Consider the following 57,671-nt stretch of genomic DNA (forward strand, 5'->3'; position numbering starts at 1 on the left):
CACAGCGTTAATTGTCCCAAGCCTGCGTCGACTCCCGGCGATGGCGGTGGAATCCAACCACGAACTCAGCGTGGGTAAACCGTGAGCGTCTCCTTAAGCCGTCTCGAGCGTCAGCTCGGCTACACCTTCAAGGATCAGGAACTGATGGTCCTGGCACTGACTCACCGCAGTTTTGCCGGGCGCAACAACGAACGCCTGGAGTTCCTCGGTGACGCCATCCTCAACTTCGTCGCCGGCGAGGCGCTGTTTGATCGCTTCCCGTTGGCGCGCGAAGGCCAGTTGTCGCGTTTACGCGCGCGCTTGGTGAAAGGTGAGACCCTGGCCGTGCTGGCCCGTGGCTTCGATCTGGGCGAATACCTGCGCCTGGGGTCGGGTGAGCTGAAAAGCGGCGGTTTTCGCCGTGAGTCGATTCTGGCCGATGCCCTGGAAGCGTTGATTGGTGCGATCTACCTGGACGCCGGCATGGAAGTGGCACGCGAGCGCGTCCTGGCCTGGCTGGCCGGCGAGTTCGAAGGCCTGACGCTGGTCGATACCAACAAAGATCCGAAAACCCGTCTGCAGGAGTTTCTGCAGTCCCGTGGTTGTGAGCTGCCGCGTTACGAAGTGGTGGATATCCAGGGTGAACCGCATTGCCGGACGTTTTTCGTCGAATGCGAGATCATCTTATTGAATGAAAAAAGCCGAGGTCAGGGTGTGAGCCGTCGTATTGCCGAACAGGTAGCGGCCGCCGCAGCACTGATTGCCCTGGGTGTGGAGAATGGCAATGACTGATACAAACGCAACTCGCTGTGGCTATGTTGCCATCGTCGGCCGTCCGAACGTGGGCAAGTCCACGTTGTTGAACCATATCCTGGGTCAGAAGCTGGCGATCACCTCGCGCAAGCCGCAAACCACCCGTCACAACATGCTCGGCATCAAGACCGAAGGCGATGTGCAGGCGATCTACGTCGACACGCCCGGCATGCACAAGGGTGGCGAGAAGGCCCTGAACCGCTACATGAACAAGACCGCTTCGGCGGCGTTGAAAGACGTCGACGTGGTGATCTTCGTGGTTGACCGCACCAAGTGGACCGAAGAGGACCAGATGGTCCTCGAGCGCGTGCAATACGTGACCGGCCCGCTGATTGTCGCGCTGAACAAGACCGACCGCATTGAGGACAAGGCCGAGCTGATGCCGCACCTGTCCTGGTTGCAGGAACAGTTGCCGAACGCACAGATCATCCCGATTTCGGCTCAGCACGGGCACAACCTCGATGCGCTGGAGCGAGTGATCGCTGATCATCTGCCGGAAAACGATCACTTCTTCCCGGAAGACCAGATCACAGACCGCAGCAGTCGCTTCCTGGCCGCTGAATTGGTGCGTGAAAAAATCATGCGCCAGATGGGCGCCGAGCTGCCGTACCAGATCACCGTCGAAATCGAAGAGTTCAAGCAGCAGGGGAAAACCCTGCACATTCATGCGCTGATTCTCGTCGAACGTGATGGCCAGAAGAAAATCATCATTGGCGACAAGGGCGAGCGCATCAAGCGCATCGGCACCGAGGCGCGCAAGGACATGGAGCTGCTGTTCGACTCCAAGATCATGCTTAACCTTTGGGTGAAGGTTAAGGGTGGCTGGTCCGATGACGAGCGCGCGCTGCGTTCGTTGGGTTACGGCGACTTGTAAACACAGCCTGCGCTACACCGTAGAAACCTGTGGGAGCGGGCTTGCCCGCGATGAGGATGTAACATTCAGCAGAGAGGTTGAATGTAAGTCCGCCATCGCGGGCGAGCCCGCTCCCACAGTGGTTTTGGGTTGTTTATAAATCTGCGTTTCTTCATTGAGAACCCTGACGTCCATGTCCTCAACCCCACCAATTGGCCAACCCGCCTACGTGCTCCACTCCCGCGCCTACCGCGAAAGCAGCGCCCTGGTGGATTTCCTCACGCCGCAAGGTCGGCTGCGGGCGGTGTTGCGCAGTGCGCGGGGCAAGGCCGGGACGCTGGCGCGGCCGTTCGTGCCACTGGAAGTCGAGTTTCGCGGTCGTGGCGAGTTGAAGAATGTCGGGCGCATGGAAAGTGCCGGCGTTTCCACCTGGCTTAATGGCGAGGCGCTGTTCAGTGGCCTGTATCTCAATGAACTGCTGATTCGCCTGTTGCCCGCCGAAGACCCTCTTCCCGGCGTATTCGATCACTACGCTGCGACTTTGCTGGCCCTGGCCGAAGGTCGTCCGCTGGAGCCGTTGTTACGCTCCTTCGAATGGCGATTGCTCAGCGATCTCGGCTATGGCTTTGCCCTTGATACCGATATGCATGGCGAGCCCATCGCCCCGGATGGTCTATATCGCCTGCAAGTGGATGCCGGGCTGGAGCGGGTCTACCTGCTGCAACCGGGGCTGTTCCATGGCATCGAGCTGCTGGCCATGGCCGATGCCGACTGGTCTGCCCCCGGTGCATTGTCTGCAGCCAAGCGTTTGATGCGTCAGGCGCTGGCAGTTCATTTGGGCGGTCGGCCACTTGTCAGTCGTGAGCTGTTTCGCAAGCCCTGATCACCCCGTATGCTGTGCACCGAACTTTCTCTTCTTCTGGAGCGCTTCCGTGACCACCAGCACCCGCATTCTTCTTGGCGTGAACATCGACCACGTTGCCACCCTGCGTCAGGCACGGGGCACACGCTACCCGGACCCGGTCAAGGCAGCACTGGATGCGGAAGAGGCGGGCGCTGACGGCATCACCGTGCATCTGCGTGAAGACCGTCGGCACATCCAGGAGCGCGACGTGCTGCTGCTCAAGGATGTGCTGCAAACCCGCATGAACTTCGAAATGGGCGTCACCGAAGAAATGATGGCGTTCGCCGAGCGCATCCGGCCGGCGCACATTTGCCTGGTGCCGGAAACCCGTCAGGAGTTGACGACTGAAGGTGGTCTGGACGTAGCAGGGCAGGAAGCGCGGATCAAGGCTGCTGTGGAGCGCCTGTCGAAGATCGGCTCGGAAGTGTCGCTGTTCATCGATGCCGATGAGCGGCAGATCGAGGCCTCCCGTCGAGTCGGTGCGCCGGCCATCGAGCTGCACACCGGCCGATATGCTGACGCCGAGACGCCGACCGAAGTGGCTGAAGAATTGAAACGTGTCGCCGATGGCGTGGCGTTTGGCCTGGCCCAAGGTCTGATCGTCAACGCCGGCCATGGCCTGCACTATCACAACGTCGAGGCCGTGGCGGCGATCAAGGGCATCAACGAACTGAACATCGGCCATGCGCTGGTGGCCCATGCGTTGTTCGTTGGCTTCAAGTCGGCGGTGTCGGAGATGAAGGCGCTGATCCTGGCGGCTGCCGCCAAAGCCTAAGAGACAATACAAAACCAATGTGGGAGCGAGCCTGCTCGCGATTGCGGTCTGACATCCAGCATTGATGTCGACTGACACTCAGCCATCGCGAGCAGGCTCGCTCCCACAGTTTTGATTGGGGCGGCTTTAGAGCGGCGGGTTTTCCTGAGCGGGCTTGGTCTTGTCTATCCCCGGAACATGCAGGTTGCCCTCGGCGACCTGATCGCCTTCAAGCTGCGGCTGCGTGACCCAGGTCAGGATGTCGTAGTAGCGACGAATGTTCGCCACAAAGTGCACAGGCTCGCCGCCACGGGCATAGCCGTAACGGGTTTTGCTGTACCACTTCTTCTCGGACAGGCGCGGCAGGATCTTTTTTACGTCCAGCCACCTGTTGGGATTGAGCCCTTCCTTGGCCGCCAGTTTGCGTGCGTCATCCAGGTGTCCGCTGCCAACGTTGTAGGCTGCCAGGGCAAACCAGGTGCGGTCAGGTTCCTGGATCGACTCGTCGAGCTGATCTTTCATGTAGGCCAGGTACTTGGCGCCGCCCATGATGCTCTGCTTGGGATCGAGACGGTTGGACACACCCATGGCCTGCGCGGTGTTCTGGGTCAGCATCATCAAGCCGCGCACGCCGGTCTTGGACGTCACGGCCGGTTGCCACAGGGATTCCTGGTAACCGATCGCCGCCAGCAGGCGCCAATCGACTTTTTCCTTTTTGGCGTACGCCTTGAAATGCTGTTCATACTTGGGCAGGCGCTGTTGCAAGTGCTGGGCGAAAGTGGTGGCGCCCATGTAGCCAAGGACGTCGACATGCCCGTAATAGCGGTCTTTGAGGCGTTGCAGGGTGCCGTTTTTCTTGACCTTGTCGAGGTAGTCGTTGATTTCGTTGAGCAGGCTGTTGTCATCGCCGGCCGCCACCGCCCAGCTCTGTTCACTGGCGTCACCCAGGTCAAAGGCGACCCGGATGTTGGTGAAATACACCTGGTTCATCGCGACTTCGTTGGAATCGACCAGTGTCAGGTCGATCTGACCTTCGTCCACCATGCGCAGGAGATCGACGACCTCGACCGCGTCGGATTCTTCGTACTCGATGCCGGGAAACTTCTTTTTCAGCTGCGCCAGTTGTTCGGCGTGGGTGCTGCCCTTGAGCACGATGATCTTCTTGCCCACCAGATCCTTCGCCTCGGTAGGGCGGGACTGGCCGTTGCGGTAGATGATCTGCGGAGTGACTTCCAGGTAGGAGTGGGAAAACCGCACCTGCTTCTTGCGTTCTTCGCTGCTGACCAGGCCGGCAGCCGCCAGCACCGGGCCGTTTGGCTTGCCTACCTGATTGAACAGGTCGTCCAGGTTGTCGGCGGTCTCGATCTTGAGCTCCACCCCCAGATCGTCGGCGAAGCGCTTCACCAGCTCGTATTCGAAGCCGGTTTCACCGTTGCGATCCTGAAAGTAGGTGGCGGGGCTGTTACGGGTAACCACCCGCAGCACACCATCCTCCTTTACGCGCTCGAGCGTGTTGGGTTTATCAACACAGCCACCGAGCATCAGGAAGAGTCCGGTTGCGATCAGCCATTTGGCGTACCGCGGACGTAAAGCCGTTGGGGAAAACATCTGCGCAGTATACGCAAAGGACCACGGGCGCCATATCTCGACAGCGAAGGGCTAGTCTGCTAGCGATCACAAAACCGACCGAAACCCCGCAAGAATGGGCCTTTTCTACATTTTGTTACGGTAAAAATAAGCTATCGTCACACGCCCGGTTAACCTGACTTTCGAGGCAGAAACACAGATTGGCATCCGAGTGCAACCGTGCGTAGCGTTTCGGGTGATGTCGCGGGCTGTTTAGGCTAGAATGCACGGCCTCAAAGCACACCCCTTCCCGAGGCTGTCCCGAAGATGTTGATCCTGCGCGGCGCTCCTGCCCTTTCTGCCTTTCGCCACAGCAAGCTCCTTGAGCAACTGAGCCAGAAGGTTCCGGCTGTCAGTGGCCTGTATGCTGAATTCGCTCACTTCGCCGAAGTTACCGGCGTCCTGACCGGCGACGAACAGCAGGTGCTTGCGCGCCTTCTGAAATACGGTCCAAGCGTTCCGGTACAAGAACCGACCGGTCGTCTGTTCCTGGTGTTGCCGCGTTTCGGCACCATCTCGCCATGGTCGAGCAAGGCCAGTGACATCGCCCGCAACTGTGGCCTGGCGAAAATCCAGCGCCTGGAACGCGGCATTGCGTTCTACGTGGCCGGCCAATTCAGCGACGCTGACGCTCAGCTGATCGCTGACGGTCTGCACGACCGCATGACCCAGATCGTCCTGGGCAACCTGGAGCAGGCTGCCGGCCTGTTCAGCCACGCCGAACCCAAGCCCCTGACCGCCATCGACGTGTTGGGTGGCGGCCGCGCCGCGCTGGAGAAAGCCAACACCGAGCTGGGCCTGGCCCTGGCTGAGGACGAGATCGACTACCTGGTCAACGCCTTCGTCGGCTTGAAGCGCAACCCGCACGACATCGAACTGATGATGTTCGCCCAGGCGAACTCCGAGCACTGCCGTCACAAGATTTTCAACGCCAGTTGGGACATCGACGGCCAGAGCCAGGAAAAAAGCCTGTTCGGCATGATCAAGAACACCTACCAGATGCACAACGAAGGCGTTCTGTCGGCTTACAAGGACAACGCTTCGGTGATCGTCGGTTCCGTGGCCGGGCGTTTCTTCCCGGATCCTGAGACCCGCCAGTACGGCGCGGTGCAGGAACCGGTGCACATCCTGATGAAGGTTGAAACCCACAACCACCCGACCGCGATTGCCCCGTTCCCGGGTGCGTCCACCGGTTCCGGCGGCGAGATCCGTGACGAAGGCGCGACCGGTCGTGGTGCCAAGCCGAAAGCCGGCCTGACCGGTTTCACCGTGTCCAACCTGCAGATCCCTGGCTTCGAACAGCCGTGGGAAGTGCCGTACGGCAAGCCCGAGCGCATCGTCACCGCGCTGGACATCATGATCGAAGGCCCATTGGGCGGCGCGGCGTTCAACAACGAGTTCGGCCGTCCGGCGCTGACCGGTTACTTCCGCACCTTCGAACAATCGATCTCCACACCTCATGGTGATGAAGTTCGCGGTTACCACAAGCCGATCATGTTGGCCGGCGGCATGGGCAACATCCGTGAAGAACACGTCAAGAAAGGCGAGATCGTCGTCGGCTCCAAGCTGATCGTGCTCGGCGGCCCGGCGATGCTGATCGGCCTGGGTGGCGGTGCAGCTTCCTCCATGGCCACCGGCACCAGCTCGGCAGACCTGGACTTCGCTTCGGTACAGCGCGAAAACCCGGAAATGGAACGTCGCTGCCAGGAAGTCATCGACCGTTGCTGGCAACTGGGTGACAAGAACCCGATCAGCTTCATCCACGACGTGGGTGCGGGCGGTCTGTCCAACGCCTTCCCGGAACTGGTCAACGACGGCGACCGCGGTGGCCGTTTCGAACTGCGCAACATTCCAAACGACGAGCCGGGCATGGCCCCGCACGAAATCTGGTCCAACGAATCCCAGGAACGTTACGTTCTGGCTGTCGGCCCGGCTGACTTCGAGCGCTTCAAGGCGATCTGCGAACGCGAGCGTTGCCCGTTCGCCGTGGTCGGCGAAGCCACTGCCGAGCCGCAACTGACCGTCACCGACAGCCATTTCGGCAACAGCCCGGTGGACATGCCGCTGGAAGTGCTGCTGGGTAAAGCGCCACGCATGCACCGTTCGGTGGTGCGTGAAGCCGAACTGGGTGATGACTTCGATCCGTCGACCCTGAACATCGCCGACTGCGTCGAGCGCGTTCTGCATCACCCGGCCGTGGCCAGCAAAAGCTTCCTGATCACCATCGGCGACCGCACCATCACCGGCCTCGTGGCCCGTGACCAGATGGTCGGCCCGTGGCAGGTTCCGGTGGCCGACGTTGCCGTCACCGCCACCAGCTTCGACGTCTACACCGGTGAAGCCATGGCCATGGGCGAGCGCACTCCGCTGGCACTGCTGGACGCTCCGGCGTCGGGCCGCATGGCCATCGGCGAAACCCTGACCAACATCGCAGCCTCGCGCATCGGCAAGATCTCCGACATCAAGCTGTCGGCGAACTGGATGTCCGCCGCCGGTCACCCGGGTGAAGACGCGCGTCTGTACGACACTGTGAAAGCGGTCGGCATGGAATTGTGCCCGGAGCTGGGCATCACCATTCCGGTGGGCAAGGACTCGATGTCCATGGCCACCCGCTGGAGCGACGAAGGCGTGGACAAGTCCGTCACCTCGCCGATGTCGCTGATCGTGACCGGTTTCGCGCCAGTGACTGACATCCGTCAGACCCTGACCCCGCAACTGCGCATGGACAAGGGCACCACCGACCTGATTCTGATTGACCTGGGTCGTGGCCAGAACCGCATGGGCGCCTCGATCCTGGCCCAGGTTCACGGCAAGCTCGGCAAGCAGGCTCCGGACGTCGATGACGCCGAAGACCTGAAAGCCTTCTTCGCGGTGATCCAGGGCCTCAACGCCGATGGTCATCTGCTGGCTTACCACGACCGTTCCGACGGTGGTCTGCTGACCAGCGTGGTGGAAATGGCGTTCGCCGGTCACTGCGGCCTGAGCCTGAACCTCGACGGTCTGGCCGAAACCTCTGCCGACATCGCCGCGATCCTGTTCAACGAAGAACTGGGCGCCGTGATCCAGGTTCGCCAGGATTCCACCGCGGACATCCTCGCGCAGTTCAGCGCCGCTGGCCTGGGCGAGTGCGTGTCGGTGGTCGGTCAGCCAATCAACAATGGCGAGATCAGCATCACCTTCAACGGCGACACCGTGTTCGAAGGCCAGCGTCGCCTGCTGCAACGCCAGTGGGCCGAGACCAGCTACCAGATCCAGCGTCTGCGCGACAACGCCGACTGCGCCGATCAGGAATTCGACGTACTGCTGGAAGAAGACAACCCGGGTCTGAGCGTCAAGCTCAGCTACGACGTCAACCAGGATGTCGCCGCGCCTTACATCAAGAAAGGCATCCGCCCACAGGTTGCCGTACTGCGTGAGCAGGGCGTCAACGGTCAGGTGGAAATGGCGGCTGCGTTCGACCGCGCCGGTTTCAACGCGATTGACGTGCACATGAGCGACATTCTGGCCGGCCGTGTCGACCTGAACGAGTTCAAGGGCCTGGTCGCTTGCGGCGGTTTCTCCTACGGCGACGTACTGGGTGCCGGTGAAGGCTGGGCCAAGTCGGCGCTGTTCAACAGCCGTGCCCGCGATGCGTTCCAGGGCTTCTTCGAGCGTAATGACAGCTTCACCCTCGGCGTGTGCAACGGTTGCCAGATGATGTCCAACCTGCACGAGCTGATCCCGGGCAGCGAGCTCTGGCCGCACTTCGTGCGTAACCGTTCCGAGCAGTTCGAAGCCCGTGTGGCTATGGTGCAGATCCAGGAGTCGAACTCGATCTTCCTGCAAGGCATGGCCGGTTCGCGTATGCCGATCGCCATCGCCCACGGTGAAGGCCATGCGGAATTCGCCAGCGAAGAAGCGTTGCTGGAAGCCGATCTGTCCGGTTGCGTGGCGATGCGTTTTGTCGACAACCACGGCAAGGTCACCGAAAGCTACCCGGCCAACCCGAACGGCTCGCCGCGCGGGATCACCGGTTTGACCAGCCGCGACGGTCGCGTGACCATCATGATGCCGCACCCGGAACGTGTGTTCCGCGCCGTGCAGAACTCGTGGCGTTCGGATGACTGGAACGAAGATGCACCACTGATGCGCATGTTCCGTAATGCTCGCGTGTGGGTGAACTAAGAGCCGTGTACAAGCTCAGTTTTTTCGTTCCCGACAGTCATGTCGAGCTGGTCAAAAGTGCCGTATTCGCCGCTGGTGGCGGACGGATCGGTGCTTACGACCACTGTGCATGGCAAGTGCTGGGGCTTGGTCAGTTTCGACCATTGGACGGCAGTCAGCCGTTCATTGGCGAGGCGGGGCAGGTCGAGCAGGTCGAGGAATGGAAGGTTGAGCTGGTGGTGGCCGATGAGTTGATTCGCTCGGTAGTGGCGGCTCTGAAACAGAGCCATCCCTACGAGACGCCGGCTTATGAGGTGTGGCGGTTGGAGGATTTCTGATCTTCCTGGCCGCTGAAATGAAAAACCGCTGAAAGTGATTTCAGCGGTTTTTTTATGCGCTGGGTGTTGTGCTGATAATCAGGGCCTCATCGCTGGCAAGCCAGCTCCCACAGTGTTTTATGTTGTACACAAATGCTGTGTACATCCGAGAAACCTGTGGGAGCTGGCTTGCCAGCGAAGGCGGTGTGTCAGGGTTTTTAAAGCAAAGATCGCAGCCTTCGGCGGCTCCTGCAGGTGGGAATGGTATCTACCCCGTAGGAGCTGCCGAAGGCTGCGATCTTTTGATTTTGTTTTTTTCGAGGGCGACGAAAGGTCGTCGTTATGGGCGGATTTCGATCATCGTGCCGTCCGGCACCAGGTTCCAGAGTTCGCGCATGTCCATGTTGCGCATGGCGACGCAACCGTCGGTCCAGTCCAGGGTGTGGAACAGATCCTCAGGATTGTCTTCGGTGTCTGGCGTGCCATGGATCATGATCATGCCGCCAGGGTCGACACCTTCGCGACGGGCGCGGGCGGAGTCGCTGATGTTCGGGTAGGAGATGTGCATCGCCAGGTTGAAGCGGTCACTGGTCTTGCGCCAATCGATCCAATAGAAACCTTCCGGCGTGCGTTTATCGCCCTCCATCAGTTTCGGCCCTTTGGGGCGTTTGCCCAGGGAAATGCGATAGGTCTTGAGCGGCTTGCCGTCATTGATCAATTGCAATTGGTGGGCAGACTTGAGAACCAGGATTTTCTCGATGACCTTGCCGTCCAGTGGCTCCACGGCAGAAGCCTGGGACACAGCGACGAACGACAGGCAAAACAGGGCAAGCAACCAGCGCATTGAAACGATTCCCCAGGAGGTGTCGCGACTATTTATTTATAGATGTTTTTTAGTTGGCAGGCTGAGCAAGCGGCGGGATCGATTCGGACCTTACGGGGTAGACCTCGGCCCGCCGGTCAGCGAAGAAACATTCTAAGGTACGGCCCACTGTGCGGAAAGCCAGCTCGTCCCAAGGGATGTCCGCTTCGTCGAATAATTGCACTTCGAGGCTCTCGGGACCGGCAGCAAAGTCCAGATCCGCCAGCTCGGCGCGGAAAAACACATGCACCTGGCTGATATGCGGCACATCGATCAGCGTATAGATGCTCAGGTTGCGCACCCGGGCGCAGGCTTCCTCGGCGGTTTCGCGAATGGCTGCCTGTTCGATGGTCTCGCCGTTTTCCATGAAGCCGGCCGGCAGGGTCCAGTAACCCCGGCGCGGCTCGATGGCGCGCCGGCACAACAAGACCCTGGTGCCCCAGGTGGCTACGCAACCGGCGACAATATTGGGGTTCTGGTAATGGATGGCGTGACAACTGTCGCAGACAAAACGCAGGCGCGAATCGCCTTCGGGAATGCGCTGGGTCACCGGGTTGCCGCACTGGCTGCAAAATTTCATGCTTGGGTTCCTGAATGCTGCGCCTATCTTGGCGTGCGACGGTGTCTGTCGGCAAGTTGTCGTTTAGCGACACGCCGCTGTCCGGGGGGGTTGGGCGACCGAAGCGATTGGTGCATGATGCGGGGTAAGGCACAGATCGAGAACACTCATGCTGGACGAGCTACTGCATCGGGTAAGCAACCATACACCGCGAACGCTGGAGACTGACCGACGTTTCCCCGAGGCCGCCGTACTGGTGCCCATTACCCGCAGTGACGAGCCGGAGCTGGTACTGACATTGCGTGCCAGCGGGCTCTCGACCCATGGTGGCGAAGTCGCCTTCCCCGGTGGCCGGCGTGACCCCGAAGACCCTGACCTGATTTTCACCGCCCTGCGCGAAGCCGAGGAAGAGATCGGCCTGCCGCCGGGACTGGTCGAAGTGATCGGCCCGCTGAGCCCGCTGATCTCCCTGCACGGTATCAAGGTCACACCCTATGTCGGGGTGATCCCGGATTTCGTCGAATACCAGGCCAATGATGCTGAAATCGCCGCGGTGTTCAGCGTCCCTCTGGAGTTCTTCCGCAAAGACCCGCGCGAACACACCCATCGCATCGATTACCAGGGCCGCAGTTGGTACGTGCCGAGTTATCGTTATGGCGAGTACAAGATCTGGGGCCTGACGGCGATCATGGTCGTCGAGTTGATCAACTTGCTTTATGACGCCAACATCAGCCTGCACCAACCGCCTAAAAGTTTTATCAATACCTGAAGCCATCACCTGAATGGCCTGAACACGCGATGCCTTGAGGACAACACCATGAAATACCGCTTGGGCGACGCCCGTGTCAAGACCCACCCACAGAGCTGGGTCGCACCCAATGCCGTGCTGGTGGGCAAGGTCAAGCTGGAAGAGGGCGCCAACGTCTGGTTCAACGCCGTGCTACGCGGCGACAACGAGTTGATCCTGATCGGCAAGAACAGCAACGTCCAGGACGGCACCGTGATGCACACCGACATGGGCTACCCGCTGACCATTGGCACCGGTGTGACCATTGGCCACAACGCCATGCTCCACGGCTGCACTGTGGGTGACTACAGCCTGATCGGTATCAACGCGGTGATTCTCAATGGCGCGAAAATCGGCAAGAACTGCATCATCGGCGCCAATTCGCTGATCGGCGAAGGCAAGGAAATCCCCGACGGTTCGCTGGTGATGGGCTCACCGGGCAAAGTGGTGCGCGAACTGACCGAATCGCAAAAGAAGATGCTGGAAGCCAGTGCCGCCCACTATGTGCACAACTCGCAGCGTTACGCCCGCGATCTGGTCGAGCAGGAAGAATGAGCACGCCAGAACGCCCCGTGTTATCGCCCTGCGTGAACATCTGTGCACTGGATGACGATGATATTTGCACAGGTTGCCAGCGCACGGTGGAAGAAATCACCCGCTGGAGCCGGATGGACAACACAGAGCGCCGCAAGGTGCTGGAGTTGTGTCATGAACGGGCCAAGTCCAGTGGGTTGGTGTGGATGATCGGGGCAAAACCGGGAAATTGAGGTGTGGCCATCGCGAGCAAGCTTTGCTCCCACGGATTTGTATCGATCAAATTATTGCGCGACGCTCCAATCTGTGGGAGCAAAGCTTGCTCGCGATGGCGTCAGCGCTGACACCACAGCCCCCTCTGAAGTACCCTGTGCGCCAATTTGACAGGTACTTCCATGCTCTTCCTCATCGCCTACATCAGCAGCGTCGTACTGATCAACTACGCCTTTTCCACCGCCCCGCACCTGGACATCATCTGGTCGGCCTGGGGCGGACTGGTGTTCGTATTGCGCGACATGGTGCAAACCCGCTTTGGCCACGGTGCGATGGCGGCGATGCTGGCGGCGCTGGTGCTGTCCTACGTCACCTCCGATCCGTCCATCGCCCTGGCCAGCGCCACGGCGTTCGCGGTGTCCGAGTGCATCGACTGGCTGGTGTTCAGCCTCACCAAACGTCCATTGCATGATCGCCTGTGGATAAGTTCGGCCCTGAGCATTCCCCTCGATACCTTTATCTTCTTCGGCATGATCGATGCGCTGACCCCCGGCGTGATTCTCACCGCCCTGGGCTCGAAGTTCGCCGGTGTCACCGCCGTGTGGCTGATCATGGCCTGGCGCCTGCGCAAACAGGCTGTCGTCAGCTGAAGCCAAACCCCGCGGTTCATGTAAAATGCCGCGCTTTCTCCCCATGGATCGCGCCTATTGCGCCGTATCCTCGATGATCCGCTGCTTGAGGACCTTCAGATGACCCGTATCGGAACTCCATTGTCGCCCACCGCGACCCGCGTATTGATGTGTGGCTGTGGCGAGTTGGGCAAGGAAGTGGTGATCGAGCTGCAGCGCCTGGGCGTTGAAGTGATTGCCGTGGATCGCTACGCCAATGCGCCGGCGATGCAGGTTGCCCACCGCAGCCACGTGATCAACATGCTCGATGGCGCGGCCCTGCGTGCGGTGATCGAAGCCGAGAAGCCGCACTTCATCGTGCCGGAAATCGAAGCCATCGCCACGGCGACCCTGGTAGAGCTGGAGTCCGAAGGTTTCACCGTGATCCCGACTGCCCGCGCCGCGCAGTTGACCATGAACCGCGAAGGTATCCGTCGCCTGGCCGCCGAAGAGCTGGACCTGCCAACCTCGCCGTACCATTTCGCCGACACCTTCGAGGATTACAGCAAGGCTGTCGAAGACCTCGGGTTCCCGTGCGTGGTCAAGCCGGTCATGAGCTCCTCGGGCAAAGGCCAGAGCCTGCTGCGCAGCGTCGATGACGTACAGAAGGCCTGGGACTACGCGCAGGAAGGCGGCCGTGCCGGCAAAGGTCGGGTGATCATCGAAGGCTTCATCGATTTCGACTACGAAATCACCCTGCTGACCGTGCGTCACGTCGGCGGCACTACGTTCCTGGCGCCGGTTGGCCACCGTCAGGAGAAGGGCGACTACCAGGAATCCTGGCAGCCACAAGCCATGAGCCCGATTGCCCTGGCGGAATCCGAGCGTGTGGCCAAAGCCGTTACCGAAGCCTTGGGCGGTCGTGGCCTGTTTGGCGTCGAACTGTTCATCAAAGGCGATCAGGTGTGGTTCAGCGAGGTCTCGCCGCGGCCGCACGACACTGGCATGGTCACGATGATTTCCCAGGACCTGTCGCAGTTTGCCCTGCATGCACGGGCGATCCTCGGCCTGCCGATCCCGGTGGTGCGCCAGTTCGGGCCTTCGGCTTCGGCGGTGATCCTGGTGGAAGGGCAGTCTACCCAGACGGCTTTCGCCAATCTCGGCGCTGCATTGAGCGAGCCGGATACCGCGTTGCGTCTGTTCGGCAAGCCTGAAGTCAACGGCCAGCGCCGCATGGGTGTGGCGCTGGCGCGCGACGAGTCGATCGAAGCCGCCCGGGCCAAAGCGACCCGTGCCTCTCAGGCTGTTGTCGTCGAGCTGTAAAAACTGCTCTGGCGGGCCTATACCTTCTATGGGCATCGCGCCATTGCCTTACCTGTAGGAGCGAGCCTGCTCGCGATGGACTCAAGAGCAGCGCGGGGAACCAGACTCCCCGCGTTATCGTTAACGACCATCGCGAGCAGGCTCGCTCCTACAGGTCATCTATTAATGCTCCAGGCCTGTACCTCATGAATTCGCAAAGCATCATCGTCCCGAAAATCTCCACACTGCCGGTGCACGAGCCCCGGGCCCGGGCGATCGTGCGTTGGCTGGTGCGCAAAAACATCATCAAGGAAGAACTCACCACGTGCGGCCGCACGGGCAACCGCATGGCCCACGCCATCGGCGAAGGCGCGCGGGACGTGGTCCTGTACCCGGATGCCCTGCCGTTCGGCGAGCCGATCAATGGCCTGGAGATCATCACCAAGCGCTGCATTTATACGCCGGCCAAGGGGTTTCTGGGCGAGGCGGGTTGCGCCGAGTGCCGCAAGGAAATCGGTGAGGCCCTGTTTGAAAGCCTGGAAGACTGGATGCCGGCGCGCACCGACAACTTCACCTGCCCCGAGTGCGGGCATGAAGATGACATCAACGGCTTTCTGTTCCTGCAGGAGTGCGGTTTCTCCAACCTGGGATTCATTTTCAACAATTGGGCGGAGGCCGGGTTCAAGCAGGCATTTCTCGATGAGTTTGCCGATTGGCTGGACCAGCCGGTGAGCTGGGTAAAAGTGGAACTGTAGGAGCAAGGCTTGCCCGCGATGGCGATCTCCAGGACGCCATCGCGGGCAAGCCTTGCTCCCACCAAAACCTCCGTCGATCACTGCGTCGCTAATAGACAGAGTTTTACATTGAACCCGAAGGGGTGTCTGACTATAATGGCGCGCTTCCATTTTCCCGCTCGGGAGCCCCCGCGATGCTGCGTATCAGCCAAGAAGCTCTGACATTCGACGACATTCTCCTAGTGCCCGGTTATTCCGAGGTGCTTCCTAACGAAGTCAGTCTCAAAACCCGCCTTACCCGTGGCATCGAGCTGAACATTCCTCTGGTTTCTGCCGCCATGGACACCGTCACTGAAGCCCGTCTGGCAATCGCCATGGCTCAGGAAGGTGGCATCGGCATCATCCACAAGAACATGACCATCGAGCAGCAAGCTGCCGAAGTCCGCAAGGTCAAGAAGTTCGAAGCCGGTGTCGTAAAAGACCCGATCACCATCGAGGCTGATGCCACGGTCCGTGACCTGTTCGAACTGACCCGCCTGCACAACATTTCCGGCGTTCCGGTGCTGCACGATGGCGACCTGGTCGGCATCGTCACTTCCCGTGACGTGCGTTTCGAAAACCGTCTGGACGCCAGCGTCCGTGAAGTGATGACGCCTAAAGAGCGTCTGGTCACGGTCAAGGAAGGCGCCGACAAGAACGACGTTCGCGAGCTGCTGCACAAGCACCGTATCGAACGCGTGCTGATCGTCGACGACAAGTTCGCCCTCAAAGGCATGATGACCGTCAACGACATCGAAAAAGCCAAGGCTTACCCCCTGGCCAGTAAGGACGATCAAGGTCGCCTGCGTGTCGGCGCTGCCGTCGGTACCGGTAAAGACACCGGTGACCGTGTTGCAGCCCTGGTCAATGCCGGTGTTGACGTGGTGGTGGTCGACACCGCTCACGGCCACTCCAAAGGCGTGATCGACCGCGTTCGCTGGGTCAAGCAGAACTTCCCTGAAGTGCAGGTCATCGGCGGCAACATCGCCACCGGCGCTGCCGCCAAGGCCCTGGCCGAAGCTGGCGCTGACGCCGTCAAGGTCGGTATCGGTCCTGGCTCGATCTGCACCACCCGTATCGTCGCCGGTGTTGGCGTCCCGCAAATCAGTGCCATCGCCAACGTCGCCGCTGCCCTTGAAGGCACGGGCGTTCCGTTGATCGCCGACGGCGGCATCCGTTTCTCCGGTGACCTGTCCAAGGCCATCGTTGCTGGTGCCTCCTGCGTGATGATGGGCTCGATGTTCGCTGGTACCGAAGAAGCACCGGGCGAGATCGAACTGTTCCAGGGCCGTTCGTACAAGGCTTATCGCGGCATGGGTTCGCTGGGCGCCATGTCCCAGGCTCAAGGTTCCTCCGACCGCTACTTCCAGGACTCTTCGGCAGGCGCCGAGAAGCTGGTTCCGGAAGGCATCGAAGGGCGTGTTCCGTACAAGGGCACCCTGAGCGCCATCATCCATCAACTGATGGGCGGCCTGCGTTCTTCCATGGGCTACACCGGTAGCGCCAACATCGAAGAGATGCGCACCAAGCCTGAGTTCGTGCGGATCACCGGCGCCGGCATGGCCGAATCCCACGTCCACGACGTGCAGATCACCAAAGAAGCGCCGAACTACCGCGTAGGTTGAGCCTTCAAGCAAATCGTTAAGCAACCGGGGCTGTTTTATTCAGCCCCGAGTTGTTTCTGAATCACGACTGTTACTGAATGACTTAGACGAGACTGAATCATGGCCCTCGATATTCACGCTCACCGCATCCTGATCCTCGACTTCGGTTCCCAGTACACCCAACTGATTGCCCGCCGCGTGCGTGAGATCGGTGTGTACTGCGAACTGCACCCGTTCGACATGGATGACGAAGCGATTCGCGAATTCGCACCGAAGGGGATCATCCTCGCCGGCGGCCCCGAGTCCGTGCACGTGGCTGACAGCCCGCGCGCGCCGCAAGCCGTCTGGGACCTGGGCGTACCGGTCTTCGGTATCTGCTACGGCATGCAGACCATGGCCGAGCAACTGGGCGGCAAGGTTGAAGGCTCCGAGCTGCGTGAGTTCGGTTACGCCCGTGTCGACGTGGTCGGCAAGAGCCGCCTGCTGGACGGCATCGAAGACCACATCGACGCCGACGGCCTGTTCGGCCTCGACGTGTGGATGAGCCACGGTGACAAGGTCACCAAAATGCCGTCTGACTTCCACATCCTGGCCAGCACCCCGAGCTGCCCGATCGCCGGCATGTTCAGCGACGAGCGTGCCTACTACGGCGTGCAGTTCCACCCGGAAGTGACCCACACCAAGCAGGGCGGCCGCATCCTGTCGCGCTTCATCCTCGACATCTGCGGCTGCGAAGCGCTGTGGACCCCGTCGAAGATTGCCGAAGACGCCATCGCTCAGGTGCGTGCCCAGGTCGGCACCGACAACGTGCTGCTTGGCCTATCCGGCGGTGTTGACTCTTCCGTGGTTGCCGCGCTGCTGCACAAGGCCATCGGCGACCAGCTGACCTGCGTCTTCGTCGACAACGGCCTGCTGCGCCTGCACGAAGGCGAGCAAGTGATGGCCATGTTCGCGGAGAACATGGGCGTCAAGGTCATCCGCGCCAACGCCGAGGACCAGTTCCTGAACAACCTGGCCGGCGAAGCTGACCCTGAGAAGAAGCGCAAGATCATCGGCCGTACCTTCATCGACGTGTTCGATGCCGAATCCTGCAAGCTGGACAACATCAAGTACCTGGCCCAGGGCACCATCTACCCGGACGTGATCGAGTCGGCTGGCGCGAAAAGCGGCAAGGCCCACGTGATCAAGTCGCACCACAACGTGGGCGGCCTGCCGGAAGAAATGAACCTCAAGCTGGTTGAACCCCTGCGCGAGCTGTTCAAGGACGAAGTCCGTCGTCTGGGCCTGGAACTGGGCCTGCCGTACGACATGGTCTACCGTCACCCGTTCCCGGGTCCGGGCCTGGGCGTGCGGATCCTCGGTGAAGTGAAGAAGGAATACGCCGACCTGCTGCGTCGCGCCGACCACATCTTCATCGAAGAACTGCGCAAGGCCGACTGGTACCACAAGGTCAGCCAGGCGTTCGTGGTGTTCCAGCCAGTGAAATCGGTGGGCGTGGTCGGTGATGGCCGTCGCTACGCCTGGGTCGTGGCCCTGCGTGCCGTGGAAACCATCGACTTCATGACCGCGCGTTGGGCACACCTGCCTTACGAACTGCTGGAAACCGTTTCCGGCCGCATCATCAATGAAATCGAAGGCATCTCCCGCGTCACTTACGACGTGTCGAGCAAGCCGCCGGCGACCATTGAGTGGGAGTGACCCCTCTTCGCTATACACAAAAGCCCGCGTGAAAGCGGGCTTTTGTTTTTGTCGCGGTACAGGAACTGAATTTTAAGGTTCGGGCTTTGGGTAACCGTCCGGGCAACCGCCGCGCCAATCGTATGAAAGTGTTGGTGCATGAGTCCATCGCCAGCAAGCTGGGTCCTACAGTTTTCCCCGGAATTGCGTGAAGAACCTTTTTTAAGGTTTATTCAGACCGGAAACTGCAAGGCGTTGGTCAGGTCGCCCATCGGCGCCTGGCCTCGGGTGATCATCGCGTCATCGCGCTGCTTCAGACCCTCGAGTTTTTCCAATTGGAACACCCGGGTAATCAGCCGCAGGATCGACGCGGTGTCATACACCGTGTGATCGACCGCGCCTTTGCGTGAAAACGGCGACACCACCAGCGCCGGCACCCGCGAGCCCGGGCCCCAGCGATCTCCCTTGGGTGGGGCGACGTGGTCCCACCAGCCACCGTTCTCGTCGACGGTCACCACCACCACCATGTTTTTCCACTGTGGACTTTGTTGCAGCACTTTAAGCGCGCGAACGATATGTCGGTCACCCGACGCCACGTCGGCATAACCGGCGTGCATGTTCAGGTTGCCCTGGGGTTTGTAGAAACTCACCGCCGGCAGCTTGCCCGCCTCGGCGTCGGCAAAGAACTTGTTCGTGCTGGATTCGTCCCCCAGGCCGCCATCGCGTAGGCGCTTGTTACGTTCCTCCGGGTTTTCCGGGCCTTGGCGTTTGAAATAGTTGAACGGCTGGTGGTGGTACTGAAAGTTCGGGATTTTCGGAATGCCTCCCGAATCCTTGTACTGCTCCAGCGTCGCCTGCCAGGCCCCCGCGTACCAGGCCCAATCGATGTTCTTCTTCGACAGCTTGTCGCCGATGTGCTCGTGGGTCTGCGGAACCAGGACGTTCGGCAGATCGGGTTTGGAGTAGTCCGGATGGTCCGGGTCGCGTATCCACGTCGGCCAGTAGGGCGGGGCGAGGGTGTTGACCCCGTAGCCATCGGGCGTCAGCGCGCTGGGGCCGAACTGCGGCGGACCGGTCATGGCGCTGGCCGGCGAGGACTCCAGCGGTTTGAGGCGTGGGTCAGCCGGGTCGTTGCTTTGCAGCGCGGCAATTTGTGATTTTGCAACCGAATTGGCCGCGTCCGGATAAAACGGTGCGGTGGCGCTGATTAGGTATTGGTGGTTAAGAAATGAACCACCGAAAGCGCCCTGGAAGAAGTTGTCGCACAGCACGAAATCCCGGGCAATGTCCCACAGGCGCAGGGAATATCGGCTCTGGGCATAGTGGCCCATGGTCAAGCCTCCGGAATCGGCCCAGGCGACAAAGCCGTCGTTCTTGCCGCCGTTGATCTGCATCTGGTTTTGGTAGAACACGTGCCACAGATCGCGGGTCACCAGACCGAACGGCAAATCTTCCGCGTTCGGGCCTTTGAGGGCGAAGGGCGCGTTGGGCAGGTTTTCCTGAAACTGGATGGCGTTGGGATAAGTCACGCCATCGAGGGTTTGCGGACCGATCTGCAAGACACCGCCCCACACCGGCGGCAAGGTTTGCAACAGGCTGCCATCGCGGTCGCGCTGCTGATAATCGGCAGGCTGGAGCGCTGATAGCGGTTTCTCGACCCCGGGAAAATCGCCAAAGAGGTTATTGAAGCTGCGGTTTTCGGCGTAGATCACCACCACGGTTTTCACCTGGTCGTGCAGGGCTTTGTCGAGTTCTGCGGCCGATAGCGGACGATCAGGCGTGTCGCCTGGCGCATTGTCCTGATTGCCGTAGGCAGTGAGGGCTGCGCCGGCGCCGAGTACCGCGACGCCACCGAGAAAACGGCGGCGACTGGTGTCGGTGGGGTGGTCGGATTCGGCTGAGGATGGGTCTATAACGTCTGTTTCGTCGCTCATGTCGAATCCCCTGGCTAGGTAGAGTTGTTTCTACATGTTTCGGCCGGACGCTAGCAAGGGATTGTGACAGAGGGGTGACAGCTCGCCTTTCAAGTGTAGGAGCGAGCCTGCTCGCGAAAGCGGTATGTCAGTCACATTCATTGCGGATGTGCTGCCGTCTTCGCGGGCAAGCCCGCTCCCACAGGTTTGGCGTGGTCTCTGTAGGCGCTGGCTTGCCAGCGAAAGCGACGGGTCAGACACATCCATGGCGGCTATCAGCCCAGTTCGGATATGGGTAGGCTCGGGTTATCGGCCATTCTTGATTGGGACGTTTACTTGCTCGTTGGTAATAGAGTGGGAATGATCCCGCACAAGCCTTGATGGCTTGAGCGCTGGCAGTACAAAAGGCCGTGTGAAACGCTGTTTCACACGGCCTTTGTGTTTTTGGATAAAAAGTATGGGGGGCGTACTAGGTTGGGATGCGGCTCTGCAAGCGCATGCCCAGATCATTATTCAGAGCCCGCGATAACGCTTTCACGCTGGCGTAGGGAACTCCGCTGATCGTAGTCCAGGAAGGACGGACAATGCGGTAGCTGCCATCCGCCAGTTGCTCGACGACGGTTCGTACAAGTACTCCACCCTGGTTTCGGTGAACCAGGGTGTAGGCACCCTCCGACTTTTCGAACAAGTACATTCCCTGTCGAAAAAGCAGATTGCCTGTTTGCAATGGCGTCCGGTTGACCAGCGGCGCTTCCACTTGCAGGCGCAGGTCAGCGTGAAGGGTGTCGTATGCCCCTCGATAGGGATGTGCCTGTGGCGCTAAAGCATTTTGAATAAAGGGGCCGCGATCTATTTCGATACCCGGGTCAACCGCAATACCCTGTCCTTCTCCGGGATCGACCTCTTCGATGCGCAAGCCAATACCGCCTTCCAGTTCACTGAGACCTGCAAGCCCTCTGAACGTGTTGGTATTCTCGACCCCGGTCAACAATACCCATTTACCGTGGGGGTTCAGCGTTTTGTCCGAGAACAGGATGTCGCTAGTCAAACTGTTGGCCATCATCTGCTCTTCCACTGGTGTACTGGCGACCGGTTTTCTATAGCTGGCTGCGCAATCGGTCGCCTGAATACGAATGCCGTTTTGTCTGGCAGCCTTTACCAGTTCCAGTTCATTGAATCGTTCGGCGGGGTCAGTGCCGAGTTGGCTTAGGTACTCCTGCAGATCCTCGGACATGACGCCCGTCTGGAAGTAGTCATTCAGATCCGCTTGGGCAAAATCGATGAGCAGGCGACGCATGTAGAGGGTCTTGACACCTTGTTCGGCAAAGGCCGGCATGTTCTCGATCATCAAGCGCATGCTGGAGATGCGGTCCAGTGTTTCACCGATGACAAGTCCGGGGGCCGCCTTGAAAGTCCGCTCGATCAGTGCCCCGAACGTGGTGGAGGTGTCCACGGCCGGAATGCTCGGACGAGGTGGCAGATCGGCCCACGAGAGGTCTTGATAAAAGCGTCTGGCGGACGTCAGGAGCATCCGGGCTTTCTCGGTAAAGTGCAGTGCGTATCGGTCCGGGGCAATCAATGCTCCGCCGGGACCGATATGAAACTGGACGTGTGTTTCGCGAAGTTCCATTGCCCATCGTCTAAGCCCCGCCCTGGCGTGCGGCTCAACATCATAGGGCGATGTGACCAGTCGCGGAGCTGTTGATGTCGAGGGTAGCGGCTCGGGCACTTCAATTTCCGCCTCTGGTTGGCCGGTGCCGTCGGGTGCCGGTTCCTGCTCCGCCATTTCCAGTTCAACCGTGCACTCTTTGCCCATGCATTGCCCACCCGCCTTCAAACCGAGCTTCGGCATGCGCACCCACTGGCCTTCGGAGTTCAAGCGTATGGGCAAGGAATGGATGAACTGATTCGGTCTGGCCGGATCGACAATCGCCCAATAGCCACCACCCTGTGAGTCGGGGAAGTAGCGCACATAGTAGGGGATGTCGTTCATTAAAACGGCATAGGGTGGATCGGAGTCGAGCCGGTAAATGCCCTGGAATTTTCCAGGTTCGGTGATCAGCGCTCCGTCGTCGACTATTTCATTGCATTGATATTCCTGCGGTATTCCCCACGGCTGACCCGCTTCAAACGGCGTGGGGCGCAACTCTCCAACAGGCGGCAATGCTTCCTCTGGTTCATCGGGGATGGGGGCCGGTTCCTCCTCTGGGTCTATAACGTGCGATAGCTCATCCATTTCAGCGGCTTCGGCGGCGTCCACCTCTGCACCCACTTGCGCCATCGACCCGACGCCTTTCAAGAAGGGAAGATTAAACAGTGTGTCGATAGCGCTGAAGATCGCACCGATAACGCCTTGCTTGCGTTCGGCCGCGGTCTTGGCATTAACGGCCTGATCGATGTTGAGCCCCATGTTGGCCAAGCTGGCACCGATCACCGGCAACGCCACCGGCCAGCCAACGGCTGCCATCGGGCCGAACACTTTCAGGCCCGCACTCAAATAACCGATCCATAATTTCTTGCGCAGGTCGCCATTGGAGGTCAGCGACAGGTCCGCTTCGGCGAACATCGCTGATCGGGTCGAATCGCGCAACCAGCTGAAGGCATCGCCCGTCACGCTCTGGTTTTTCTGGTTGATCAGGTGATGGTCGGCACGACCCCAGGTGGCGACCAGCCGGTTCATCAGGTCGGTGATGTTTTCGGTGATGGTTTGACGGTCGGCCAGTGTGAAATGGTTCATGAATGCCCCGTGAGGTGCTTCATGGTTCATCCTGATCAACGCCCACCAATGCATCTCCAGGGGCGTTTCGCAGACGTGAAAGGCCTCGGACTCGCCCGGTACATAAAGGATCTGCCGGCTCTTGGAGTCGATGATGCGCAGGATGTCGGTGGTCACGTGCCCGTCAATGTCCAGAGCGCAAACCCGCAGTCCAGGCGTTGCAGAGGTTTCGCGTTGCAGCATTTTCAGGCTGACCGGCCACGTTAGTGGGCCGATGACGGCGTTAGCCGTCGTTTGAAAATCTTCATCAGTCAGTTTCCCGCTATCCCGTGCTTCGACAGCCTTGCTCAGAAAGTTGCACTTGGCCAGGGTACGGAACTCACTGGAATAGTCGTCCCAGAACCTTTGCAGTTTTTTGCGATAGAGGTCACTGAAGTCGATGCTCCAGAAGTCTTTCAATACTTCATTGCCATGCAAGCGCACTTCGTTGCTTGCATCGAAATTTTTTTCATTCGGCCCTGCGAAGTAGAAACCACCGTAAAGGTCCAGCAGGTCGGCATTGTCCTGATCGGTGGCGCGGAATCGGTGAATGACCAATTGGGTCAGGGTCAGGGACTCATAGGGCTTCTCGTCGTAATGTTGCCAACCGGTGAACGACGACCCCAGGCTTTGGGCGGTCTTGAACCGGTGGAACCAGACCTTGTCAGGGTCGAGTTCGAAGATGCCGTGTTGGACCAGCAGATTCGCGGCAACCTCATGGGCCGTGTCTTGCAAACTGGGGCAGGCCTCGACCACATGGGCGGCGATGACCTTGAGGGCAGCTTTGTCCGCCGCGTTGGCCAGTGGGCGGGTTTCAATCGGGTTCATGGGCTCTCTTTCCTTGAGAAATGGGGTGGGAGGCGAGGATGCCCCGTTCGCTCAAGGAAGGTGCACTGCATAGGTAGCGCCCGATTCGATTCGATGTCGTGTAGCGACCCACCTGAGTGTGACCATCCGCCGCGCTGCCCTTACTGTTTCTCAACCGCAGGTGTATCGTATTCGCCTTTTGCAGGCCCGGTGCCTGTTGCTGATTCGTGAGGTAGTTGAGTTCATGTCCTTTACCCGTCGCCAAATTCTCGGTGGCCTGGCCGGTCTTGTTGTCGTTGGTGTCGGAGCGGGGGGCGCGTCGCGTTACTGGCTGGGCAAGAGGGCTGATGCCGATGCGGGGCACGACTATGAACTGATTGCCGCACCGCTGGACGTCGAGTTGGTGGCCGGGCACAAAACTGAAGCCTGGGCGTTCGGCCCGTCGGCGCCGGGGACCGAGTTGCGGGTGCGCCAGGGCGAGTGGCTGCGGGTACGGTTCATCAACCACCTGCCGGTGGCGACCACCATCCACTGGCACGGCATTCGCCTGCCGCTGGAAATGGATGGCGTGCCTTACGTCTCGCAATTGCCGGTGCTGCCGGGTGAGTACTTCGACTATAAATTCCGCGTGCCGGATGCCGGCAGCTTTTGGTATCACCCCCACGTGAACAGCAGCGAAGAGCTTGGTCGTGGTCTGGTGGGGCCGCTGATTGTCGAAGAGCGCGAACCGACCGGTTTCAAGTACGAAAAGACCTTGAGCCTCAAGAGCTGGCATGTCGACGACGTGGGCAACTTCGTCGAATTCAGTATTCCCCGGGAAGCGGCCCGTGGTGGTACGGCGGGGCGTCTGGCGACGATCAACGGCGTGGCGCAAGCGGTCATCGAATTGCCAGCCGGGCAGATTACCCGCGTGCGCCTGCTCAATCTCGACAGCACGCTGACCTACCGTCTCAACATTCCCGGCGTTGAAGCGCAGATCTATGCCATTGACGGCAACCCCATCGAGCCACGGCCTTTGGGCAAGGAATACTGGCTAGGACCCGGCATGCGTATTTGCCTGGCGATCAAGGCCCCGCCGGCGGGCGAAGAGTTGTCCCTGCGCAACGGTCCGGTACGCCTGGGCACGTTGCGTTCGGTGGCCAACAGTGACGTGCCGAGCGAGTGGCCACCCGCACTGCCCGCCAACCCGGTGGCCGAACCGGACCTGGCCAATGCCGAGAAACTCAACTTCAATTTCGAATGGGTGGGCTCGGTGTCGGTCAACGTCGACAACGGCAAGCCGCCGAGCCTGTGGCAGATCAACGGCAAGGCCTGGGACATCACCGACAAAACCTGCGCCGACCGCCCGATTGCCAAGCTCGAGAAGGGCAAGAGCTACATTTTCGAATTGAAGAACATGACTCAGTACCAGCACCCGGTTCACCTGCACGGCATGAGCTTCAAGGTCATCGCCTCGAACCGGCACAAGATCATTCCCTATTTCACCGACACTTACCTGCTGGGCAAGAACGAGCGTGCGCAAGTGGCGCTGGTGGCGGATAACCCGGGTGTGTGGATGTTCCACTGCCACGTGATCGACCACATGGAAACCGGCCTGATGGCCGCCATCGAGGTGGCATGATGCGTCAGATTCGACCCGCCGCGATCATCGACCGCAGCCGTGACCGCGACTTCATGCGCGAAGCCCTGGCCCTGGCCGCCCAAGGTGCCGCGCTCGGTGAAGTGCCGGTGGGCGCGGTGCTGGTGCAGGACGGGGAAATCATCGGCCGCGGCTTCAATTGCCCGATCAGCAGCAACGACCCCAGCGCCCACGCCGAAATGGTCGCGATCCGCGCAGCCGCCCAGGCCGTGAGCAATTATCGTCTGCCGGGCAGCACGCTGTACGTGACGCTGGAGCCGTGCAGCATGTGCGCCGGGTTGATCGTGCATTCGCGGATTGCGCGGGTCGTTTATGGCGCGCTGGAGCCCAAGGCCGGGATCGTGCAGAGCCAGGGACAGTTTTTCACCCAGGGATTTTTGAATCACCGGGTGTTGTATGAGGGTGGGGTGCTGGCAGAGGAGTGTGGGGCGGTACTCAGCGAGTTCTTCAAGGCCCGCCGCGCGAAACCAACCATCTAAGAAAACAACACCAACCCCTGTGGGAGCTGGCTTGCCAGCGATGGCGTCGGCCCACACATCATAGATGTTGGCTGGCCCACCGCTATCGCTGGCAAGCCAGCTCCCACAGGGTTATTCGGTGTTAGGGGGGTTGGGTTACTTCTTGGCGACAATCACCGCCCGCATCGGCGCCGGCAGGCCTTCAATGGTCTTGCTGTGATCTTCCGGATCGAGGAAGTCACTCAGCGACTGATACTTCATCCACTCCGTCCCGCGCTGTTCCTCGACCGTAGTCACGCTCACGTCCACGCACTTCACATCAGTGAAGCCTGCCCGACGCAACCACAGTTCAAGCGCAGGCACCGATGGCAGGAACCATACGTTGCGCATCTGTGCATAACGGTCCTCCGGCACCAACACCTGATGTTTGTCGCCTTCGACCACCAGGGTTTCGAGCACCAGCTCACCGCCCTTGACCAGGCAATCCTTCAGCGCCAGCAAATGCTCGATCGGCGAGCGCCGGTGGTAGAACACGCCCATGGAAAACACCGTATCGAAGCCTTCCAGATTCGGCGGCAGGTCTTCGAAGGGGAAGGGCAAGTGCCAGGCATTCGGTTCTGACAGATAGCGCTGAACGGCCTGGAACTGGCAGAAGAACAACCAGTTCGGATCGACACCGATCACGCTGTCCGCACCTGCGCCGAGCATGCGCCACATGTAGTAGCCGTTGCCGCAACCAACATCGAGTATGCGTTTGCCCTTCAGATCCAGATGCGGCGCGACTCGCGACCATTTCCAGTCCGAGCGCCATTCCGTGTCAACGTGCACGCCGAACAGGTCGAACGGCCCCTTGCGCCACGGCGACAGGCCCATCAACGCCGTGCGCATTTGCGCGCGGGTTTCATCGTCGCAATCGGTGTCCAGCTTCAAGCCGTTGAGCAGATCAACTTCACTCGGCTGGATCTTCGGCAAGGCATCCAGCGCGCTTTGCCAGCGCTCCAGGTCGCCGTGACCCTTTTCCATTTTCTTGTCGAGCTGCGCTTGCAGGGTGTTGGCCCAATCGGCCAAAGGTGTGCCGGCCAGACGGCGGGCGAGGGGGGACAGATCAATCATGGCAAGGCAATCAACGAGGCAAAGTTAAGACACTGGAACCACGGCACGACTTTCGAGAATCCGGCGGCCAGCAGGCGCTCGCGGTGTTCTTCGAGGCTGTCGGGCTTCATGACGTTTTCGATGGCGCTGCGCTTCTGGGCGATTTCCAGTTCGCTGTAGCCGTTGGCGCGTTTGAAGGCGATGTGCAGGTCGGTGAGTAGTGCGTGTTCTTCAGGGTCATTGAAGCGCAGTTTCTCCGACAGAATCAGGGCACCACCGGGCAACAGCGATTGGCGGATGCGGCTCAACAACGCTGTACGCTGGTCAGGGGCGATAAATTGCAGAGTAAAGTTCAGCGCTACTACCGAGGCAGGCTGGAAGTCGAGGGCAAGGATGTCACCCTCGATCACTTCCACCGGCAGCAATTCCTGGAACATCGAATCCTGACCATTGAGGTATTCGCGGCAGCGTTCGACCATGGCCGCTGAGTTATCCACAGCGATGACGCGGCAACCGTCAGTGCGCACGTGTCGGCGAAGGGCCTGGGTCACGGCACCGAGTGACGAACCAAGGTCATAGAGCACACTGTTGGGCTGGGCGAACTGCGCGGCGAGCACGCCGAGGTTTTCCACGATGGTCGGATAACCCGGTACCGAGCGCTTGATCATGTCCGGGAACACTCGCACCACATCCTCGTTGAAGGCGAAGTCAGGCACCTGGGTCAGGGGCTGGGCGAAAAGGCGATCGGATTCTTTGCTCACGGCGGTTCCGGCGGTATCGGGGGAAAAGGCCGGCATTTTAGCCAAGTTGGGGCGGGGATGCGCGGATTGTCTGATAAAGCGGTGGGCAGGCCCCGGATTTTTCGTCGCCTGTGATATTGCTTTCGCGAGCAGGCTCGCTCCCACAGGTACAGTGCAATCCCTGTGGGAGCGAGCCTGCTCGCGAAGAATTCAGCGCGGTTTTGTGCCGAACGCCGAAGCGGTGATACCCCATTGCCCCAGCCAGTAGCTGAGAATGATCACGTATGGCGCGGCATCGAACGGCACCACAAAACGGCTGATGCCGATGACGCTGTCCGAAAACACGAATGCCACCGCGCCCGCCGCAGCGAGCAGTGCGGATCGCCGGGGCACGTCGGTGCCGAGGCGGGCCAGTGCGCGCCAGAGCATGGCGCTGATGGTCAGACCGTAGACGATGACCGGGAACAGCAACGGCCCCAATCCGTGAGTGATCAAAATCCCCAACAGAACGGCGCCCACACCTAGAGCGATGATCAGCGGCAACAGCGCCAACCGCCCGCAGTCACTCAAGTAAGCTTTCAGATAGGCCAGGTGCGCGATCAGAAACGCCCCCAGGCCAAACACGAACAAATCTTCCGGCCACGCCAGCAATACATCGCCGAGCAGGGAGAAGATCAAACCGAGGCTGATCCAGCGCCGATAGTCGCTGGGTGGAGCGTCGTGCAGCCAGCCGAGCAAGGCCAGTACCGGCAACGGTTTCACCAACAGGCAAAGCAGTGCGGCATGCACACTCAGGCCGTAGAGAAAGGTCACCGCGCCCATCAGCGCCAGAATCAGCCAGCCCACGGTCAGTTAACCGAGATCGCGCAGTCGAAGGACTCCACCGGCAGCACTTCCGGTGCCCAAGGCTGTTGCGAGGTCAGGCGCAAACGCCCCGTACCGGGAGCGAACGCCTGGAAACGCCAGGTCGAGATCCCGGCGGCACCCACCACGCCGGCATCTTCCGGGTTGCTGTAGACCTCGGGGCTCAGAGCCCGCAACACGCCACCAGCCGAATCCTGAATGGCCCAACGGTAGCCCGTGGTCGGGTTGCTTGGTAGGGTCAGGATCAGGTTTTGCCCGCTGGTGAGCTTCACCGGGCATTCGCTTTGTTTTTCCACGGTCACGTTCTGTTTCGGTTGCGTGGCGCAAGCGGCCAGCAGCGCGAGGGCGAGGGGGACAAACAGGCGGGTAGGGGACATGAGGTCAGTGGCTCCGGCGTTCACGACGAACGGCGAGCATAACCGAGATGAGACAAAATATGACAGCAGCCGGAAGTGGGTGTCGTGAGTGCCGACGCCTTCGCGGGCAAGCCCGCTCCCACAGGGTTTTGCAGTGGGCACAAAATTTGTGAACACCACCAACCACTGTGGGAGCTGGCTTGCCAGCGAAGGCAATCAAACAACACTGGATATCCGTCAGAACAACACTTTCGCCACATCCGCAAACCGCTTGGCGAAGTGCACGGTAATGCCTTCTTTCAGATACTCCGGCAATTCCTCGAAATTCCCCCGGTTCGGCTCCGGCAGGATCAGTTCGAAAATCTTCTGCCGCCGCGCCGCAATGACCTTTTCCCGCACGCCGCCAATCGGCAGCACGTGCCCGGTCAACGTCAGTTCGCCGGTCATCGCCACGCCTTTCTTCGGCGGCTGGTTGCGCGCCAGCGACAGCAGGGCGCTGGCCATGGTCACGCCGGCGCTCGGGCCGTCTTTGGGCGTCGCGCCTTCCGGCACATGCAGATGCACGAAGGCTTCGTCGAAAAACTTCGGATCGCCGCCAAACGACTTCAGATTGGAACTGACGTAGCTGTAGGCGATTTCCGCGGATTCCTTCATTACATCGCCCAGTTGCCCGGTGAGTTTGAAGCCACGGTTCAACGTGTGAATCCGCGTCGCTTCAATCGGCAAGGTCGCGCCGCCCATGCTGGTCCAGGCCAGGCCGGTGATGACGCCGGTTCCCGACAGCACCTGCTCGTTACGGAACACCGGTTTGCCCAGCGAGGTTTCGAGGTCTTTCGGTCCGAGCTTGATCACCGCGTTCGGTTCGTCGAGCAGTTTCATCACCGCCTTGCGTACCAGTTTCCCGAGATTTTTTTCCAGCTGGCGCACACCCGCTTCACGGGCATAACCGTCGATTAAAGCCTTGAGAGCATTGTCGCTGATGCTCAAGCTGCCTTTCGACACCCCGGCTTTCTCGAGCTGTTTCGGCCACAGGTGGCGCTTGGCGATGGCGACTTTTTCTTCGGTGATGTAACCCGACAGGCGAATCACTTCCATGCGGTCGAGCAGCGGGCCGGGGATCGAATCCAGGGTGTTGGCGGTGCAGACGAACAGCACTTTCGACAGGTCCATCCGCAAGTCGAGGTAATGGTCGAGGAACTCGACGTTCTGCTCAGGATCCAGGGTTTCCAGCAGCGCCGAGGCCGGGTCGCCCTGGTAGCTTTGGCCCATCTTGTCGATTTCATCGAGCATGATCACCGGGTTCATCACTTCGACGTCTTTCAACGCCTGCACCAGTTTGCCCGGCTGCGCACCGATGTACGTGCGGCGGTGGCCCTTGATCTCGGCTTCGTCGCGCATGCCACCAAGGCTGAAGCGGTAGAACGGCCGGCCCAGGGATTCGGCGATGGATTTGCCGACGCTGGTCTTGCCCACGCCGGGTGGCCCTACCAGCAGCACGATGGAACCGCTGATCTCGCCTTTGTAGGCGCCGACCGCGAGGAATTCGAGGATGCGGTCCTTGATGTCATCAAGGCCGGCATGGTGTTTATCCAGCACCTTGCGCGCGTGCTTGAGGTCGAGTTTGTCCTCGCCGTACACGCCCCACGGCACCGAGGTTGCCCAGTCGATGTAATTGCGGGTCACCGCATATTCTGGCGAACCGGTTTCGAGAATCGACAGCTTGTTCATTTCTTCTTCAAGGCGTTTCTGCACCTGCGTTGGCAGGACTTTGCCCATCAGCCGCTGCTCGAACTGTTCGAGGTCGGCGCTGCGGTCGTCCTTCGTAAGACCAAGCTCCTGCTGGATGACCTTGAGTTGTTCCTTGAGGAAGAATTCGCGCTGGTGCTCGCCGATCTTGCGGTTCACTTCGGCGGAAATTTCTTTTTGCAGGCGCGCGACTTCGACTTCCTTGCGCAGCATCGGCAGGACTTTTTCCATGCGCTTGAGCATCGGCACGCAGTCGAGCACTTCCTGCAGTTCGCTGCCGGTGGCGGAGGTGAGCGCGGCGGCGAAGTCGGTCAGCGGCGACGGATCGTTAGGGCTGAAGCGGTTGAGGTAATTCTTCAGCTCTTCGCTGTACAGCGGGTTGAGCGGCAGCAGCTCCTTGATCGCATTGATCAGCGCCATGCCATAGGCTTTGACCTCGTCGGTCGGCTCGGTGGGCTGATGCGGGTATTCGACTTCCACCAGGTACGGCGGGCGATGGTGCTTAAGCCAGGTCTTGAGGCGTACGCGGGTCAGGCCCTGGGCGACGAATTGCAGTTTGCCGTTTTCGCGGCTGGCGTGGTGCACCTTGACCAGCGTGCCGTACAGCGGCAGGGCCGAGGTGTCGAAGTGGCGCGGATTGTCCTGGGGCGTGTCCATGTAGAACAGGGCCAGGGAATGGTGTTCGGATTTGGCCACCAGGTCGAGGGTTTCGGCCCAGGGTTCTTCATTGACGATGACCGGCAGCACTTGGGCCGGGAAGAACGGTCGGTTGTGAATCGGGATGATATAGACCTTGTCCGGCAGGTTCTGGCCAGGCAGGGCGAGGCCTTTGCCGGTGGAGTGGTGCGGGGCGTTTTCCGGATCGGCGTACTCGCTGGAGTCTTCGGGGAATTCTTGCTGGTCGCTCATGGGGGCACCTGCGCAATGGGTATGGGTCTTAGATGGGGCAGGTTGGCGGTGGTTTCAATGATGCCTTGGGGTTAGTGGATCATTCGACGGTGTATTCAGCAGGGATTCAGGTTAGCTGGATTTTGCACCGACACAGCCCCCTGTAGGAGCGAGCCTGCTCGCGATGGACGTCAACGATAACGCTGGAAGCCTGGTACCCCGCGGGGTCCTTGCTACCATCGCGAGCAGGCTCGCTCCTACAGGGGGACGGTGGTGTGCAAAGAAAAAGGCGACTCCCGTTGGGGAGCCGCCTTTGATTTTACTGCCGCTGGAAATTACTCGGACAGTTTGTACGCAATCACATAGTCACCCTGTTTGGTGCCCAGCGAACCGTGTCCGCCGGCGACGACGAGCACGTATTGCTTGCCGTCCTTGCCGGCGTAGGTCATTGGCGTGGTTTGTGCGCCGGCCGGCAGGCGGCCTTCCCACAGTTGCTTGCCGTTTTTCACGTCGTAGGCACGCAAGTACTGGTCGAGGGTACCGCTCAGGAAAGCCACGCCACCGGCGGTGGTGAAGGTGCCGCCCAGGCTTGGCACGCCCATGCTCAGTGGAATCGGAACCGGCGAGCTGTCGCGCACGGTGCCGTTCTTGTGCATCCAGATTTTTTCATGGGTGGTCAGGTCGACGGCGGCCACATAGCCCCAGGCAGGTGCCTGGCACGGCAGGCCCATGGGCGACAGCAGGGGTTCGAGCACCACGCCGTATGGCGCGCCTTTGTTGGGTTGCACGCCTTCGGTTTCGCTTTTGCGCGGGCCTTGTGCGGCGATTTCCGCCGCCGGGATCAGTTTGGATTTGAAGGCCATCCAGTCCGGGTTCACGAATGCGATCTGGCGCACCGGATCAACCGAGATGCCGCCCCAGTCGAACACGCCGAAGTTGCCTGGATAAACAATCGAACCTTGCAGCGATGGCGGCGTGAACGGACCGTCGTAGCGCATGGATTTGAAGGTGATCCGGCAAACCAGTTGGTCGAACGGGGTGACGCCCCACATGTCGCGCTCTTTCAACGGTGGCGGCATGAAGTTGAGGTCGGATTTCGGTTGGGTCGGCGACGTGTGGTCGCCTTCCACCGCGCCTTGCGGCACCGGCACTTCGTTGATCGGCACGATCGCCTGGCCGGTGCTGCGGTCCAGCACGTAAATGCTGCCTTGCTTGGTGGAGGCCAATACCGCGGGCTTCACGCCGCCAGCGGTTTTCAGGTCCATCAAGGTTGGCTGGCCGCCGACGTCCATGTCCCACAGGTCATGGTGGGTGAACTGGAAGTGCCAGCGCACTTTACCGGTGGCGATGTCCAGGGCGGTCAGGCCGGCGGCGTGCAGTTCCGATTCGGGCGTGCGCGCGCCACCGAACTGGTCCGGGGTCTGGTTGCCCATCGGCAGGTAGAGCATGCCGAGTTTTTCATCGACCGCGAACATGGACCACATGTTCGGCGAGTTGCGGGTGTAGGTCTTGCCCTCGGCAATCGGCGTCGTATCGTCCGGTTTGCCGCTGTCCCAGTTCCACACCAGTTTGCCGGTATGTACGTCGAAGGCACGGATCACGCCGCTTGGCTCGTCGGTGGACACGTTGTCGGTGACATGACCGCCAATCACCACCAGGTCCTTGGTGACCGCTGGGGGCGACGTGGAGTAGTAACCACCGGCGGTGAAGCCGCCGATGTTGGCACGCAGGTCGACCTGGCCCTTGTCACCAAAGTCTTCGCACATCTTGCCGGTGTCGGCGTTGAGGGCGATCAGGCGGGTGTCGGCAGTGGGCAGGAAGATCCGGCGCGGGCAGGCGCTGGTCACCGCTGCGCTGGCGCTGCCGGTCGGGCTTGTTTCCGAGGCGTACACGGCATCATCGTGATAGGTCACGCCACGGCAAGTCATGTGCGCCCAACCCTTGAAGTTCGCCGCGTTCTGCGTGGAGAGCTTCGGATCGAAACGCCAGATTTCCTTGCCGGTGTCCGGGTCGAGGGCGATCACCTGACTGTGCGGCGTGCAGACGTAGAGCATGCCGTTGACTTTCAGCGGGGTGTTCTCGGCGGTGGTTTCGCCCGGGTCGTTCGGCCCTGGCAGATCGCCGGTGCGGTAGGTCCAGGCTGGCACCAGTTTGTGCGCATTCTGCGGGGTGATCTGCGCCAATGGCGAGTAACGGTCGCCGTGGGCGCTGCGGCCGTAGGAGTTCCAGTCACCGTCCGGCATGGCCGGTGCGGTGTTGGCCATGCCCGGCACGCTGTCGCGGTCCAGTTGGCCTTTGATTTCACCGGGATTGGTGAACTGGCTGGCCAGCGCGGCCACGCCGGCGATGACCACGGCCACGCTCAGTGCGCCAGTACCCACGGGGGCGGCGCCTTCGCGCAGTAACGGACGACGGAACCACGGCAGCAACAGGACGATGCCCAATGCAAACAACATCGCCAGGCGCGGCACCAGTTGCCACCAGTCGAGGCCGACTTCCCACAGTGCCCAGACGGTGCTGGCGAACAGCACCAGTGCGTACAGGCCCAGCGCAGCGCGACGGGCGGCGATCAGCAGGACGCCGGTCAGTGCCAGGCCGATACCGGCCAACAGGTAATACAGCGAGCCGCCCAGCAAGCTCAGCTTGATTCCCCCGGCCAGCATGGCCAGGCCCATTAGCAGAAGCAGGATACCGAGCAGGCTCGGCAGCAGACGGCTTCGACTCAAAGCACCATCAGTGCTCATAGTGTGGTTCTCCGTGACGTTTGATTAGTCCCGCGCAAGTTCACTGTAGATGATGATCTTGTGCGGGCAGGGTTCAGATGAAACTGGTTGGGGCGCTACATTCCCTGTAGGAGCGAGCCCTGCTCGCGAAAAACCTGAGAGCAGCGCGGGGTATCAGGTTTCCAGCGTCATCGTTGACGACCATCGCGAGCAGGCTCGCTCCTACAGGGTTGCGCGTGTTGGTTAGAACGATGACTGGATCTTGATCCCGCCAATCAGCGCGTCGTCGACCTGGTCCACGCCACCGGGGTGGCGGATGTATTGCAGGTTGGGGCGCACGGTCAGCCAATTCGTGACATGCACGCCGTAATAGAGCTCGGCGCTGTATTCGGTGTCCTGGGGCGGCAGGAACGACGGATCGTCGAAGTCGAAAACCCCGTGGGCCTGATTGGTCGCCTCGGCATTTTTGCGAAACGCGGGGTTGACGTGGACGCGGGCCAGGGCGAAGCCGATGTCGTCCTTGGCGCGGGCGTCCAACAGGCCTTTGTAGACGACACCGGCCTGGACGTAGTTGTCGATGGCGTTGGTTTTCTTGTCGTGCATCGTCCCGTTGGCGAACACACTCAAACCCCGGCTGTTATCGCTGGCAATGCTGGTGATTTGCTGCTGGATGCCGAGCCACACACCGTGTTTGCTCGAGGCACTGCGATAAGCCTCGCCACTCAGGGCGGCGGGCTGGCCATTACTGTCCTTGTAGACATCGGTGGCATTGGCGCTGCTGTAGTAGTAACCGGCGCGGTATTCGCCCGGCAGGCCGTTGAGCTTCGGTGTCCACACCAGCTCCACCGGCAGGATCGCGCCCTGGGTGCCGCTGCCGCTGAGCTTGAAGCCGTTGTTGCGATCCAGGTTCGACGGGTTCTGCTCGTAGGCGCCGACCTGCGCGTACAGCTCAGGCGTCAGGTGATATTTGACCCGCAGCGCCCATTGGCTGACCGGCCAGTTGTACCAGATGTCGCCGACCCAGTTGCCGACCTGGGAGCCGCAGAACGCCAGGTTCTGGAAGTCGCAGGGAAAGCTGTTGAAGTCTTCGCCCTCACCGAAGCGGCCGACCTTGATGTCGAGCTTCTGGTCGAAGAATTTTTGCTGGTACCACATCTGCGTCAGCCGCCAGGTCTGCCCGCGACCCCAGACTTCCTGGGCCGAGGTGAAGCCGCCGACGCGCGGATCATTGATGCGGTCGTTGCTGATGTTGTTGCCGTTGCGCTCAGTGATGGTCAGCTGAAATTCCGCGTCGTCCCAGCCGAGGATCTTCTGCAAATCCAGATGCGTGCCGAAACCGAACTGGTCGCTGTAGCGTGCCGTCCGGTCATGGTCGTAACCACCGTGCAGATTGCTGCCCATTTCGCCGGTGTAATCGACCTTGAAGTCGTAGCCTTTTTCCGCCAGTTCAGTGCGCGTACCGTTCCAGTCGCCGAGCATCCACGGTGAGTCGCTGTCGAAGGCCGGGGCGGCCTGAACGCAGGTGGCGAGGCTGAATGCGGTGAGTCCGCCGATCAGGTTCAGGGATTTGTGGCCAATGGCAGGCGTAAAGACAGCGCTGTCTTTTGAGGTTTGTAAATCAGGCATTCTTGATCTTTTTCTGGGAAATGAACGGAAGCAGCAAAACTGAAGGGGGTTGCGGAAGCGTTTCAGCAGAGGCGTGCGCAAGGATAATGTTCTGTTACAAATAGAGAAAGGGCTTTTGCTGACATGCATTCTTTCGTAATCGGTAATAGTGAGTCGTACACCTGTGGGAGCTGGCTTGCCAGCGATAGCGGTGTATCAGTCAATATCGTTGTTGGGCATGAAATTGCTTTCGCTGGCAAGCCAGCTCCTACAGTTGCGCCTACATTAAACAGACCGCTTCCCCCCAACGTAGCCCTCGGCTAAGGTGCGCGGCTTCCCATTCCTACATCACTGAAGGCCCTGCATGACCGAACAGACCCACGACCCGCTGCACGGCGTGACCCTGGAGCAAATCCTCAACGCCCTGGTTGAACACTACGAATGGTCGGGGTTGGCCGAGCGCATCGATATTCGCTGCTTCAAGAGTGACCCGAGCATCAAGTCGAGCCTGACGTTCCTGCGCAAAACCCCGTGGGCGCGGGAGAAGGTCGAGCGTTTGTACGTGAAGTTGATGCGCACCAAGCGTCCGCTCTGAACATGGCTATCCAGTCAGTCGCGCGGCGTCGTTTTGTCGCCGTGGCCGCCATTCTTGGCTGGGCCGGATTGAGCATTCAGATGTACCTGATTTTCCATTCACGCTGGACACTGGCGGCCAGCCTGTTGGGCGGGCTGGTGAGCTTCTTCAGTTATTTCACCGTGCTGAGCAATACGCTGGTGGCGACTGTCCTGACCTGTGAACTCACGTCCCGCGAGTCCGCCGCTCGCCGCTGGTTTTTACAGCCGTGGGTCAGCAGTGGCATCGCCGTGAGTATCGCGGTAGTCGGCCTGGTCTACAGCTTGTTGCTGCGCCATCTATGGCATCCCGAAGGCTGGCAGTGGTTGGCGGATGAACTGCTGCACGACGTCATGCCGTTGCTGTTTCTGGTCTACTGGTGGTGCTGGGTGCCAAAAGGCACGTTGCGGGTGTGGCACATCGCACTGTGGATGATTTATCCGCTGGTGTATTTCGCCTATGCGTTGTTGCGCGGGCATTTGCTGGCGGCTTATCCGTATCCGTTCATTGATGTGGGGAAGCTGGGTTATCCACAGGTGTTCGTGAATGCGGTGGGGTTGTTGGCGGGGTTTGTGCTGATTGCCTTAGTAGTGGTTGGACTGGATCGTCAGCGTTCCCGCGACCTGTAGGAGCTGGCTTGCCAGCGAAGGCGGCCTTTCAGTTAGTCAATTGTTATCTGATCCACCGCTTTCGCTGGCAAGCCAGCTCCTACAAGGGGGCGTTTATTCTTCGCTGGTGTCTTCCAGTCGCCAATAGCCGACGGCTTTCACGAATTGATCGTTCAAGCCATGTTCATCCAATAGTACCCGACGAATCTGCCGCGACACTTTGCTCTCGGTCGCGACCCAGGCGTACAGGCTGCCGATAGGGACCTGTACCTGCCGCACGGTGGCCAGCAAATGGTCCTTGCCCCCTTCGCGCAACACCCAGATCACATTGACCTGGGCAGCACTCTCCAGCACTTGCTGCTCCTTGCCGTTTTCCACTTCGACAATCACTAATGCACGGCGGTTGGCCGCCAGGCCTTCCAGGCGCCGGGCGATGGCGGGCAGGGCGGTTTCGTCGCCGATCAGCAGGTAGCTGTCGAAGATGTCCGGCACGATCATCGAACCCCGGGGCCCGCCGATGTGCAGGAACTGGCCCGGTTTGGCCTGTTCGGCCCAGGTTGATGCAGGGCCGTCGCCGTGGAGCACGAAGTCGATGTCCAACTCCTGCGTGTTCAGGTCATAGCGACGAGGTGTGTAGTCGCGCATCGCGGGCATTGGTCCATCGTTTTTACCGGCACCGAGCACCAGGGTTTCCAGCGCCGCTTGTTCCTCTGCATTCTGCGGGAACAGCAGTTTGACGTGATCATCCGTGCCAAGGCTGACAAAGCCCGCGAGTTCCGGTCCGCCCAAGGTAATCCGGCGCATGCGCGGCGTCAGATCGACCACCCGCAGCACTTCCAGACGACGACGTTTGATTTCATGCATGACACGGTGAATGGTTTGCGATGGGTCGATGATGTCAGTCATTCGGCGGTCTCCTGAGCGGCTGTAACGGCAGGGCCGTCGACGATGGCTTTCGCAGTGTTATTGAGCAGGTCGCGAACCCGCAGGATTTCTTCCTGGCTCCAGCGACCATGGTGCATTTGCAAGGCATGGCGCAGGTTATGCACCGCCTCATGGATCTCGGGCGGGCGGTCATGGCCGCGCAACGATCGTTTGCTGACCTCGATGCGCATGCGCACGCCATCCAGCGCAATCGCCTGCTCGGCCAACGAAAGACGACCGGCATCAGTCACGCTGTAGCGTTTTTTTCCGCCTTCGGCATCGCCGGAAATCACTTCGCTTTCTTCCAGAAACGTCAGGGTCGGGTAGATCACGCCAGGGCTTGGGCTGTAGGCGCCGTCGAACATGCTTTCGATCTGGCGGATCAGGTCATAGCCATGGCATGGCTGCTCGGCGATCAATGCCAGCAGCAACAATTTCAGGTCGCCGGGGGCGAATACACGGGGGCCACGGCTGCCGCGCTCGCGGGCGGGGCGCTTCTCGAACCCGTCGCGGCCGTCACCGTGTTCGCGGTGGGGGGAATGATGGTCTCTCATTGGGATGCGTTCTCTTGTCGTGTTTAGATACAACGTAAGATATATCTTTTGTCGAAGCAAGACGTTTTCCCGGACCATGGCTGTCGACGACCAGCGGTAGGTGACGCGGAAAAATACTGTAGAGAGAACCTGTCAATGATCTTATTTTTCCCTGTCCGAAAATAACTTTAAAGTTAAAGTGATCGCTCTATTGTGGTTGAGCGTATTTTGAAAGCAGTCTAATCCCCGTATTTGCTAGTTTGAGTCGCTGTAATCTTTTTTATAAAAAACTGTATGTAGTCTAGGTATTACAGCTGTCACTTTTAGTTGCGTGATTATCGCGTTTTTGCTTTCTTGAGATATACCGGCCTGACTACAGAATCAGCAGAAACGTCCTACTTACTTTCCGGAGGAGTTGGCAGATCATGCGTCGGCGTTGAAAGTTGGTATCCCTGTCGCGGAACACCGTAAAAGGTTTCAACTTTCAATGAATCGTTTTCTCTTTAAAAACAGGTATTGATTAATGTTCAAGAAAATCGCAATCGCTACTCCATTGGCCGTTCTGGCACTGAGTTCTTCCATGGCTTTCGCTGAAGGTGAAGCGCGTCATGCCATCCAACTGGTTGCATCGATTCCAACCAACGTTTTCCACGTATTGCCGGTAGACCCGGATTTGATCGTCAAGGATCAACGCCTGAGCTACGACCCGATCGCCGATCAGCTGAGCACTTTGCGCGCTCTGTTCGACACTAAAAATACCAATGGCTCGATTCACGCGATGCTTGAAGAGGAAGCCTATCTGTCCAACGGTGTCGCCGCCGAAAAGATCCCGTTGGCCGTGACGTTCAACGGCAAGCCGCTGAACAATTCTACGGCGGTGGAAGTGGTTGGCGATGCCGAGTCCACCCCAGGCAAGCGTGTTGAACTGGTGGTCGCTCCTACCAAGCCTGCGACCGGTGGCTATAAGGCAGGTGAGTACAGCGGCGTCGTCGCCATGCGCTTCGATGCGGTCCTTCCTACACCTTGATGTTGCTTGACGCCTGATGAGAGCAAGTCTCATCGGGTACGGTTTACCGGTCGGCAGGTCATTGCACCTGTCGGCCGGGATTTTTACTGGATCGATCGTTCAAACACAGAGTATCCCGTTCATGTTCCCGATGACTCCCATCGCGGCTGCACTCGCACTTTTTTTCTGCGCAAGTGCATTAGCTTCGCCAACTAACAATGGCACCACACCCCGAAGTTTGCTGGCTCAAGCCAAAGGTCTGCCGGCGGACTTCGAAGAGCACTTTTTCGATGTGCCATTGGCTGTTCGAGTGGAACTTGATCAACAATTTTTAGGTGAGGCGATGATCGTGTTATCCCGCGATGATCGAATCACCCTGCTCGAATTTGCAGATGTTGGCGACAGTAATATTTCTGCCAGCGAACGTGAAACCTGGGCCACCTATTTAAAGAAAGGCGTGGCTTTGGGCGCTTGCCAGGGCAGTTGCCCGGAACAGATGCTGGCCGTGCATTACAACTTGCAGAATTCATTGGTGTCGATTGCCACCGAAAACGCCGAGCGCAACACCGATGCCAAGCGTTATTACGATCTGCCCGAGGGCGGCAGCAGCGGCTTGATCGTGCGCAACCAGTTGAACCTCAACGGTGGCCAGGAACAGGACCTGGGCGGGCGTTATGGCCTGGAAGCCAGCAGCAGCCTGGGCAACTGGACCCAGAGTGTGAACATGCAACTGGCCCGCCTCGGTGGCCCGGACGACAAGCTCTACCACGCGGTGCACGAGCTTTATACCCAGCGCGAGCTCGAAGGCAGCTTCTTTCGCCTGGGTTATTTCACCCCCAATTCCGAAGGCCTGAGCCGTCAGCCGCGTTCATTCGGCGCCAGCCCCGACATTGCGGCGGGCCTGATGTACGGCAGCTCCGACAGCCTGGCCATCAACACCCCCCAACCCGCTGTTTATCCGATCTATGTCACCGCCAACCGCCAGGCGTCGGTGGAGATCTTTCGCAACGGTTTGCTGATCAACACTCAACCGGTCGATGCCGGTCTGCAAACGCTCGATACGCGCCCCTTGCCGGGCGGGATCTACGAAGTGGAAGTGCGCCTGATCGAAGACGGTCAAATCACCTCCACCACCCAGGAGCTGGTGTACAAACCCACCAACTGGCGCAACCAGGACAGCCGCTGGCGCTACAACCTGTTCGCCGGGCAGGAAAGTAAATTGCTCAGCAACTACGACGAGCGGGCCTACGGCGACTTGACCGCCGGTGCCGCCGTCAATTTCCTGCTGCACCCTCGGGTGATTCTCGGGGTGTCGGGTCGCCAGGTGCGGGACAAGATGCAATACGGCACCTCGGTCGACTGGACCCTGGCCAACAACACCAGCCTGTTCGCCAACGTCTATGAGACCGAAGACCACGGCACCGGCATGGACCTGCAAGCGATGTACAACTATGGCGCCGGCAGCGTGTTTGCCACCCATAGCCGCAGTTGGCTGGACACCACCAACACCTTCGAAACCTTGCCCGACGGCACGCGGGTGCGTCAGCGCAATGTGTTCATCGGCCAGACCAGCAGTTCTTCGTTGTCAGTGAACCATCGGCTCAGCAGCAAAAGTTCGGTCAATGGCCGAGTCTCGCACAGCGATGGCAATGTCGAAGGCGTTGGTGTCGATCTGGGCTGGACCCAGCGTGGCAATCTGTTCGGCAGCGATGCCAACTGGCGCTTCTCGGTGTTCGATCGTCCCGGCAGTTTCAGCAGTGGCGACACACGCAATCGCGGCGTCGATCTGAGCGTCAGCCTGGCACTCGGCGGGCCGGGTGAGCAGTGGTCCGGCAGCATCGGTACGCGCACCTCCCGTGACGGTGGCCGCGACAATAATGCCTCGCTCACTTACCGCAAGGATTTGCAGGACCATGTACTGCAAAGCGTATCGGCCACGACGATTACCGATACCTACGGCGTCGGCCTGTCCGGTACCGCGAATTTCCGCAACGACGCCTTCAATGGCGATGCCTTCGTCCAGCGTTCCTCGTTCAATGACAACCTCACCGGTGGTTTGAACTTCGACAGCACCGTGGCCGTGGGCGGCGAGCGAATCGTCATGACCAGCCAGCATCACGGCTCCGGCGCCGGGATGATTGTCGACGTCGAGTCCGACATCGATGACATCGCCCTGCGGGCCGACGACTTGAGCGGTGGCAGCGCCAGCCTGCGACCGGGGCGTAATTTCATCCCGATCACCGCCTACAAGAACAGCTCGGTGAGCTTCGATTTCGAAGGCAACCACCCGCCAGCCGCCAGCATCCAGCCGCCACGCACCCGCTATCACCTGAACAAGGGCGGCGTCGACTACCGCAAGATCACCGTCAGCAAAACCCTGACCGTCCTCGGTCGTTTGATCGACCCGCAGGGCAAGCCGCTCAAGGGGCATCACGTGATCAACCATGCCAGCCGTGGGGTGAGTGAAGTCGATGGGTTCTTCTCCATGGAAATGAATGCCGGTTCGCCAACCCTCGAAGTGCGACATGGTGATCAGTTGCTGTGCCAGTTCCGACTCGATACGGCCAATGCGCGCAGTGAAAACAATGTGCTGATGATCGGGGATCTGCGGTGTACGCCGGACACGTTGGCGGATGCGACTTATAAGGCTGAAAAAAGCGCGGGCTGATCTGTCTTCCAAGTCATGAAGTTCAAACATTTTTTTTATTTGACACTTTTAAGGTTGAGCATGATGAAACGGTTATTGGCAGTCTTTGGTTTTACGTTATTGCCCCATGTCGCACTTGCAGGTCCGCAGATTAATGTCGGCGTGGTTTATGACTATTTGGACGGTGATAAAAGTACTTACTTGAAACGCGTCTTCAATGGCGGCGACAGCACGGCGTTTGTGAAGGTGAACATCCTTGAAATCGTCTACGACGCCGATGGCACATCGCGGGAAATTCCGCTCACCACCCAGGCCGATGCGAGCGCCAGAGACGGCCTGATGGCCAGCCCGGCGCGGTTGATCGTGCCGGCCAACGGCATGCAGGGCACGCGTCTGCTGTACATGGGCGAGCGGGAAAAAGAGCGTTATTTCCGTGTGCGCTTCGTACCGGTGGTTCCGGAAAAGGAAGATGAATTCGCGGTGTCGGCCGAAGAGCGTGACGAATACAAAAAGGGATTGTCTGCCGGTGTCAACGTATTGGCCGGGTACGGCACGGTGTTTTTCGTGCGACCCAAAGAAACGCGCTATGACAGTGTGATCAATAACGGTCCGGGAAAGTACGAGATTCGCAATAACGGCAATAGTGTCGTGGTGATTGACGAATTCAAGGACTGTTCAGTGAAAAACGAAAGCGAATGCCAGCCCACCACTAAACATCACATTCTGGCGGGGCGGACTTTTCAGTTCGATAAACAAGTTGGCCGTGAATACCGCTTCACCATGATTGAAGGTTCGGCGACGAAGAAGCTGGAGATAAAGGGATGATGCGCGGCTCCATGTACTCTTCAAGTCGGGCCTCGACGAGCCAGTGACAGGTGAACACTATGTTTAAAGTTATATTGACTACAATTTCAATGATGATGTTGGCGCTCACCAGTACCTGCGCTTTTGCAATCAGGATTAGCGAAACCTTCGATGTCTCGGTCACCATCCCGACCGCCGCGTTTCATGTAATACCCTCAGATCCTGACTGGATTCACCTGGAACAACGCCTGAACTGGAACCCTGTCACTTCCGAACTGAGCTCGCTGCGTAAACAGTTTGATGTCAAAAACGAAAATGGCGCTATCTCGGCTCGTTTGCATTTCGAACCCTATCTAAGTAATGGCAGGGAAACTGACGATATTCCATTGATCGTCAAGTTCAACAATAAAAGACTCACGCTGGATCCTGACGAAGTTGTGTCGGAAGTGGAGGGTCGAGCGGGAAAGCGCGTAGGTCTGGAAATTGCCGCCGTTAAACCGGGAGACGGGTATAAGGCGGGTGATTATTACGGCAACGTCCATATGATTTTCGAAGCCATCGCGCCTTGATCATTTTTTACTTACAAGCGGCGAAAGTGTTCAGAGATGCTCAATCTAACGGGTTTAAAAGTGAACTTGATCAATAAGCTTCCGCAAGGGGCAAAATGGCTACTGAGCAGTGTTGTATTGGCAGGTGGTTACATGGCGACGGCAGACGCTGCGGTGCAAAACATTACCGCTGTGTTCAGGCCTGACCCTTCGAACCCATTGATTAATAAGTTCACCAATACCACGCCGGAAAGTGGCGTCTGTCCGGGGCATATCCCTCAGCGATGCAAGGATTTGGGGATTTTCAGCATTCGCACGGCCGATATTATCTTTGACTCCATCAAACCCATCCCGGCCAATCATGAGAACCCACGGGAAGGCTTCATGGCCAGCGTTCCCTCGGAGTGGCGTGCTCTGCAAGTCGTCAACACGAAGACGGGTGATGTTCAGACAGTGGAAATGCGTATCGCCGGCATTGGCGCCAAGTCCTGGCCTGCCTATCCACCCGGGACCGAAGCATGGGGGCCGCGCTGGAACATTTGGCCAAACGCGCCTGCGCCTTGCCAAAGTACTGGATATGCAGCGGGCAATCATCTCTACATGCTCTGGTTCTGGATCATCCCCCAAGGCGTGGGAGCCTGTGGCCGCACAGCATTGTTTGAGGTGCCTTCGATGATTTTTGATCTTTTTGAGTACGCCTACGAGATCAAAACGCCGAACCCGCTGACCATGGCGGTTGGGCAATACACCGGTTCGATCAATTATTCGATTGGCCCCGGTCAGGACTTCGACTTCGGCGATGTAATGATCCCCCGTGACAACAACCTGACCTTCAACGTGACGCTGGATGTGGAGCATACGCTGAATGTCGAAATCCCCCCTGGCGGAAACAAGGTCGTGCTGCTGCCTCAAGGCGGTTGGCAAGCCTGGCTGAACCAGGGACGCAAACCGACGCGGTTGTTCCGCGATCAGACTTTCAATATTTCCGCCTCCTCGCGCTTCAAGATGCAGCTTGAATGCCAGAACGTGGATGGTAATAGATGCGGCCTGTTGGAGCCAAAGTCTGGGCATGGGGTTCCGCTGAATGTCAGTGTCACGTTACCGAATGGCCTGACAGACTCCAGCGGGCAACCGGTCAATCGCCGACCCTTGCTGCGTGACGGCAGTGGCACCGAACTGTTCCAGCCCGGTTTTTACGTCGACCGAAAACCCGGTACCCTGCATTTCGACATCGACAGGGAACATGTCGAACAGATGCTGACGGGGGGCGAGAAGACCTACTCGGGCAATGTCACCGTGGTCTGGAATTCGGAAGTTTAGTTTCCGACCCTCAAAGGCGCTGCCGGTCTGACCTCAGCGCCGTACCATTTCAACCGGCAGACACTGCGTATGGCTACCCGGTTGCAGATAAGGATTGAGAATCGGTGCCATCCCCTTGAGCACCTGCACGGGTAACGCAGAGGTGAAGGTGAAGCTCTCGGCGCTGCGCCCCGGCACGAAGGCGGTCAGGGTGCCGAAGTGGGTATCGCCGATGTAGAACACGAAGGTGGCGGTGCGGTTGATCGATTTCGAACTCAGGATGCGTCCGCCCGAGCCGAACGCTTCAATCCGGTTATCGCCGGTGCCGGTCTTGCCACCCATGGCCAGCGGGGTGCCATCGGGCAGTTTGAATGTGCCGGCCACCCGTTTCGCGGTACCGGCATCCACCACGTGTGACAGGGCTTCGCGCATTGCCGCGGCGACTTCGGAAGGCATGACCCGTTTGCCGACATCCGGGTCATTGATCAGTTTGGTTTCATACGGCGTGTTGGCCGCGAAGTGCAGGCTGTCGATGCGCAGTGTCGGCATGCGCACGCCGTCGTTGAGAATGGTGCCGATCAGTTCGGCGAGGGCAGCGGGGCGGTCGCCGGAGCTGCCGATGGCGGTGGCCAGCGACGGCACCAAATGGTCGAACGGATAGCCGACTTTCTGCCAGCGCTGGTGAATGTCGAGGAACGCCTCGATCTCCAGCATGGTGCGGATACGGTTGTCGCGGGCGCCCTTGTGCCGGCTCTTGAACAGCCAGCTGTAGACTTCCTGGCGTTCGAACTGGCTGGCCTTGACGATGTCCTTGAACGTGGCATCCGGGTGGGTCAGCAAGTAGCCCATCATCCACAGGTCCAGCGGGTGCACCTTGGCGATGAAGCCCTGGTCCGGCAAGTCGTAGCTGCCAGGGCCGTAGGACTCATAAAGGCGCTGCAGACGCTCGTCGGTGAGTTTTTCGGTGAGCTTGGTCTCCGCGAGGTGCGAGCGCACGAAGTTGTTGAAGCTTTGCTGACTGGCATGGGGCAGCAGGTAACGGTGCACGGCGGCCAAGCGGATCGGCGTCGGGTGCATGGCATCGAGGAAGGTCTCGAGCCGTGCCTGGGTGTCCTTGTTCTTGTACTTCTTCCAGAACTTCAGGAGGAACGACGTACCCTCGCGATCGGCGAACTCGGCCAGGTATTCCTGACGCCGGGGATCGCGGTCGTCCTTGAGCAGTTCGGCACTGCTGTTGGGACCGGAATAGGTGGTGTAGCGCACCAGGTCACGCATCAGGCGGATGAACGGCAGGTTGATCGATTCCCGAATGGCATCACGCAGGGTCGGCATGCGGCCGTTGTCTTCCTTGCGGAAGTTGTGGAACACATGCAACCCGCCACCGGTGAAAAACGCTTCGCCGGGGCTGGCCGAGTATTTGCGGTCCAGCGCGGCACTGAGCATGGGCGGCAGGCTGCGGTCCTTGTTCTGGATCAGGTAATCGACCACCCAGCGGCTCAGGTGATCCTGCTCCGGCACCTCGACTTTTTTCAGTTCCGGCACGGTCATCCCGGCATATTTGTCGTGCAGCTCGGAGATGATTTGCAGGTAGGTGGTGAGCACGCGCATTTTTGCGGTGGAGCCCAACTCCAGTTTGCTGCCTTCGTTGATGTCGAATGGCTGATCGGTGCTGTCGGTCTGCACCCGCACCCGGGAGCCGTCCGGGGTCAGCTCGAACAGGGTGAAGCTGTAGCGCACCTGGGTGGTGCTGGTGGGGGTCAGCAAGCGCTCGCCCATCAGGCCGATTTCTTTCGCATATTCCGGATCGGCGAGTCTTTTCAGGTACGCGGTGGCCTGGGTTTGCAGGTCGCCTTGCAGGGTGCTGGTGGCCGAGAGGTCCAGGCGGTCGAGGTCGTACAGTGGACGGTTGAGCAACCCGGCCAACCGGCTGCGCGCCACGCTGATGCCCTTGTTGGTTTCGATCGGCTGGATGGTCGGCTGGGTCGCCCAGTCGCGGTACGTGACCTTGCTGGCCAAGGCCGCGGCGGCGAAAGGTGCATCGATCACATTGTTCTGCGCCAGCAAACGGATGTGGCTGTCGGTGAGGTCGGCCAGTTCATCACGGCCCTTGGTCAAATAGTGGGAAGGGCGGCGCTGGGCAATCATTAGCGACAGCATTTCGCGCAGGGCCAGGCCTTTTTCCGCCAGGCTTTGCGGATCCTTCGCGTCGCTGGCCAGGATTTCGTTGGCCTTGGTGAAATCGGCGCCGTACCACACACGCAACCCTTCGGCCATGCCATGCACTTCACCGTGGCCGGGTACCGCCGACAGGGGCACGCTGTTGAGGTAATCGCGCACCACGTTCTGCCGGACCTTGATCGTTTCCGGCCCATCTTGATAGGCGCGTACGCTGGCGGAAATCATCTGGCGGATTTTCTCCCCGCCGGACACGGTCAAGCCATCGGGCGAGTGCCGGTACTTCTCCAATTGCGTCGCCAGGGTACTGCCGCCCGCCGACTGGCCGGGCAAATGGAGCATCTTGGCGACCTGGGTATAGGCCGCCATGCCGAACCGCGGCCAGTCCACGGCCGGGTTAGCCAAGGGTTGGCGCGGGTCGAGCAGGAAACGGTTTTCGATAAACAGCAAGCTGTTGACCACCACCGGCGGAATCGATTCGAAGCTGGAGTAGAGCTGTTGCGGGTAGTTGAACTGGTACAGCGGTGCCGCCTTGCAGTCAGTGATCGACAGGCCTGCCTGGATTTTTTCCGAATAGGGCACGAACAAGCCCTTGTCGCTGTAGTTCATCAGCGCCGGGGAAAAGCGGGTCTGGGCGGTAATCACATAATCGCGCTTGAGCAGGCGCGGCAGGAACTCGCCCAGGGAGCTATAGCCCAGGCGCAGATCGAACGGGCCGGCACCCGGGTAATGAATCGCATCGCTGGGACCGGGTTTGAGCTCATAACTCAGGGTTTTGGCAAATTTGCTGACCTCCCGGGCCTGAAACCTCGAGGTGCGCATCTCCTTGGACGCCGCGAGGCCTACCACGATTGCAATAATCAGCATCAACAACCAGAAAGCCTTCCAGCCGTGCCGGGAACGGCGGGGTTTTTCAGGTAAAGGCGCTTCGTCATCCACTCGTTCAGTCGGGACCACAGTTTTACTCGAATCGGTTTGCCATAACGCGCCCATAGTCGACTGATCCATTCACGCAGATTGATCGGACTTGTCTGAAGCTTAGACGGTGGATGGCAATGGTGAAAAAATTGTGACCCTCCAAATATCGTGGATCCAATTTTTTCCTGTTGGCCTCGCATTACCTTTGTAGGAGCTGGCTTGCCAGCGATAGCGGCTTAACATTCAACATTGTTGCCGGCAGGCCCACCGCTTTCGCTGGCAAGCCAGCTCCTACAAGGGTTACGGTTTTTTTGTATCAGGCGGGCACGGTTTGCAAGGGTCGATTCAAACGCTTGTTGAATTCCAGCCACGCCCCCAGCAACGCCATCAACCCGGCGCCCACCAGCGCCGTGAAGGTCTGCATGGCGAAGGCATCGTCGGTCATGGCGTTGACCATGTCCGCCAAGGGCGCCAGCAGCACGCCAAGGCAGAAAATCTCCAATGAGAAACGCCCCATGCGACAGCTTTGCTGCGCCAGCCAGTTTTGTGTCCAGCCGGTGTCGGGCAGCACTTTCGCCGTGACGTACGCCAGTGCCAGGAAGTGCAGCAGGCGCGCGGGCGACAGGTTGGTCTTGCTGATCGGGTACAACAGATTGCCCAAACTGGCCGGCATCAACGCGTCGTGAAGGTGTGGCCAGCGCCATGCGACGGTCAGCACCCCGGCAAAGGCCACGTACAGCGCCGCAGTCATGAATAGCGGCTGGCGCAGCAATGGCCGGGTATCCGGCACGCGTGGGCGCTGTGCGTGAATCGCGGCGGCGCCACCCAGCACGAACAGCAGTTGCCAGGCGACGGGGTTGAAGTACCACACGCCGTCCTTGATCGCGGCCAGGTTCCAGCCAAACAACGGCACCGTCAGGTACACCGCCAGCGACATGGCCACCACTACCCAGGCCTTGCGCACCAGCATCGGCAGCACCAGCGGCAACCCGGCCAGCAGCACGATGTACAGCGGCAGCGGGTCCATCAGGTTCGGTTTGAAGCGCAGCAACAGTTCATCGATCAGCGCCTGCTGTGGATCGCTGATGAAGTGATGCATGCCCATTTCTTCCACCAGGTCGCGGGTTTCCACGTGGCTGTTGGCGAAAAACACGATGCCCATCAGCATCGCCAACAGGAAGATGTGCACCACATAAAGCACCCACGCACGCCGCAGGATCTTCACGCAGGCGATCAGGTAGCCGTCGCGCGCGAGGATCTTGCCGTAGGCCAGCACGGCCGCGAAACCTGCCAGGAACACGAAGACTTCGGCGGCATCGCTGAAGCCGAAGTTGCGCAGGGTGATCTGGCCCAAAGGGTTGTGGGGCACGTGATCCCAAAAGATGAAGATCAGTGCCAGACCACGAAAAAAGTCGATCCGGTGATCGCGTGCTAGCGTCATGACGGCAGGCTCGTAAACGGGTGTTGAACAAAGAAGTCGCCAAGGCGCGAAAGATTGCGTGCCGCACATTGGCGGCGCGCAGGGTGGACCGATTCACCGGTAATTGCAAAGTCGGGGTATTTCGGGATGTTGATGCAGTGCTTAACCACTGGTCTGAAAGGTCGTCATACCTGCGATTTCTGACAGTAGACAGGCTCAAATGATTGAGGAAATGTGCAGCGTGCTCAGCCAGGGATTTCATCATGAGACGTTTGTGGAAAGGCTTTTCCAGCTACACGGTGATCGGGGTCGCCAACACCCTCATTCATTGGCAGATTTTCTTCCTGCTGAGCGTGGCGGCGGGTCTGCGTCAGGCTGCCAGCAATCTGGCGGCCTTCTGCGTTGCCGCTTCGTTTTCCTTCTACATGAATGCGCTTTATACCTTTGACAGAAAGGTATCGGTCGGTGGCTATCTGCTGTTCATGGCCGCCATGGGGGCGTTGAGTTATGGCGTCGGTCATGCCGGTGACCTGTGGCGGTTGCACGGCTTGCTGACCGTGGCGCTGTTTTCGGCGTTGAGTCTGGTGTTGGGCTTCCTGTTTTCCAAGTACGTGGTGTTTCGCAGGCGCAATGCATGAAGATCTCGCTCATCGTTCCGGTGTTCAACGAAGAACAGGCGATCGAGTTGTTCTATGGTGCCGTGCGACGCGAGTTGAAGCTTGGTGATGCCGAGGTGGAAATCGTCTTCATCAATGACGGCAGCACGGATGGCACGGCCGAACGCGCCACCGCACTGGCGCAGGCGGACGATCAGGTCATGTTGATCAATTTTTCCCGCAATTTCGGCAAGGAGCCGGCGCTGTTCGCCGGCCTGGAATACGCCACCGGCGATGCGGTGATCCCGATGGACGTCGACCTGCAGGACCCGATCAACGTGATCCCGTTGCTGATCGAGCAATGGCTCAAAGGCGCGGACGTGGTGCTGGCGAAGCGCCGGGACCGCAATTCCGACAGTTATCTGAAACGGCGTAGTGCGTCGTTGTTCTACCATCTGTTGAATCGAATTTCGTACACCCCGATCGAAGAGAACGTCGGGGATTTCCGCCTCATGGACCGCAAGGTGGTCAACGTGATCCGCACCCTGCCGGAGCATCAATTGTTCATGAAAGGCGTGCTGTCCTGGGCCGGGTTCAACACCGTGGTGGTGGAGTACGAGCGAGCGCCGCGCGTGGCGGGGAACAGCAAGTTCAACGGCTGGAAACTGTGGAACCTGGCGCTGGAAGGCGTGACGTCGTTCAGCACCGTGCCCTTGCGCTTGTGGACGTATGTCGGTGGCATGATCTCGATCTTCGCCGTGCTGTATGCGGTGTACATGGTGCTGGACAAGATTTTCAACGGCAACAACGTGCCCGGCTATCCCTCGTTGATGACCGCCATTCTCTTTCTCGGCGGCGTGCAATTGATCGGTATCGGCATCCTGGGCGAGTACATCGGACGGATCTACATCGAGGCCAAGCATCGGCCCCGGTATGTGGTCAAAGACATCGTCGGCGGCAAAGCGCAGCGCGGGCCGTAGCATGGGCAGGTCCAGTGATTTTTTCGTCAAAGAACTCGGCAGACGCCAGGTCTGGCTGTTTTTTCTGCTCGCGACGTTTGTGTATGTCGTGCCGCTGATCCTCGCGGACTATCCCTACATCGATGATAACTGGCGCTCGCTCTCGGCCGGCATGGCCTGGGCAGAGCAGGGGCGAGTGTTCGCCGAGTTGTTCTACAACGCACTGACCTTCAGCAATGGCGCGCCGAATATCTTTCCCTTGCCGTTGTTGATCGCCACCCTGGCCATGTCCTCGGCATTGACTAGCCTGACGTTTCATTACTATCGCCAGCCGACCATCGTTGGCTGCCTGGTGCTGTTGCCACTCTGGTACAACCCGTTCTTCCTGCAAAACCTGTCCTACCAATACGACGGCGCACCCATGGCCTTGAGTCTGGTGGCGGTGATCTACGCCATCACCTTTCGCCACCCTTCGCGCAACGTGCAATGGCTGGTGCCTTCGTTTCTGATTGCGCTGGCGCTGGGGTTGTATCAGATCAGCCTGAATGTGTTTCTCGGGCTTTGTTGTCTTGAGTTGCTCAGGGCTGCCGACGACAAAATGCCTTGGCCGCAGTGGGGCGCCCTGATTGGCTGGAAGTTTGCCCAAGTGGCGCTGGGCTGGCTGATTTACGGCGTTACGGCCTATCCGTTCATGGGGAACAATCGCACCTTGTTGCTCAACCTGTCGGCCCGGCCCTTGCTGCAAATCGACGTCAACATTGGCCGGGTCCTGGAAAAAGTCGTGCTGCTGTTCCATGGCGGATTTGCCTGGGTGTTCGCCGGGCTATTGCTGTGTGCCATTGCGGGGGCGGTTCACCTGGGGAGGAACGTCGCCCGACGCCAGGAAAGCGGGCCGAAGCGAGTGTTGATCGGCCTGCTGTGCGGGCTGACAGTGCCGGTGGTGATGCTGCTGGTATCGGGTGTGGCACTGATCTTTCGAGACTTCAACGAAGGTGCCAGAACCCTGATGGGTTTTGCGGTGTTGCTGGTGCTGCTGTTCTATCTGAGCCATCTGGCGCTGGCGTCCGTGCATGAGCGATTGCCGCTGCTGTTGCTGGTGCCTTTGGTGGCAATGCTCTCGCTGTCGTTTGCCTATGGCCGGGTGCTGACGATGCAGAAGACCTTCGCCACCAGCGCGCTGTACAGCCTTGAGCGCGATATCAGCAGTCATCCCGCCTTGCGCGAGGCCAAGCGCATTTACATGTCGGTGACCTATTCCGATCACTGGTTGCTGGGGGCCGCCGGCTCATTCAAGCAGATGCCGGTGTTGCACTATCTACTGAACATCGACTTTTACATGCTGGCGGAAAACCTGCCCAAGGTGGGCATTTCCAACGTGGTGGCGGAACGGGAGCGGCGCAATGCGACGCGGGTGGGGTATCAGCATTTCACGCCGCTGGTGGAGAGCCCGTTTTACCGGATATACCTCCTGGGCGATTACGGTTTTATCGTCATGAAAGAACCGGCCCCGATCAAATCGCTTTCCTGGTAAAGCGTTATGCCGGGGCCGTCAGCGTCAGGCAGCCGCCACTTCGTTAGGCTCGAAACTGTCGGCCCGCGCCATCTGCCACATCCGCGAATAGAACTCGCCGTTCACTTCCCCGGTCAGCAACTCGCCGGGTTTGAGGAACACATGCAGTTGCGAGAACAGTTTGATCTCGGTGGCCGACATGCGCCGCACCAGGTGCTTGGCCGACAACTGTGATGGATGCTCAAGGCCGGCGGCGGCGAGCATTTCGGCCAGGCCCTTGAGGGTGTTGCGGTGGAAGTTGTAGACCCGCTGGGCCTTGTCCGGCACCACCAGCGCCCGCTGGCGCAGGGTGTCCTGGGTGGCGACACCGGTCGGGCATTTGTTGGTGTGGCAGCTCTGCGACTGGATGCAGCCGATGGCGAACATGAAGCCCCGCGCCGAGTTGGCCCAGTCGGCACCGATGGCCAGGACGCTGGCGATGTCGAAGGCACTGACGATCTTGCCGCTGGCGCCGAGTTTGATTTTGTCTCGCAGGTTCAGGCCCACCAGGGTGTTGTGCACGAACAGCAAGCCTTCGCGCATCGGCACGCCGATGTGGTCGGTGAACTCCACGGGCGCGGCGCCGGTGCCGCCTTCCTTGCCATCGACCACGATGAAATCCGGGAGGATGCCGGTTTCCAGCATGGCCTTGGCGATGCCCATGAACTCCCACGGATGGCCGAGGCAGAATTTGAAGCCCACCGGTTTGCCACCGGACAGCTCACGCAACTGCTGGATGAAATGCATCATCTCGATCGGCGTGGAAAACGCGGTATGGCGTGACGGCGAGATGCAGTCCTCGCCCATGCTGATACCGCGGGTGTCGGCGATTTCCTGGGTGACCTTGTGTTTGGGCAGGATGCCGCCATGGCCAGGCTTGGCGCCCTGGCTCATCTTGATTTCGATCATTCGCACTTGCGGCGTTCGGGCCTGCGCGGCGAAGCGTTCCGGGTCGAAGCGCCCGTCGGCGGTACGGCAACCGAAATAGCCGCTACCCAGTTCCCAGGTCAGGTCGCCACCGTGTTCCCGGTGATAGGGGCTGATGCTGCCTTCACCGGTGTCGTGGGCGAAGTTGCCGAGTTTGGCGCCCTGGTTCAACGCACGGATGGCGTTGGCGCTGAGGGAACCGAAACTCATGGCGGAAATGTTGAACACCGACGCGGAATACGGTTGGGTGCATTGCGGGCCACCGACCGTGACCCGGAAACCGCTCGGATCGCTCAACGGCGCCGGGCGCATCGAATGGCCGATGAATTCGAAACCCGACTGATACACGTCGATCAAGGTGCCGAAAGGCTTGTCGGCGCTTTCATTCTTGGCCCGGGAATAGACCAGCGAACGCTGGGCCCGGGAAAAGGGCAGGGCATCGCTGTCGGATTCGAGCAGGTACTGTCGGATTTCCGGGCGAATGGCTTCGACCAGATAGCGAATGTTGCCCAGGATCGGGTAATTGCGCCGCACCGCGTGGGGGCTTTGCAACAAGTCGCCAATGCCGATCAGGCTGAGGACAGCGGTGACGGCGGTGATTGGCCAGAGCCAGTCGTGTTCGAGGAAGGGCAGGCTGGCGAGGGTGAATATTACGCAGACGGCAAAGAAGGCGTAGCGGCTCAGGAGTGACAGGCTCATACGGTTTCCTTGGGTTCGGACTCAAATTTTGGCTAAACGCAAATCACTGTGGGAGCGAGCCTGCTCGCGAAGGCGTCGGTTCAGTCGACACGATGTTGAATGAAATACCGCATTCGCGAGCAGGCTCGCTCCCACAGAAAAGCGCATCAGCGCTACATCAGGCATTCTGTGCCTGGAGAAATATCGAAAACAGCTCGGACTGGGACTTGATCCCCAGCTTGCTGTACATGTGTTTCTTATGGACTTTCACGGTTTCGATGGAGATTTCCAGCTTGCGGGCGATTTCCTTGCTCGAGCAGCCGCTGAGCATCAAACGCCCGACATCCAGCTCCCGGGCGGTCAATTGCGCGCCCTTGAGTTGTTGCACCGACGCTTCCAGCTGCACCCGCCAATCCCCTTGCACCGGGGCGGGCGCCAGGGCCACCACTTCGTTGATCTCGTAGGGCAATCGCTGGCGCAACAAGCCCAGCACCCACGGCGCAATCAGCGACAGCAAGGCGATCTGCCCGGCGCTGAAGCGCTGCTTGCTGCCCAATGACAGGCACAGCGTGCGGTCGCCTTCGAGCTGACAATTAAACTGGATTTCATCGGCCACGACATTCACACGAAAGTATCGTTGATAGTATTCCGTGAGTTCGAAATGTTCCGGGGCCACTTCCGATAAACGGTACAAGCCGGTGCGCGATTGCTCGCGGCAGGCGATGTAGAAGGGGTCGAGCAGGTACAACCCGCGCAGGTAGTCCTGGAACAACGGGTCGGGGCCACCGTCCTCGCCGGGGCATTCGGCGAACACTTGCGGGTGCTGGTCGGCGCTGAACAGCAGCGCTACCCAGCTATCACAGGGCACGTACTGGTCCAGCAGCCGCACCAGCTGCGTCCAGAAATTGGGCTTGTCCAGGGCATCGATCAATTGCCCGACCGAACGGTGCCAGGCGATGTCGTCCAACGAGAGTGTCATGCATCTACCCCTATCGTGTTACCCCAGCGGCGTGATTTCCCGGCCGCTTGCTTGCTGCGCATACTGGCGCACAGACAGCGACCGGGCAATCTTTCCGGCGTTCAGAACAAGGACTCCCCATGAAAGTCGAACTCGCCCAATTGGCGGGCCGTGACAATGACACGGCTTACAACCTCGAACGCGCCCTGGCAGCGATCAACGCCTGTGCTGCCGACACGCAGCTGATCATGTTTCCGGAAAGCCACTTGATGGGTTTCCCTTCGGCCGAATCCGTGGCCGACGTCGCCGAACCGCTGGACGGCCCGACCGTCAGCGCGATTGTCGCCGCCGCCCGTGAGCGCGAGATTGCCGTGGTCATCGGCACCGCCGAAAACGACAACGGCCGTTTCTACAACACCACGCTGTTGATCACCCCGGAAGGTATCGCGCTCAAGTACCGCAAAACGCATTTGTGGGCCTCGGATCGCGGCGTCTATGAAGCCGGCGATCGCTACGCCACTTGCCTGTGGAACGGCGTACGCGTCGGCCTGCTGATTTGCTACGACATCGAATTCCCCGAAACCGCCCGCGCCCTGGCGCAATTGGGCGCCGAGTTGCTGCTGGTGACCAACGGCAATATGGACCCCTACGGCCCGACCCACCGCACCGCAATCATGGCCCGTGCCCAGGAAAACCAGGCGTTTGCGCTGATGGTCAACCGGGTGGAAGAGGGCGATGGCGGGCTGCTGTTCGCTGGCGGCAGTGCGCTGGTCGATCCGCTGGGCGCGCTGCTGTTCGAAGCCGGTCGCTATGAAGGGCAGTTTGAGGTGGAGCTGGACCTGAACCGGCTGACGGCGGCGCGCCAGGATTATCGGTATCTGGATGATCAGCGGCTGAAGTTGCCCGGTGAATTGATTGAGCATGCTGGTGGATTGCGGGAATTGATGATTCCTGCGCGTTGATCCGGAATGTGTGTTGACCGGGCTGGCCCCATCGCTGGCAAGCCAGCTCCCACAGGGATCTCAGGCGTTCACCAAACCAATGTAGGAGCTGGCTTGCCAGCGAAGAGGCCCGGATAAACACCACACATCTTTACCCAATCACCCAAACAACAAAGCAACACCCGAAAACCCTGCGCCGAACTCGGCTCTGCCATAAATCCAATAACAACCGGAGTAGTCGCTCATGGCTCGTTTGCAACGCACCCTGTCATTAGGGTCGGTGGTGCTGTTCGGCATCGCCTACATGACGCCGATCATTGTGCTCGGCACCTTTGGCATCCTCGCCCAATCCACCGCCGGCATGGTGCCTGCCGCTTACCTCGCGGCGCTGGTGGCGATGTTCTTCACGGCCATGAGCTACGGACGCATGGCCTCAGCCTTCCCGGTCGCCGGTTCCGCCTACAGCTACGTGCGCAAGGCCATCAGCCCGAAACTCGGCTTCATCGCCGGCTGGGCGGTGCTGCTCGATTACCTGTTCCTGCCGATGGCGATCTGGCTGATCGGCGCGGCCTACCTCAACTCGGCGTTCCCGGCAGTACCGCAGTGGGTCTGGGTGCTGGCGTTCATCGGCATCACCAGCGCCATCAACATCGTCGGCCTGAAACTGGCCAACGGTATCAACGCGCTGCTGATGCTGGTGCAGTTCCTGGTGTTGATCGCCTTCGTGGCGCTGTGCGTGCACTACGTCGCCGGCGATGCGAGCGTGCCGCTGTGGTCGGTCAAACCGTTCTTCAACGGCGACATGCAGATGCCGTTGATCATGAGCGGCGCGGCCATCGCCTGTTATTCATTCCTCGGTTTTGACGCGGTCAGCACTCTGACCGAAGAAACCCGCGACCCACGCCGCACCATTCCACGGGCAATCATGCTGATCACCCTGATCGGCGGGCTGATTTTCGTTGGCGTGTCGTACTTCGTGCAGATCGCCCATCCGTCGTTCCAGTTCGACAATGTTGACTCGGCGGCCTATGAGATTGCCCGCAACATCGGCGGCGACCTGTTCGTCTCGATCTTCCTCATCGGCCTGATCGTCGGCCAGTTCGCCTCGGGCCTGTCGGCCCAGGCCAGCGGTTCGCGTCTGCTGTACGCCATGGGCCGCGACGGCGTGTTGCCGAAGTCGTTTTTCGGCACCTTGCACGAACGCTTCGGCACACCGATCAACAGTATCCTGCTGTGCGCCGTCGTGGCCTTGCTGGCACTGAAACTCGACGTCACCACCTCGACCTCGTTCATCAACTTCGGCGCGTTCCTGGCCTTTAGCCTGGTGAACCTGTCGGTGATCTTCCATTACTGGATCGGCGGCAAAAAGAAAGGACTGCGCGAGCTGGTGCTGTTCCTGGTTTTCCCGTTCATCGGGCTGGTGGCGGACCTGTGGCTGATGGTCAGTCTCGATCACCTGGCGATCTACCTCGGCCTGAGCTGGCTGACGATTGGCGTGGTGTACCTGGCGGTGCTGACCGGCGGTTTCCGTCGCCAGCCGCCGGAGATGGATTTCCAGGAAGCGACCTAATCGAGCTACCGGCTGCGATCTACTGTGGGAGCGAGCCTGCTCGCGAAAAACGCCTGGACAACGCGATCATTCAGAAAGGGCGCGTTATCGTTGACGTCCATCGC

At 59.7% G+C, this 57,671-nt stretch carries 46 protein-coding genes; 28 read left to right on the top strand and 18 right to left on the bottom strand.

Features of this window, described 5'->3' with window-relative positions:
• The first annotated feature begins 81 nt into the window (after positions 1–81).
• The 4 genes from rnc (at position 82) to pdxJ (ending at position 3,324) form a co-directional block, all read left to right on the top strand.
• The gene (gene rnc, locus GPL81_RS10725; protein ID WP_018927089.1) at positions 82–771 is read left to right on the top strand and encodes a ribonuclease III; all 690 of its coding nucleotides are present in this window, start codon (positions 82–84) and stop codon (positions 769–771) included.
• On the top strand, positions 764–1,666 hold the full coding sequence (gene era / locus GPL81_RS10730) for a GTPase Era (protein ID WP_053162286.1): 903 nt from the start codon (positions 764–766) through the stop codon (positions 1,664–1,666). Before rnc ends, era begins: the two co-directional genes overlap by 8 nt.
• A 172-nt stretch (positions 1,667–1,838) precedes the next feature.
• Positions 1,839–2,528, top strand: coding sequence for a DNA repair protein RecO (gene recO / locus GPL81_RS10735; RefSeq protein WP_160106702.1), 690 nt, complete (start codon positions 1,839–1,841; stop codon positions 2,526–2,528).
• Positions 2,529–2,577: 49 nt separating this feature from the next.
• Positions 2,578–3,324 (top strand): pyridoxine 5'-phosphate synthase, encoded by a 747-nt coding sequence (gene pdxJ, locus GPL81_RS10740; RefSeq protein ID WP_096513292.1) that lies wholly within the window; start codon positions 2,578–2,580, stop codon positions 3,322–3,324.
• A gap of 126 nt (positions 3,325–3,450) precedes the next feature.
• On the opposite strand, the gene mltF is transcribed toward pdxJ, so the two are convergent.
• Positions 3,451–4,911 (bottom strand): membrane-bound lytic murein transglycosylase MltF, encoded by a 1,461-nt coding sequence (mltF, locus tag GPL81_RS10745; protein WP_160106703.1) that lies wholly within the window; start codon positions 4,909–4,911, stop codon positions 3,451–3,453.
• Positions 4,912–5,196: 285 nt separating this feature from the next.
• Between mltF and purL the strand changes: the two genes are divergently transcribed.
• Together purL and GPL81_RS10755 are read left to right on the top strand one after the other, a co-directional pair.
• Complete coding sequence (gene purL, locus GPL81_RS10750; protein ID WP_160106704.1) at positions 5,197–9,093, top strand: phosphoribosylformylglycinamidine synthase; 3,897 nt, start codon at positions 5,197–5,199, stop codon at positions 9,091–9,093.
• Between the two features lie 5 nt (positions 9,094–9,098).
• Positions 9,099–9,410 (top strand): YqfO family protein, encoded by a 312-nt coding sequence (locus GPL81_RS10755; RefSeq protein WP_096513289.1) that lies wholly within the window; start codon positions 9,099–9,101, stop codon positions 9,408–9,410.
• Between the two features lie 319 nt (positions 9,411–9,729).
• Here GPL81_RS10755 and GPL81_RS10760 read toward each other — a convergent pair whose 3' ends face one another.
• The gene (locus GPL81_RS10760; RefSeq protein ID WP_096513288.1) at positions 9,730–10,233 is read right to left on the bottom strand and encodes a L,D-transpeptidase family protein; all 504 of its coding nucleotides are present in this window, start codon (positions 10,231–10,233) and stop codon (positions 9,730–9,732) included.
• Positions 10,234–10,282: 49 nt separating this feature from the next.
• Entirely contained in the window at positions 10,283–10,831 is a 549-nt protein-coding gene (locus tag GPL81_RS10765; RefSeq protein WP_096513287.1) for an NUDIX hydrolase, read from the bottom strand.
• A 148-nt stretch (positions 10,832–10,979) separates the two neighbouring features.
• On the opposite strand from GPL81_RS10765, the gene GPL81_RS10770 reads away from it, so the two are divergent.
• From GPL81_RS10770 to guaA, 8 genes are all read left to right on the top strand, one after another.
• Positions 10,980–11,579: a CoA pyrophosphatase gene (locus GPL81_RS10770; protein WP_096513286.1), complete on the top strand. Its 600-nt coding sequence runs from the start codon at positions 10,980–10,982 to the stop codon at positions 11,577–11,579.
• A gap of 48 nt (positions 11,580–11,627) precedes the next feature.
• A complete protein-coding gene (locus tag GPL81_RS10775) occupies positions 11,628–12,152 on the top strand; it encodes a gamma carbonic anhydrase family protein (protein ID WP_160106705.1) in 525 nt (174 codons plus the stop codon).
• Positions 12,149–12,364 (top strand): DUF1289 domain-containing protein, encoded by a 216-nt coding sequence (locus tag GPL81_RS10780; protein ID WP_160106706.1) that lies wholly within the window; start codon positions 12,149–12,151, stop codon positions 12,362–12,364. Before GPL81_RS10775 ends, GPL81_RS10780 begins: the two co-directional genes overlap by 4 nt.
• A 162-nt stretch (positions 12,365–12,526) precedes the next feature.
• A complete protein-coding gene (locus GPL81_RS10785; RefSeq protein ID WP_160106707.1) occupies positions 12,527–12,994 on the top strand; it encodes a VUT family protein in 468 nt (155 codons plus the stop codon).
• A 99-nt stretch (positions 12,995–13,093) separates the two neighbouring features.
• Positions 13,094–14,275, top strand: coding sequence for a formate-dependent phosphoribosylglycinamide formyltransferase (gene purT, locus GPL81_RS10790; protein WP_096513283.1), 1,182 nt, complete (start codon positions 13,094–13,096; stop codon positions 14,273–14,275).
• 185 nt (positions 14,276–14,460) lie between these two features.
• Positions 14,461–15,009 carry a sugar ABC transporter ATPase gene (locus tag GPL81_RS10795; protein WP_160106708.1) on the top strand — a complete coding sequence of 183 codons (549 nt, stop codon included), beginning with the start codon at positions 14,461–14,463 and terminating at the stop codon, positions 15,007–15,009.
• Between the two features lie 173 nt (positions 15,010–15,182).
• A complete protein-coding gene (gene guaB / locus GPL81_RS10800) occupies positions 15,183–16,652 on the top strand; it encodes an IMP dehydrogenase (protein WP_077047833.1) in 1,470 nt (489 codons plus the stop codon).
• 99 nt (positions 16,653–16,751) lie between these two features.
• Positions 16,752–18,329, top strand: a complete 1,578-nt coding sequence (gene guaA, locus GPL81_RS10805) for a glutamine-hydrolyzing GMP synthase (RefSeq protein WP_160106709.1) — start codon at positions 16,752–16,754, stop codon at positions 18,327–18,329.
• A 212-nt stretch (positions 18,330–18,541) separates the two neighbouring features.
• Here guaA and GPL81_RS10810 read toward each other — a convergent pair whose 3' ends face one another.
• Together GPL81_RS10810 and GPL81_RS10815 are read right to left on the bottom strand one after the other, a co-directional pair.
• Positions 18,542–20,242 carry an acid phosphatase gene (locus GPL81_RS10810; RefSeq protein WP_160106710.1) on the bottom strand — a complete coding sequence of 567 codons (1,701 nt, stop codon included), beginning with the start codon at positions 20,240–20,242 and terminating at the stop codon, positions 18,542–18,544.
• A gap of 448 nt (positions 20,243–20,690) precedes the next feature.
• Complete coding sequence (locus tag GPL81_RS10815; protein WP_160106711.1) at positions 20,691–23,804, bottom strand: membrane-targeted effector domain-containing toxin; 3,114 nt, start codon at positions 23,802–23,804, stop codon at positions 20,691–20,693.
• A 223-nt stretch (positions 23,805–24,027) separates the two neighbouring features.
• Here GPL81_RS10815 and GPL81_RS10820 point away from each other — a divergent pair, with 223 nt between their 5' ends.
• Positions 24,028–25,404 carry a multicopper oxidase family protein gene (locus GPL81_RS10820; protein WP_160106712.1) on the top strand — a complete coding sequence of 459 codons (1,377 nt, stop codon included), beginning with the start codon at positions 24,028–24,030 and terminating at the stop codon, positions 25,402–25,404.
• On the top strand, positions 25,404–25,901 hold the full coding sequence (gene tadA, locus GPL81_RS10825; protein WP_160106892.1) for a tRNA adenosine(34) deaminase TadA: 498 nt from the start codon (positions 25,404–25,406) through the stop codon (positions 25,899–25,901). The genes GPL81_RS10820 and tadA overlap by 1 nt, the downstream gene beginning before the upstream one ends.
• A 135-nt stretch (positions 25,902–26,036) precedes the next feature.
• Here the strand turns inward: tadA and cmoB are convergent, their stop codons facing one another.
• The 7 genes from cmoB to GPL81_RS10860 all read right to left on the bottom strand — a co-directional run bounded on the left by cmoB (position 26,037) and on the right by GPL81_RS10860 (position 35,915).
• Positions 26,037–26,993, bottom strand: a complete 957-nt coding sequence (gene cmoB, locus GPL81_RS10830; RefSeq protein ID WP_160106713.1) for a tRNA 5-methoxyuridine(34)/uridine 5-oxyacetic acid(34) synthase CmoB — start codon at positions 26,991–26,993, stop codon at positions 26,037–26,039.
• Positions 26,990–27,769 carry a carboxy-S-adenosyl-L-methionine synthase CmoA gene (cmoA, locus tag GPL81_RS10835; protein ID WP_178122583.1) on the bottom strand — a complete coding sequence of 260 codons (780 nt, stop codon included), beginning with the start codon at positions 27,767–27,769 and terminating at the stop codon, positions 26,990–26,992. The genes cmoB and cmoA overlap by 4 nt, the downstream gene beginning before the upstream one ends.
• Before the next feature lie 153 nt (positions 27,770–27,922).
• Positions 27,923–28,558, bottom strand: coding sequence for a lysoplasmalogenase (locus GPL81_RS10840; protein WP_160106715.1), 636 nt, complete (start codon positions 28,556–28,558; stop codon positions 27,923–27,925).
• Between the two features lie 2 nt (positions 28,559–28,560).
• Positions 28,561–28,953 (bottom strand): protease inhibitor I42 family protein, encoded by a 393-nt coding sequence (locus GPL81_RS10845; protein WP_160106716.1) that lies wholly within the window; start codon positions 28,951–28,953, stop codon positions 28,561–28,563.
• 216 nt (positions 28,954–29,169) lie between these two features.
• Positions 29,170–31,587: an endopeptidase La gene (gene lon / locus GPL81_RS10850; RefSeq protein ID WP_160106717.1), complete on the bottom strand. Its 2,418-nt coding sequence runs from the start codon at positions 31,585–31,587 to the stop codon at positions 29,170–29,172.
• 314 nt (positions 31,588–31,901) lie between these two features.
• On the bottom strand, positions 31,902–34,310 hold the full coding sequence (locus GPL81_RS10855) for a glucose/quinate/shikimate family membrane-bound PQQ-dependent dehydrogenase (protein ID WP_160106718.1): 2,409 nt from the start codon (positions 34,308–34,310) through the stop codon (positions 31,902–31,904).
• Positions 34,311–34,532: 222 nt separating this feature from the next.
• Positions 34,533–35,915 (bottom strand): carbohydrate porin, encoded by a 1,383-nt coding sequence (locus GPL81_RS10860; RefSeq protein ID WP_160106719.1) that lies wholly within the window; start codon positions 35,913–35,915, stop codon positions 34,533–34,535.
• A 343-nt stretch (positions 35,916–36,258) separates the two neighbouring features.
• Between GPL81_RS10860 and GPL81_RS10865 the strand changes: the two genes are divergently transcribed.
• Both GPL81_RS10865 and GPL81_RS10870 read left to right on the top strand, forming a co-directional pair.
• Positions 36,259–36,489, top strand: a complete 231-nt coding sequence (locus tag GPL81_RS10865; protein ID WP_095193720.1) for a VF530 family protein — start codon at positions 36,259–36,261, stop codon at positions 36,487–36,489.
• A 2-nt stretch (positions 36,490–36,491) separates the two neighbouring features.
• Positions 36,492–37,136, top strand: coding sequence for a Pr6Pr family membrane protein (locus GPL81_RS10870; protein WP_160106720.1), 645 nt, complete (start codon positions 36,492–36,494; stop codon positions 37,134–37,136).
• Between the two features lie 93 nt (positions 37,137–37,229).
• Here GPL81_RS10870 and GPL81_RS10875 read toward each other — a convergent pair whose 3' ends face one another.
• Together GPL81_RS10875 and GPL81_RS10880 are read right to left on the bottom strand one after the other, a co-directional pair.
• Positions 37,230–38,021, bottom strand: coding sequence for a siderophore-interacting protein (locus tag GPL81_RS10875; RefSeq protein WP_160106721.1), 792 nt, complete (start codon positions 38,019–38,021; stop codon positions 37,230–37,232).
• Positions 38,018–38,593, bottom strand: a complete 576-nt coding sequence (locus GPL81_RS10880; RefSeq protein ID WP_160106722.1) for a PadR family transcriptional regulator — start codon at positions 38,591–38,593, stop codon at positions 38,018–38,020. Before GPL81_RS10880 ends, GPL81_RS10875 begins: the two co-directional genes overlap by 4 nt.
• Before the next feature lie 502 nt (positions 38,594–39,095).
• Between GPL81_RS10880 and GPL81_RS10885 the strand changes: the two genes are divergently transcribed.
• The 5 genes from GPL81_RS10885 (at position 39,096) to GPL81_RS10905 (ending at position 44,897) form a co-directional block, all read left to right on the top strand.
• Positions 39,096–39,599 (top strand): CS1 type fimbrial major subunit, encoded by a 504-nt coding sequence (locus tag GPL81_RS10885; protein WP_160106723.1) that lies wholly within the window; start codon positions 39,096–39,098, stop codon positions 39,597–39,599.
• A 121-nt stretch (positions 39,600–39,720) separates the two neighbouring features.
• Positions 39,721–42,246, top strand: coding sequence for a TcfC E-set like domain-containing protein (locus GPL81_RS10890; protein ID WP_160106724.1), 2,526 nt, complete (start codon positions 39,721–39,723; stop codon positions 42,244–42,246).
• A 63-nt stretch (positions 42,247–42,309) separates the two neighbouring features.
• Complete coding sequence (locus GPL81_RS10895) at positions 42,310–43,050, top strand: molecular chaperone (RefSeq protein ID WP_160106725.1); 741 nt, start codon at positions 42,310–42,312, stop codon at positions 43,048–43,050.
• A 59-nt stretch (positions 43,051–43,109) separates the two neighbouring features.
• Positions 43,110–43,598, top strand: a complete 489-nt coding sequence (locus tag GPL81_RS10900; protein WP_160106726.1) for a CS1 type fimbrial major subunit — start codon at positions 43,110–43,112, stop codon at positions 43,596–43,598.
• Positions 43,599–43,634: 36 nt separating this feature from the next.
• Positions 43,635–44,897, top strand: coding sequence for a hypothetical protein (locus tag GPL81_RS10905; protein WP_160106727.1), 1,263 nt, complete (start codon positions 43,635–43,637; stop codon positions 44,895–44,897).
• Between the two features lie 33 nt (positions 44,898–44,930).
• Here GPL81_RS10905 and GPL81_RS10910 read toward each other — a convergent pair whose 3' ends face one another.
• Together GPL81_RS10910 and GPL81_RS10915 are read right to left on the bottom strand one after the other, a co-directional pair.
• A complete protein-coding gene (locus tag GPL81_RS10910) occupies positions 44,931–48,044 on the bottom strand; it encodes a transglycosylase domain-containing protein (RefSeq protein ID WP_160106728.1) in 3,114 nt (1,037 codons plus the stop codon).
• Positions 48,045–48,285: 241 nt separating this feature from the next.
• On the bottom strand, positions 48,286–49,410 hold the full coding sequence (locus tag GPL81_RS10915; RefSeq protein ID WP_160106729.1) for an OpgC family protein: 1,125 nt from the start codon (positions 49,408–49,410) through the stop codon (positions 48,286–48,288).
• Between the two features lie 242 nt (positions 49,411–49,652).
• Here GPL81_RS10915 and GPL81_RS10920 point away from each other — a divergent pair, with 242 nt between their 5' ends.
• The 3 genes from GPL81_RS10920 to GPL81_RS10930 are packed head-to-tail and all read left to right on the top strand — an operon-like array spanning position 49,653 to position 52,475.
• The gene (locus GPL81_RS10920; RefSeq protein WP_160106730.1) at positions 49,653–50,027 is read left to right on the top strand and encodes a GtrA family protein; all 375 of its coding nucleotides are present in this window, start codon (positions 49,653–49,655) and stop codon (positions 50,025–50,027) included.
• The gene (locus tag GPL81_RS10925) at positions 50,024–50,965 is read left to right on the top strand and encodes a glycosyltransferase family 2 protein (RefSeq protein WP_160106731.1); all 942 of its coding nucleotides are present in this window, start codon (positions 50,024–50,026) and stop codon (positions 50,963–50,965) included. The genes GPL81_RS10920 and GPL81_RS10925 overlap by 4 nt, the downstream gene beginning before the upstream one ends.
• Position 50,966: 1 nt before the next feature.
• On the top strand, positions 50,967–52,475 hold the full coding sequence (locus tag GPL81_RS10930; RefSeq protein ID WP_160106732.1) for a glucosyltransferase domain-containing protein: 1,509 nt from the start codon (positions 50,967–50,969) through the stop codon (positions 52,473–52,475).
• Positions 52,476–52,499: 24 nt separating this feature from the next.
• Here GPL81_RS10930 and GPL81_RS10935 read toward each other — a convergent pair whose 3' ends face one another.
• On the bottom strand, positions 52,500–54,119 hold the full coding sequence (locus GPL81_RS10935) for an FMN-binding glutamate synthase family protein (protein ID WP_160106733.1): 1,620 nt from the start codon (positions 54,117–54,119) through the stop codon (positions 52,500–52,502).
• Between the two features lie 157 nt (positions 54,120–54,276).
• Positions 54,277–55,077: a helix-turn-helix transcriptional regulator gene (locus GPL81_RS10940; RefSeq protein ID WP_160106734.1), complete on the bottom strand. Its 801-nt coding sequence runs from the start codon at positions 55,075–55,077 to the stop codon at positions 54,277–54,279.
• Positions 55,078–55,196: 119 nt separating this feature from the next.
• On the opposite strand from GPL81_RS10940, the gene GPL81_RS10945 reads away from it, so the two are divergent.
• Together GPL81_RS10945 and GPL81_RS10950 are read left to right on the top strand one after the other, a co-directional pair.
• On the top strand, positions 55,197–56,018 hold the full coding sequence (locus tag GPL81_RS10945; RefSeq protein ID WP_160106735.1) for a carbon-nitrogen hydrolase family protein: 822 nt from the start codon (positions 55,197–55,199) through the stop codon (positions 56,016–56,018).
• A 223-nt stretch (positions 56,019–56,241) separates the two neighbouring features.
• Positions 56,242–57,567 carry an APC family permease gene (locus tag GPL81_RS10950; RefSeq protein WP_160106736.1) on the top strand — a complete coding sequence of 442 codons (1,326 nt, stop codon included), beginning with the start codon at positions 56,242–56,244 and terminating at the stop codon, positions 57,565–57,567.
• The last annotated feature ends 104 nt before the right edge of the window (positions 57,568–57,671 follow it).

This window comes from Pseudomonas izuensis, assembly GCF_009861505.1.
Classification (GTDB): domain Bacteria; phylum Pseudomonadota; class Gammaproteobacteria; order Pseudomonadales; family Pseudomonadaceae; genus Aquipseudomonas; species Aquipseudomonas izuensis.

What these genes read in the sequence shown, in the direction of transcription:
- GPL81_RS10890 (WP_160106724.1), top strand. Translation starts at nt 39,721, where the DNA reads ATGTTCCCGATGACTCCCATCGCGGCTGCACTCGCACTTTTTTTCTGC.
- GPL81_RS10905 (WP_160106727.1), top strand. Translation starts at nt 43,635, where the DNA reads ATGCTCAATCTAACGGGTTTAAAAGTGAACTTGATCAATAAGCTTCCG.
- GPL81_RS10865 (WP_095193720.1), top strand. Translation starts at nt 36,259, where the DNA reads ATGACCGAACAGACCCACGACCCGCTGCACGGCGTGACCCTGGAGCAA.
- era (WP_053162286.1), top strand. Translation starts at nt 764, where the DNA reads ATGACTGATACAAACGCAACTCGCTGTGGCTATGTTGCCATCGTCGGC.
- cmoA (WP_178122583.1), bottom strand. Translation starts at nt 27,769, where the DNA reads ATGCCGGCCTTTTCCCCCGATACCGCCGGAACCGCCGTGAGCAAAGAA.
- GPL81_RS10880 (WP_160106722.1), bottom strand. Translation starts at nt 38,593, where the DNA reads ATGAGAGACCATCATTCCCCCCACCGCGAACACGGTGACGGCCGCGAC.
- GPL81_RS10935 (WP_160106733.1), bottom strand. Translation starts at nt 54,119, where the DNA reads ATGAGCCTGTCACTCCTGAGCCGCTACGCCTTCTTTGCCGTCTGCGTA.
- guaA (WP_160106709.1), top strand. Translation starts at nt 16,752, where the DNA reads ATGGCCCTCGATATTCACGCTCACCGCATCCTGATCCTCGACTTCGGT.
- GPL81_RS10895 (WP_160106725.1), top strand. Translation starts at nt 42,310, where the DNA reads ATGAAACGGTTATTGGCAGTCTTTGGTTTTACGTTATTGCCCCATGTC.
- GPL81_RS10870 (WP_160106720.1), top strand. Translation starts at nt 36,492, where the DNA reads ATGGCTATCCAGTCAGTCGCGCGGCGTCGTTTTGTCGCCGTGGCCGCC.
- GPL81_RS10950 (WP_160106736.1), top strand. Translation starts at nt 56,242, where the DNA reads ATGGCTCGTTTGCAACGCACCCTGTCATTAGGGTCGGTGGTGCTGTTC.
- GPL81_RS10820 (WP_160106712.1), top strand. Translation starts at nt 24,028, where the DNA reads ATGTCCTTTACCCGTCGCCAAATTCTCGGTGGCCTGGCCGGTCTTGTT.
- purT (WP_096513283.1), top strand. Translation starts at nt 13,094, where the DNA reads ATGACCCGTATCGGAACTCCATTGTCGCCCACCGCGACCCGCGTATTG.
- GPL81_RS10785 (WP_160106707.1), top strand. Translation starts at nt 12,527, where the DNA reads ATGCTCTTCCTCATCGCCTACATCAGCAGCGTCGTACTGATCAACTAC.
- GPL81_RS10940 (WP_160106734.1), bottom strand. Translation starts at nt 55,077, where the DNA reads ATGACACTCTCGTTGGACGACATCGCCTGGCACCGTTCGGTCGGGCAA.
- GPL81_RS10775 (WP_160106705.1), top strand. Translation starts at nt 11,628, where the DNA reads ATGAAATACCGCTTGGGCGACGCCCGTGTCAAGACCCACCCACAGAGC.
- GPL81_RS10920 (WP_160106730.1), top strand. Translation starts at nt 49,653, where the DNA reads ATGAGACGTTTGTGGAAAGGCTTTTCCAGCTACACGGTGATCGGGGTC.
- GPL81_RS10915 (WP_160106729.1), bottom strand. Translation starts at nt 49,410, where the DNA reads ATGACGCTAGCACGCGATCACCGGATCGACTTTTTTCGTGGTCTGGCA.
- GPL81_RS10795 (WP_160106708.1), top strand. Translation starts at nt 14,461, where the DNA reads ATGAATTCGCAAAGCATCATCGTCCCGAAAATCTCCACACTGCCGGTG.
- GPL81_RS10900 (WP_160106726.1), top strand. Translation starts at nt 43,110, where the DNA reads ATGTTTAAAGTTATATTGACTACAATTTCAATGATGATGTTGGCGCTC.
- GPL81_RS10925 (WP_160106731.1), top strand. Translation starts at nt 50,024, where the DNA reads ATGAAGATCTCGCTCATCGTTCCGGTGTTCAACGAAGAACAGGCGATC.
- GPL81_RS10815 (WP_160106711.1), bottom strand. Translation starts at nt 23,804, where the DNA reads ATGAACCCGATTGAAACCCGCCCACTGGCCAACGCGGCGGACAAAGCT.
- GPL81_RS10875 (WP_160106721.1), bottom strand. Translation starts at nt 38,021, where the DNA reads ATGACTGACATCATCGACCCATCGCAAACCATTCACCGTGTCATGCAT.
- GPL81_RS10885 (WP_160106723.1), top strand. Translation starts at nt 39,096, where the DNA reads ATGTTCAAGAAAATCGCAATCGCTACTCCATTGGCCGTTCTGGCACTG.
- guaB (WP_077047833.1), top strand. Translation starts at nt 15,183, where the DNA reads ATGCTGCGTATCAGCCAAGAAGCTCTGACATTCGACGACATTCTCCTA.
- mltF (WP_160106703.1), bottom strand. Translation starts at nt 4,911, where the DNA reads ATGTTTTCCCCAACGGCTTTACGTCCGCGGTACGCCAAATGGCTGATC.
- cmoB (WP_160106713.1), bottom strand. Translation starts at nt 26,993, where the DNA reads ATGATTGATCTGTCCCCCCTCGCCCGCCGTCTGGCCGGCACACCTTTG.
- recO (WP_160106702.1), top strand. Translation starts at nt 1,839, where the DNA reads ATGTCCTCAACCCCACCAATTGGCCAACCCGCCTACGTGCTCCACTCC.
- lon (WP_160106717.1), bottom strand. Translation starts at nt 31,587, where the DNA reads ATGAGCGACCAGCAAGAATTCCCCGAAGACTCCAGCGAGTACGCCGAT.
- GPL81_RS10910 (WP_160106728.1), bottom strand. Translation starts at nt 48,044, where the DNA reads ATGGGCGCGTTATGGCAAACCGATTCGAGTAAAACTGTGGTCCCGACT.
- GPL81_RS10930 (WP_160106732.1), top strand. Translation starts at nt 50,967, where the DNA reads ATGGGCAGGTCCAGTGATTTTTTCGTCAAAGAACTCGGCAGACGCCAG.
- GPL81_RS10765 (WP_096513287.1), bottom strand. Translation starts at nt 10,831, where the DNA reads ATGAAATTTTGCAGCCAGTGCGGCAACCCGGTGACCCAGCGCATTCCC.
- GPL81_RS10760 (WP_096513288.1), bottom strand. Translation starts at nt 10,233, where the DNA reads ATGCGCTGGTTGCTTGCCCTGTTTTGCCTGTCGTTCGTCGCTGTGTCC.
- GPL81_RS10855 (WP_160106718.1), bottom strand. Translation starts at nt 34,310, where the DNA reads ATGAGCACTGATGGTGCTTTGAGTCGAAGCCGTCTGCTGCCGAGCCTG.
- GPL81_RS10780 (WP_160106706.1), top strand. Translation starts at nt 12,149, where the DNA reads ATGAGCACGCCAGAACGCCCCGTGTTATCGCCCTGCGTGAACATCTGT.
- GPL81_RS10860 (WP_160106719.1), bottom strand. Translation starts at nt 35,915, where the DNA reads ATGCCTGATTTACAAACCTCAAAAGACAGCGCTGTCTTTACGCCTGCC.
- GPL81_RS10845 (WP_160106716.1), bottom strand. Translation starts at nt 28,953, where the DNA reads ATGTCCCCTACCCGCCTGTTTGTCCCCCTCGCCCTCGCGCTGCTGGCC.
- GPL81_RS10810 (WP_160106710.1), bottom strand. Translation starts at nt 20,242, where the DNA reads ATGAGCGACGAAACAGACGTTATAGACCCATCCTCAGCCGAATCCGAC.
- GPL81_RS10770 (WP_096513286.1), top strand. Translation starts at nt 10,980, where the DNA reads ATGCTGGACGAGCTACTGCATCGGGTAAGCAACCATACACCGCGAACG.
- purL (WP_160106704.1), top strand. Translation starts at nt 5,197, where the DNA reads ATGTTGATCCTGCGCGGCGCTCCTGCCCTTTCTGCCTTTCGCCACAGC.
- tadA (WP_160106892.1), top strand. Translation starts at nt 25,404, where the DNA reads ATGCGTCAGATTCGACCCGCCGCGATCATCGACCGCAGCCGTGACCGC.
- GPL81_RS10945 (WP_160106735.1), top strand. Translation starts at nt 55,197, where the DNA reads ATGAAAGTCGAACTCGCCCAATTGGCGGGCCGTGACAATGACACGGCT.